The organism is Saccharopolyspora erythraea NRRL 2338 (assembly GCF_000062885.1).
In the GTDB taxonomy this organism is placed as follows: Bacteria; Actinomycetota; Actinomycetes; order Mycobacteriales; family Pseudonocardiaceae; genus Saccharopolyspora_D; species Saccharopolyspora_D erythraea.
Genome location: NC_009142.1, coordinates 629,317 through 686,007, shown reverse-complemented (window position 1 = coordinate 686,007; position 56,691 = coordinate 629,317). Strand labels below are relative to the sequence as shown.

The following is a 56,691-nucleotide window of genomic DNA, read 5'->3' as shown; positions in this document are numbered from 1 at the left end:
GCAGTCCCAGGTGCGGCACGCGGCCCTGCGCCACCACCTCGCTGACGGTCAGCGCCGCCCGGTGCTCGGCCTCCTGCGTGGTCGCCGCCAGCGTCCGCGCCAGCCGCCTGCGCCCGGTGTTCGCGACCGGCAGGCCTGCCACCTCAACCGCCCCGGCGTCCGGGCGCACGGCGCGGTAGAGCGTGCGCAGGAAGGTCGTCTTGCCGCTGCCGTTCGGGCCGACGAGGCCGAACACCTCGCCCTCCCGCACCGACACGTCCACATCGGACAGCACGGCCCCGCCGTCCAGGACCACGCGGACACCACGCGCACCGATCACGCCGTCCTCCTCCGCCGCCGCAACATCACCAGGAACAGCGGTCCGCCGACGATCGCGGTGAGCACCCCGACCGGCAGCTCCGACGGCGCGACCACCAGCCGCGCGGCGAGGTCGGCCAACACCAGGAACAGCGCGCCGAGCACCGCCGATACCGACAGCATCCGCCGCGCCTCCGCGCCGACCAGGAACGCCGCGGCGTGCGGCACCAGCAGGCCGACGAACACGATCCCGCCCGCGACCGCCACCGCCGTGCCCGCCAGCAGCGACACCGCAACCAGCGACAGCAGCCGGAACCGGCGAGCGTGCAGGCCCATCGCCGCGGCCGCGTCGTCTCCGGCGTGCAGCAGGTTCATCCACCGTCCGGCTGCGACCGCGGCGACGATGCCGGCGCCCAGCACCGCCGCGGGCACGGGCAGCAGCTCCCAGCGCGCCGCGCCGAGGCCGCCGGTGATCCAGAACAGCACCTGCTTGGCCTGGTCGCCGGTGGCGAAGGCGTGCAGCACCAACGACGTCAGCGCGTAGGCGACCTCCCCGACGGCGAGCCCGCCGAGGACGAGCGTGGTCACCGACCCCGAGCGTCCCGCCACGGCCAGCACGAACAGCAGCGCGAGCAGGCCGCCGGCGAACGCCGCGACCGGCAGCGTCGCCATGCCGACCGCCCCCGCCCCGAAGCCGAGCACGGTCACCAGCGAGACGGCCAGCCCCGCGCCCTGCGAGACGCCGAGCAGGTAGGGGTCGGCCATCGGGTTCGAGGTGACGATCTGGGCGATCCCGCCCGCAAGCGCGAGCGCGGCGCCCACGACGACCGCGGTGACCACCCGGGGCAGCCGCGAGTCCCAGACGATCGAGGCCCGCACCTGCGTCCAGTCCTGCTCCACCGGCAGCAGCGGGGCGGCGAGGATCCGCCAGACCTGCCCGGGCGGCAGGTGCACCGAGCCCAGCGACACCGCGACCAGCCCGGCGAGGACCAGCGCGGCCAGCAGGACGACGTGTACGGCGGCGCCCCTCATGCGCCGTGCAGGTCCCGCGCCAGCCGCTCGACGGCGTCCGGGAAGCGGATGCCCTCGGTCAGCTCGACCAGCGGGACCGTGCTGTAGCGGTCGGCCCGCACCGCCGGAGTGCCCGAGGCCAGCGGATGGCCCTCGAGGTAGGCGCGCTTGTCGTGCACGGGCTTGGCCAGGTAGTCCACCAGCACGATCGCCCGCGGAGCGCGGGAGGCGACCTGCTCCCAGCTCACGTCCGCGAAGCCCTCCGGGACGTCGGCGAAGACGTTGCGGGCCCCGGCTCGCGTGAGGGCGTCGTTGCCGACGCCGTGGCCGCCGAGGGTGAAGGCCGCCTGCTCGCCGGAGTCGTAGACGAAGACGTCGACCGGTGGCACGCCCGCCAGGCGCTGTTCGACCGCGCGGACGCGGCCCTCGATGTCGGCGGCCAGCACCGACGCCCGCTCCCGCAGGCCCAGCACGCTGCCGAACATGTCGATGTCGGCCAGCAGCGCGGGCATCCCGGTCGGTCCGGTGGCGCACGACTCCGACAGCAGCAGCGTCGCGATGCCCTTGCTCTCCAGCGCCTCCCGGCCGCGGCCCTCGCCCTCGTCGAACGCGCTGGAGTACCCGCCGACCACCAGGTCGGGCTCGGCTTCGAGGATGCGCTCGGCCGACGGGTACTCCACGGCCAGCAGCGGCACCCGCGCGTAGTCGGCGGCCACCGACGCCGGGGGCGTGCGGTCGTCCGGGTAGGCGGTGCCGACGAGGCGGTCCCCGAGGCCGAGCGCCAGCAGGATCTCGGTCGCGTGCTGGTTCAGGCTGACCACGCGCCGCGGCGGCTCGGCGATGACCTGCGTCCGCCCGCAGTTCTCGACGCGCATCCCCTCCCAGGCGGGTCCCGTCGAGGCCGCGGTGCCGCAGCCGGCCAGCAGGAGGGTGGTGGCCAGCACCACGAGCAGGCGTCGCATCGGGCCTTCCGGGGTCAGGGCCCGCGGAAAGGCCCGGACGCGCGCTCCGGCGCCGTCCTGAGCCCCCACCGCAGACCTCGGCGGTCGTCGGAGCATCCGCCGCGAGCGGGTGATCGGGCTCGCCGCGCGCGTCGCGCGGCCTACCGTTGCGGGTCAGCGCCGGACTTCGACCGGACTTCCCCCGCTCACGCGGTGTCGTCGTGGATGTTGCCGGAATCGCCCGAAGTGGTCAACCAGAGCGAATCACCGCGACGGCACGTCACCGCGTGGCCCCGCAGGCGAGGGAGCCGTCCATCCACTGAGATCAACACCTCCCCGAACTGCGGACCCGGGACTGTTGCCAGTATCTTGCAGTTGCTAGAGACTGCCCTTAGCCACAGACGCAGTAGGGAGAACGCTCAATGGCTCAGTACGTGCTGCCCGAGTTGGATTACGACTACGCGGCGCTGGAGCCCGCGATCTCGGGGGAGATCAACGAGCTGCACCACAGCAAGCACCACGCGACCTACGTCAAGGGCGCCAACGACACGCTCGACAAGATCGCCGAGGCCCGGGACAAGGGCGACTTCGGCTCGATCGTCGGGCTGGAGACCACGCTGGCGTTCAACCTGGCCGGCCACTCGCTGCACCTGGTGTGGTGGAAGATCCTCAGCCCCGACGGCGGGGACAAGCCCACCGGGGAGCTGGCGGCGGCCATCGACCAGGACTTCGGGTCGTTCGACAAGTTCCGCGCCCAGATGGAGGCGGTGTCGACCACGATCCAGGGCAACGGCTGGGGCGTGCTGGCCTGGGACCCGGTCGGTCGGCGGCTGATCACCCAGCAGCTGCGCGACCACCACTCCAACCTGTCGATCGCCACCACGCCGCTGCTGGTGTTCGACATCTGGGAGCACGCCTACTACCTGCAGTACCGCAACGTCAAGGCCGACTACGTCAAGCAGCTGTGGAACGTGGTCAACTGGGACGAGGTGGCCAAGCGGTTCGAGGACGCCCGCGCCGGCTACAACGGGCTGCGCCTGCCCGCGGCGTGAGACCGCCCGCGCGTCCTCCCGCCGACGACTCGAGGACTCGCGGACGAGACTCGGCGGTGAATGCTCCGACAAGCTGAGCTGCCGAAGCCTTCGGGGCCCTCCACTTCCCGCCGGAGGGCCCCGAAGTGCTGTTCAGGGGCTATTCCCGGTCAGCGGGTTCCCGCTCGGCGTCCTGGTCGGCCTTGCGCTCGACGTGGCGGATGCGCCAGAGGACGGCCACGAGCGCGACCACCGCCACCACGAGCAGGACCTGGGCGTCGGTGACCCCGGCGACGGCGCGGCGAAGCCACACCTGCACCGCGAACTGACCGTCCACATCGGCCAGGCCACCGAGATTGGCGGTCCCGTCGGTCACCACGAACAGCACGCCGATGGCGACGAACACCAGGCCGGACACCAGGTTCGCGGTGTGCACCCGCAAGCGGCCGACGCCGATCTCCCGCCCGCGCAGCCACTTCCGGTTGCGGATGTCGAAGCGGTCCCACAGCACGGCGAGCACGAACAGCGGAAAAGCCATGCCCAGCGCGAAGACCGCGAGCAGCACGGCGCCGTAGAGCGGGTCTCCACCGGTCGCCGACACCGTGAGCACGCTGCCGAGCAGCGGCCCGGCGCAGAACCCCGCCAAACCGTATACGGCGCCGAGCGCGAAGACCGACAGGTTCGACGAAACCCTGATCCGGCCGGTGAGCTGCTGCGCCGCGCTGATGCCGAAGCCCCGCCCCGAGATCTGGAGCAGTCCGAGTCCGACGAGGACGAGACCGCCGGCCAGCGTGACGGTGTCGCGGTAGGAGGTAAGCAGCGCGCCGAAGAGCCCTGCCGCCGCGCCCAGCGGCACCAGCGTCACGCAAAGACCGGCGTAGAAGACCGAGGTGCGGGCGACCAGCCTGCCGATGCCGTTGAAGGCGTAGGCGAAGAAGGAGGGCAGCAGCAGCGCCGAGCATGGGCTGAGCAGCGACAGCAGGCCACCGAGGAACGCGCCGACGAGGCCGATCTCGGTCATCGCGCCCGTGCCTGCTCGATGACCTCGGTGAAGACCTCCAGCGGCTGGGCGCCGAACACCGGCTGCCCGTTGATCACGAAGGTGGGCGTGCTCGACACCCCGAGCTGCGCGCCCTCCATGGCGTCGGCCTGGATGCCCGCGTAGACCCCGGGATCGCCCATGTCGGCCTCGAACCGCTGGATGTCGGGCACGCCGGCCTGCCGGGCCAGCTCCACCAGCCGCTCCCGCGGCATCGGCGGGTGGCCGGTCGGCGGCGCCTGGGCGAAGACGGCGTCGTGGAACTCCCAGAACCTGCCCTGCCGGGCCGCCGCGCGCCCGGCCTCGGCCGCCGACAGCGACTCCTCGCCGAAGATCGGGAAGTCGCGCCACTCGATGCGCAGGACGCCGGTGTCGACGTAGCGGCGCTGGAGCTCCGGTTCGATGTCGCGGCCGAACTTGGCGCAGAACGGGCAGCGGAAGTCGGTGTAGTTGACCAGCACCACCGGGGCGTCCGGACGTCCCTTGGCCAGCGGGTCGCCGGGGTCGCGCCGGGCCAGCGACTCCAACGGGTTCTGCTGCGCCTGCGGTGCGGGCTCAGGCGCGGGCGGCGCGTCGCCGCGGTTCTGCGTCGCCAGCACGTACCCGAGCAGGAACACCACCGCCGCGGCCAGCACACCCGCCAGCACGTTGAGCCGACGGACCTTCGCCTTGCCCACCAGAGCCTCCGTTCGTCAACTACTACGGAGGATAGTAGACACTCAGAGCCGACCGTCGGACAGGCAGTAGAGCAGCACCAGACCGGCGACGACACCGACCGCGGCCATCGCGGGCGCGGCCGCGGCGAACACCGCCGCGAGGTAGCCGGTGCGCCCGCGCCGGGAACCCCGCGCGGCGCCCAGCCAGCGCAGCCGCAGCTCCACCGCCTCCCGCGACATCGCCAGCGAACCGGCGGGCACCCCCGCCCCGCTCACGGCGCGCAGGGCGGACCGCACCGGGCCCGGCCCGCAGCGCGTCGCGGCAGCGGCGTCGGCGGCGAGCTCCACCAGCACCCGCACCATCGGGGGCGCGGCCCGGAACAGCGGGACGAACGGCAGCGCCCGCGCGAGGACGTCGGCCATCAGCACGAGGCGGTGGTGGTTGCCGGACAGGTGCGCGCGCTCGTGCGCGAGGATCGCGTCGCGCTCGGCGGCGCCGAGCCGGGAGACGCCGGTGGTCGCCACGATCGCGCCGCGCCGGCCGCCGAGGCTGTAGGCGACCGGGGTGGCCTGCTCCAGCCACAGCACCGCCGAATCAGGTTCGGCGGTGGACAGGGCCCGCAGCAGCCGCAGGTGATGCCGACGCCTTCCGGCGTCACGCCTGGTCAGGCGGTACGCGACGAACAGCGTCCGAACCGTGGCGGCGAAAACCGGCAGCGCCGCGCCCAGGCGCAGGACGTGCTCCCACACCGGTTCGCCACCGGCGTGGACGGCGTTGACGCAGGTCCAGGCCATGCCGATCAGGTGGTCGGCCGCGCCGCGGTGCGGCAGCACCAGCAGGACCGCACCGGTCACCGCTCCGGTGACGACGACCGCGGCGGAGGCGACCCAGACCGTCAGCGCGACGCCCGGACGCACCCGCGGGCTCACCACGGCGCGCAGGTAGAGCGGCCCGGACAGGGCGATGAAGACCGCGCCCGCGAGCAGCCCGATGGCCAGTGTCACGACTCGCGCCCCCTGTCGAGGGCGCGGCGCAGCACCTCGGACTCGCGGTCGGACACCGAGCGCGCGAAGTGCAGCAGCACGGACTCGGCGTCGCCGGAGGAGTCGAGCACCTCGCGCAGCAGGTTCGCGCCCGCCTCCTCGCGAGTGCGGGCCGGGCGGTAGCTGTAGGCGCGTCCGGTCATGCTCCGGTGGACCCACCCCTTGCCGTGCAGGTGGTCGAGCACGGTCATCACAGTGGTGTAGGCGAGCCTGCGTTCGCCGGCGAGACGCTCGAGCACGTCGCGGACCCGCATCGGCTCACCGGACGACCACAGGACGTCCATCACCTTCAGCTCCAGCTCACCCAGACCGAGCATGGCACCTCCCGGGCCGAGTCTATGCAGGCGCGCTCCGGCGCAGCAGGTGCGCGGCGAGCGCGCCGACCCACACCCAGCCCACGACGAGCGTGAGCCGTTGCAGCAGGCCCGCGACCGGCAGCAGCGCGGCGTTCTGGGCGAAGCCCACGCCGGCGAGCACGAACCCGGCCAGGAACACCACCGCGGTCGCGACCGAGTACCAGGCCCAGCCGGTGCGGCCGGACTTGAAGCAGCGGCGGGCCAGGACCCCGCACGCCAGCGGCAGCGCGGCGAAGACGAGCGCGGAGAAGGTGTCGTGCAGCGACCCGGTGAGCGTGCTCTGCCCCAGCGCCGGCGTGCCGGCCGGGTACCCGCTGATCGGGTCGGTCCGGAAGAACCCCGCCCCGGCCAGGCCGATCGCGTAGACGCCGAGCAGCCGCGACAGCCAGAGCCCGCCCGCGGTGCGCCGCACCCCCACCGCGAACGCGAACATCAGCACGCCGGTCGCGACGAAGCTCGTACTCTGCACCCGGCCGGACTCCCCGAGCGCGAGCGAGCTCACCGGGTGGCGCAGCGCGCTGTAGCCGGGCCGCAGCGCACCGGCGACGAGGAACACGACGACGAACAGCACGGCGCCGGCCAACCCGCACGCGAAGGACGCGCGCGGCGCGCGCGAGGCGTTTCCCATGCGCCGCACACTACTTCGGCAGCCGGGGCCCGACGGCCGGTTCGCCGGCACCTGTGCGACGCGGGGCAGCGATCAGCGGGAGACGACGCGGCCCGCTGCCCGGCGGCTCCAAGGGGAAGCAGGCCCCGGACCCGGTACCCACGCGAACGGGCCCCGGCTTCCGGAGAAGCCGGGGCCCGATCTGTTCCCGAACTGACTGCCGCTCCCACCACGAAGCGGACGGGTATTAGGTTAGCCTAACCTGCGAGCAGGGGCAACCCCTCGATCAAGACGAGATCCGCGCGCCGGGAAATCGCCGGTCAGACGCCCGGGGCCGACCTCAGAACCGCGCCCGGCGTCCGGCGCGATGCCAAGGCTGTCACTGGCGTCGGAGGTCACGACGGTGACAAGCTGGGCCGCCGACTCCGAGGACGGAGAACGCCATGCCGCACACGCAGCTCCCTCGGGAGACCGGCTCATCCGGGTTCCTCCTGCGGGCCGCCACGCCGGCCGATCTGCCCGCCGTCGCCCCGCTGTGGGAGACGGCCTGGCTCGACGGGCACCGCGACCGGGTGCCCGACGAGCTGATGGCGTTGCGCGACTCCGACCATTTCGCGCACTACGCCGCCAGGTGGGTGTCGGTGACCACGGTCGCGACGGAGAACGCCGGGAACCTCATCGGCCTGGTCATCGTCGGCCCCGACGACGGTGAAGTCGTGCAGCTCGCGGTCGAACGCGACGCCCGGGGACGCGGCGTCGGGACCGCTCTGCTGCAGGCCGCGGAAACCCGGCTCTCCTCCGCACACCGCGAGGCATGGCTGGCCGTGGTCCCCGGCAACACCAAGGCCCGCCGCTTCTACGAACTGCACGGGTGGCACGACACCGGGCGGATCGTCCACCATGCGCCGACCCGCACCGGAACGGTCGCCGTCCCCGTCCACCGGTACGTCAAACCGCTCAGCATCTCGTACAGCTAGGACGTGTTTCAGAATGTGGCTTCTAGGAATCGCCTTCCCGGCGGCTCCCGACGCGGCCACCGTGCGCTCTGCGGCGGGCTAGCACACCCGCCGCGACGAGCGCGGCCGCCAGCGACAGCAGGCCACCGATCATCAGCGGCGACCGCGGGCCGAGCTCCGCCGCCAGCCAGCCCGACGCGAGCCCGCCCAGCGGCTTGCCGCCCAGGAAGACCAGCATGTAGAGCCCCATGACCCGGCCGCGCACGGTCGGATCGACCGAGAGCTGCACCGTCGCGTTCGCGCTGGTGGTGAAGGTCATCACCGCGATGCCGACCGGGATCAGCGCCACCGCGAACGTCCAGTACCCCGGCATCACCGACGCCACGACCTCCAGCGCACCGAACGCCGCGGCACCGATCAGCACCAGCCGCAGGCGCGGCCCTCCGCGGGCGCTGCGGCGGGCGGCCAGCGACGCGCCGGAGAGCGTCCCGACGGCGAGCATCGTGATCAGCAGGCCGTAGCCGTCGGCCTCCCGCTCGAAGGTGTTGCGCGCCAGCACCGCCAGCGTGTTCTCGAAGTTCATCCCGAAGGTGCCGATGCAGAGCACCAGTGCCATGAGCGTGATCAGGTCGGGGCGCCCGCGCACGTAGCGCAGGCCCGCCACGAGCTGCCCGCGCTTCTCCCGCAGCGGCGCGGACCGGTGCAGCCTGGCCGGGTCCATGAGCACCAGCCCGGTGACCACGGCGACCGAGCTGAGGCCGTTGGCCAGGAACACCCAGCCGGTGCCGACCGCGGTGATCATCAGGCCGGCCACCGCGGGCCCGACGATGCGGGCCAGGTTGAACGTCATCGAGTTCAGCGCCACGGCGTTGGTGACCTGCGCGGGCCCGACCATCTCGGTCACGAACGACTGGCGCACCGGTGCGTCGACCGCGGCGAAGCAGCCCAGCACCAGGCACAGCGCGTAGACGTGCCACAGCACCACCACGCCGGTGACGTCGAGCAGCCCGAGCACGAACCCGCACGCGCCGAGCGCGCTCTGCACACCGATGAGCAGCCTGCGCTTGTCGAAGCGGTCGGCGGCCACCCCGGCCCACAGCGTCAGCAGCAGGGTGGGCATGAACTGCAACGCGACCGCCACGCCCAGCGCCGCCGCGTTGCCGCCGGAGAGCTCCAGGACGAGCCAGTCCTGCGCCGCCCGCTGCATCCAGGTGCCGGTCAGCGACACGACCTGCCCGGACGCGTAGTAGCGGTAGTTGCGCTCGCGCAGCGAGCGGAACATGCCACCGCCACCGGTGGCGTCCGATGTGGACGACCGCGTGAGGTTGTCCGGGACCTCGCCGGGGGCCTGGGCTCCCGGCCGGAACGAGGTCTCCTCGGACACTGCTACGCGGTCAGCTCCTCCCGGGTCAGCGGCTCGCCAGCCGGTCGATGATCTCCGCGGCGCGGCACAGGGTCGTGCGCTCCTCCTCGGTGAGGTCGGCGAGCTGGAGGTCCAGCCAGCGCTCGCGCGCCGACACCTCCTCGTCGATGCGGGCCTTGCCCGCGTCGGTCAGCTCGACGATGGCCTGCCTGCCGTCGGTGGGATGGGCACGCCGGACCACCAGCCCGGAGTCCTCCAGGGCAGCGATCACCCTGGTCATCGACGGCGGCTGCACGCCCTCCTTGGCCGCGAGCTCGCCCGGCGTCATCGGGCCGACCTTGTTGAGGCAGAACAGCGCCGACAGCTGGGAGAGCGTGATCGCAGAACCGGTGCTCTGCGCCCGGAGCCTGCGGTTCAGGCGGACGACCGCGACCCGCAGCCTGCTGGCCAGGGTGCGCTCGCGCTCGGCAATCTCGGACACGTCGTTAGTCTACCAAACTATCTAGGCGATTCGGACAGAAACCGTGCAGAACGGTCACGATTTCGCAAGAGCCTAGCGCCAGCGGGCTCCCAGGTCAGGCACCGAACGCATCACTGACGGGACCGGCGACGAAATACAGCACGAACGCCGCGGACACGACCCACATCAGCGGGTGCACCTTGCGCCCCCGCCCGGTGGAGACCTGCATCACCACGTAGCTGACGAAGCCCGCGCCGATGCCGTTGGCGATCGAGTAGGTGAACGGCATGACCACGATCGTCAGGAAGGCGGGCAACGCGACCGTGAAGTCCGACAGGTCGATCTGGCGGATCTGGCTCATCATCATCGCGCCGACCACCACCAGCGCCGGGGCGGCGGCCTCGACCGGGATCACCTGGTACAGCGGGGTGAAGAACATCGCGGCCAGGAACAGCAGCCCGGTGACCACGTTGGCCAGGCCGGTCCGCGCCCCCTCGGCGATGCCCGAAGCCGACTCCACGAACACCGTGTTCGAGCTGGCCGAGCCCAGGCCGCCGGCGACCGCGCCCGCGCCCTCGACCGCCAGCGCCTTGCCGATGCCGGGCAGGTTGCCCTGCGAGTCGGCGAGGTTGCCCTCCTTGCCCAGGCCGGTCATGGTGCCCATCGCGTCGAAGAAGTTCGCCAGCACCAGCGTGAACACCAGCATCGCCACGGCGAGCGCGGGCAGCCGGGTCAGGGCGCCGAAGGAGACGTCGCCGACCAGCGACAGGTCGGGCAGGTCGATCACCTTCTCCGGCAGCGCCGGGTAGCCGAGGTTCCAGCCGTAGAGGTTGACGCCCTTGGACGGGCCGACCCGCACGATCGTCTCGACCACGATGGACAGCACGGTGCTGACCGCGACGCTGATCATGATCGCGCCGCGCACCTTGCGCGCCACCAGCACCGCGGTGAGCACGAGCCCGAACACGAACACCGCCGTCGGCCACGACGCGATGGAGCCGTTGATGCCGAGACCGACGGGCACCGTGGTGTTGGCCTCGTCCGGCAGCCGCCGCACGAACCCGGCGTCGACCAGGCCGACGAAGCTGATGAACACGCCGATGCCGACCGCGATGGCCGCCTTCAGCTCCGGCGGCACCGCGTTGAACACCGCCGTGCGGAACCCGGTGGCGACCAGGACCAGGATGATGATTCCGTCGATCACCACCAGGCCCATCGCCTCCGGCCAGGTGACCTGCGGGGCGATGGTGACCGCCAGCAGGGTGTTGATGCCCAGCCCGGCGGCGATGGCGAACGGGTAGTTCGCGATGAGGCCGAACAGGACGGTCATCACACCCGCGACCAGCGCGGTCACCGCGGCGACCTGCGGCACCGGCAGGATGTTGCCGAGCACGTCGCGCTTGGCGGTGGCGTCTTCGGCCGAGTAGCTGCCGAGGATCAGCGGGTTCAGCACGATGATGTAGGCGACCGTCACGAAGGTGACCACTCCGCCGCGCACCTCGCGGGCGATACTGGAACCACGCTCGGTGATCTTGAAGTAACGGTCCAGTACCGGCTGTCTGGTGGTGTTGCTCATCTACCCGCTTCCCCGGCGTTCTTGCTGGTTACCCAGGTAGCCTGCCTGACGTGGTAGACGACAGCGAATCCGCCCCCGCCGCGTTCGGGCACCGGCACGTGCCCGCCCTGCCGCGCAGGCTCGCCGAGCCGACGCCGGTGGTGCTGGCAGGCACCGTGCTGTGGTGCGCCGGGGCGGTCGTGTTCGCCGTCACCGACCCCGGGAGCATCCAGTTCTGGACCAGCGCCGTCGGCTGCGGGCTGGGCGTCATCGGCTACGGGGTCTTCCGCTGGCAGCGGTCGGCGTCCCGCCGCGGGTCGCGCGGGGCGTGGAAGGGGCTGTCGGGGCTCGATGGCTGAACATCTTCCGTCCCGGCCGCGCCTCAGAGCTTCGAAGCGGCGCAGCCGCTCGGCCCGCCCTCGCCACCGGCACCGCCACGCGAGGTGAGTCCGAAAACGGGCGCTCAGAGCTGGCTGTACCGGTAGGCGTGCCGGTTCAGGTGCATCACCATGCACGAGAGCTGCGCCCCGCTCCTGCGGTACTCGCTCAGGTTGATCAGCGCGATCTCGAACCCCAGCCGGGTTGCGACGTCCTCCAGCTCGCGGTTCTTCGCGAGCTCCCGCCAGTACTCCTCGCTGCCCGCCGCGAGCTCGTGGATGTGCGAGGCGTTGAGGATCAGGTTGTCGAGCCGGAGGGATCCGCACAGCCCTGCTCCGGCACCCGCCACCGAGACGTCGACCACCTCGGTGTGCTTCTCCAGCAGGCGCAGCTCGTCCTGATCCAGCACGCCGGTGCAGACCAGCGTCTGCTCGCGAGTGATCGGGAAGAGCGCGCGGTCCAGTCGGCGCAGGAGCGGACCGTGCTGCGCCACCGGCACCACGGTCATGTCGAGGGTGCGCTCCATCCACTCGTAGCTCTCGCGCTGCGAACAGGACCCGTACCCGCCGACGTAGACGTTGCCGTGGAGGTGCTTGAGCGCGGCCTCGCCCTCGAACGCTCTCTCGGGAACCACCACGCGATATCCCATGGACTCGAAGAAGCTCGCCGCCACCGCCCTCGCACCCGCACGAGGCCGGCCGGAGTTGGCGAGGACCACGGTGTCGCGTTCGGGAAGGTGCTCCAGCACGATGCCGAGGTTCGCGGTGAAAACCAGGTCCCGAAGACCGTCCGCCCGCGGCGTGGGCAGCAGGTAGACCAGGCTCTCGGCGGCCAGGAACCGGTACAGCGACAGGAACTGCGCCATCGCCCGCCGCGAGTCGGGGCGGCGGCGCCCGTCGTCGGTGTCGCCGTAAACCTCGGCGGAGAAGGAGAAGGGCGCGTTCAGCAGGAACGCGGGTCCTTCGAACTCCGACGGGTTGCGCGGGGACTGCACTTCGCTCGTGGTCGTCACCGCTGCTCCTCTCCGGGCCGTCTCCGGTCGATGCGCACGAGCGCGTCGACTCCTGCCTCGACGTGCTGACCCGGCAGGCAGAGCGGGACGAGGTCGTGCTCGCCGGACAGCGGGATGACCAGATCGACCTGCGAGCCGAACCGGATCTGCGAGAACCGCGTGCCCTGCAGCACCGCTCGCTGCTGGCCGAGCACGAACGGCGTGATGCGGTTGACGTCGTAGTCGGCGATTTGCAGGACGTAATACGACAGGTGCAGCGCTCCGACGTCGATGCGGTTCACCACGCGCTGGTTGTGCCGCAGGTACTCCGAACCGCCGACCGGGATCCGCAGTTCCTCGAGCAGTTCGTGCTCCACGTCGAGCATCGGACGGTTGAAGGTGTCGATGGGGGCCAGCTCGCGGTAGGACAGGCGACCGGAGTAGGGCACCCGGTTGACGTGCACGTCGTAGAACGACATGAAGATGCCGATCACCAGGCTGCGCTCGGCGTAGGAGTCGTCGCGCAGGGCCTCGCGGACCGTGTGGGGGCTGCCCTTGATGTCGACGACCGGCTCGTCCGGGTCGAGGAAATCCTGGTAGAGGATCACCCCGTCGGCAGGTGAGAGGAACACGTCCGGGTCGGCGTGGACCGGGCGCAGCGGGTCGCGGAAGAAGTGCTGCTCCGACAACCACCTGACCGGCTCGTCGCGGAACGGTTTGACGTCCTCTTCGATCCAGCGGCGCAGCGACTTCACCATGTCGGTCGTCCGATCGGTTCGGCACGGCGATGGCCAGCCGGTTGGTTGGGACGCCTGGCGAGGACGACGGTGCTGTTGTTGCTCCCGAATCCGAAGCTGGTCACGGCCGCGGTGGCCGGTTCGTCCACCGGGATGCGGCCGGGCGCGAGCCGCAGCCGCTTGGTGGGTTCGGGGTCGGCCAGCCCTGCGGTGGGTGGCGTCTCGCCGGTGCGCAACGCCTTGACGGCCGCGACGACGGCAGGCAGGCACGAGACGTGCAGCAGATGGCCGATCGCGCCCTTGTGGGAGCTGACCGGCAGGTCGTCGTGGCCGAGCGCGGCGGCGACGGCTTCGAGCGCGGCCAGCTCGGCCTGGTCGCCCTGCGGCGTCCCGGTCGCGTGCGCGTGCACGTGGTCGAGCCGGTCCACCCGCGCGTCGGCGAGGGCCTCGCGAACGCACTCCTCGATCAGGCCGGCGTCCGAGGCCGCCGACTTGCCCGCACCGACCCGCCGGCAGGCTCCGGCGACCAGCACGTCCGTCGCGGCTCCCCGCGCGGCCGCGCGGCTCGCGTCCTCGAGCACGACGGCTCCGCCGCCCTCGCCGATGCTGATGCCCGACCGCGCGCGGTCGAACGGACGCGCGGCCGACCGGCTGATCGCGCGGACCGCCTGCAGGCTGGCGTACTCGTAGCGGTTGAGCGCGGAGCCGCCCGCGACGACGGCGGTTCCGGTCAGTCCCGCCCGGATGGCGTCCCGGGCGAAGCCGATGCCGAAGGCGGCCGACGCGCACGCGTGCGTCAGGTACGTCGTGCGCGCCGCGCGCGGCTGCACCGGACCCACGAACTCGTGCCAGTCCGGGTCGTCGCCCGGCTCCCAAGGGGCCTGGCCGACCAGCACCAGCAGCGCGTCGTCGGGCAGCCCCGACGAACCCGCCGACTCCAGCGCCTCCGACAACGCGGCGGCGAGGTACGCCCGCTTGCGCGGCACGCCGACGACCGCGTCCGGTGGTACTTCGCCGACCGGTTCGCCGTGCTCGGACGGCAGGTCGAAGCGTGCGGGCGCCGCGAGCGCGCAGCGGCCGGTGCGCAGGGCTTCCCAGAACACGCCCGCGCCCGGGCCGAACGGCGTGACCAGGCCGAGCCCGGTGATCACCACGTCCGTCATCCCCGACCACCCGCCGATCCGGCGGCGGCCAGGAGTGCGCCGGGTGGCGCCTGCGGGATGTCGAGCACCGAGTCCGCACCGGTCAGCACCACAGCGGTGACCGTGCAGCCCGGGTCGTCGAGGGCGTCGGTGTCCAGCGGCGCCACTTCGCACAGCACCACGGGACCGGTCGCGGCGAAAGCACGGCCCGTTTCCAGGAACTCCGCCGCGTCCGAACCCGCCAGCAGGTAGCAGGGACCGCGCCAGCCGCTGGCGATGGCGAACTTCCTGAGCAGCTCCGAGGTTTCCAGGCCCGTCGAGTCCGACGGGCGCAACCGCCGCGCGGGGTCGGCGCAGCGGCGGGCGAAGCGCCGGGCCGCCCACCGGCTGTAGGCGTCGGCCAGCACGAGCACCGGAACGGACGTGCCGGCCTCGTCCGGCAGCGTGGCGATCGCGGCCCCCAACGTCGCGGTGACCGCCGCCGCGGTCGACTCGCAGCCGCCGACCACACGCGCGTCCGCGCTTCGCACCGGTGCGGTCGTGCCGACCACGACCGCGTCAGATCTCGTTGGCATGGCTGGGGAAATCTCCGTCGAGTCCGGTGATGCCGGGCGGGGTGTCGGTGAGCTGGACGTCGATGTGGACGATCGCCGGCCCGCCGCCTTGCTCGCAGGTGGCCAGCGCGTCCCGCAGCGCGTCTTCGAGCTGGGACTTCTGCCTGACGACCGCGCCTTCCGGCTGCTCCTCCTCGTCGGCGGCGAACGGGTGCAGCCGGTGGTCCAGGCCCCGGCTGGTGACCTGCGCGTGGAGCCAGCCGTAACCGCCGTTGCGCAGCACGACGTAGACCACGCCGACGCCCTCGCGGCGCAGGGCGGGCAGCTCGGAGCGGACGGTGGCGAACGCGCCGTCGCCGACGAAGGCGATGACCGGGCGGTCCGGCGCGGCGAGCCTGGCGCCCGCGGAGGCGGCAGCGCCGAAGCCGAGCGTGGTCTGCTCCGAGGGGACCAGGCTTCCGCCGCGCGTGCGGCACACGTGGTACGGGTAGAAGTACGACCACATGTCCTGCAGTCCGTTCTCCTGCACCAGGATCCGCGACGGCGGCGCCACCGCGTCGATCGCCGCGAGCACCTCGGCCACGTGCAGGCCGTCGTCAGCCGCCATCCGCGCCAGCCGGTCCTCGGTGTGCGCCCACACGTCGGCGCGGCAGCGCGCGATCGCCGCCAGCCACGACTCGTCCGGGGGCTTCGATGCCAGCGCACGGGTCCACGCGCCCAGCACGTCGGCACCGTCGCCCACCACGCGGAGGCCGCCGTACTCGGTCGACAGACCGCCCGCGTCGCAATTCACCTGCACGACAGGGGTTTCGGCGCCGATGGCCCCGTCCCAGCCGTAGGTGGCGGTCTCCTCCAGCGCGGTGCCCACCGCGACCACCAGGTCCGTGGTGCGCCACAGCTCGGCGGCGGCCTCCGGGCAGTAGAGCCCGGACAGCCCGCAGAACAGCGGGTGCTCCTCCGACGCGGTGCCGCGGCCCGACGCGGTGCTGAACACGGCCGCACCGGCGGTGTCGGCGAAGGACTCCACGGCCCCGTCCCCGTTGCGGTGCCGCATTCCCCCGCCCACCAGCAGGACCGGACGCCGGCTCGCCTCCAGCGCGGCGACGGCCGGCCCGGTGCCGGGCACCGCGGTCGCGCCGACCAGGGCAGGCGGCGTCCACTCCCGGAACCGGTTGACCGGCACGTGCGCCAGGTGGTCCGGGATCTCCAGGTACACCGGGCCCGCGGCACCCGCCCCGGCGAGCAGGAACGCCTTCTCCACCGCGGGCACGACCCGGTCGGGGTGGTCGATCCGGTGCGCCCACTTCACGACCGGCGTCACCAGCGGGACCTGGTCGAGCTCCTGGAACGCGCCGCTGCCCCGGCGGTCGGTGCCCGTGCCTCCGGCCAGCACCACCACCGGCGCGCCGGCGCTGCGCGCCTCGAGCAGCCCGCCGACCGCGTTCGCCACCGCCGGGCCCTTGCCCACCACGCACACTCCGGGCCGCCCGGACTGGATCGCGTAACCGGCTGCCATGCACACCGCGTTGCGCTGGTCCCGGCACAGCACCATCCGCATGCCTGCCTTCTCCAGCGCGCAAAGCGCTTCGAGGTCGTCGCCGGGCAGTCCGAACAGGACGGAGACGCCGGCTTCGCGCAGGTGGTCCACGACGGCGTGCCAGGCGTTGGGGAAGCTTTCCACGGTCACCGGCCACCGATCACGTCGGAGGCCGCGGACAGGTGGTCGGCGACGGCCTTGGAGACCAGCAGCGGTTCGGCGACCCGCCTGCCGCGGTGGGCCGCGTAGTTCGCCACGATCCCGTGCCCGCCGAACGGGCGGTTGCCGTTCTCGGCGTCGAGGATGCTGCGGTTGTGGCAGACCTGGTGGCGCCTGGCCAGCAGCTCCACCGTCTCCGGGTCGTCGCCGTAGACCATCGCCGCCATCGCCCGGTCGGTGACGAACGGCGTGCGCAGCACCGCCCGCAGCTGCTCGCGGTCGTGGTGCACGACGACGTTGAAGATCGGCGAGAACAGCTCCTCGACCACCAGATCGTCGCTGGACGAACGCACCAGCACGGTCGGGTGCAGATGCCGGTCGCGCAGGTCGACCCGGCCGCCGAACACGATCCGCTCGTGGTTGCGCCGCAGGTACTCGGTGGCCTTCTGCAGCGCGCTGTCGTAGAACAGCGGCCCGTAGTCGGCGTCGGCGTCGCGGTAGTCGCCGTAGCGCAGCTCGCCCAGCCGCTTCACCAGCAGCTCGACGAAGCGGTCCGCCTCCGCCGCGTCGACCAGGAACACGTCCGGCCCGAAGCAGTCCTGCCCGGAGTTGAGCATCCGGATGCGGACCGCGTCGGCCACCGCGAGGTCGAGGTCGGCGCCGGACGCGACGACGAACGGGTTGACGCCCTGGCCGAAGAACAGCATGAGCTGTTCGGGGCGCAGGCGGGACCGGATCTGCTCGGCGTTGTCGTAGGCGCCGGTGAACACCACGACGTCGGCCTCCGACACCGGCTCGTCGACGAAGCGCCGCTGGCTCACCTGGTGCGGGTGGACCGGCAGGCCGTGCACCGGGGCGAGCAGCTCGTGCAGCCGCCGCGCGGGGGCCCCGACCTGCGCGGAGGCCCGGAAGGCGATCCGCTCCGCGTAGAGCGCGGGCACCAGCAGGTAGAGCACGTAGGAGTAGCAGAGCACGTTGGACGGCATGAAGACCGCGAGCCGGGACAGCCGCCGCGGGCCGTGGCGCTCGACCTCGGCGCGGGCACCGGCCAGCGTGGCCAGCGAGCTGGCGAGCTCGCTCTCGGCGGTCTTGAGCGGGGAGATCTCGGTGAGGACGTCGAGCACCGCGCCGCGCTCGTTCCGCAGGAAGTCCTCCACCGCCCGCAGCGCGTCCAGGCGCTCGGCGAACGGGATGCGAGCGTTGCGCGGGGTGGGGCCGCGACGGGTCTGGGCGGGGACCGCCGGGCTGGAGGCCCCGCCGGACGCGGTGCCGCGCAGGAGCCGGTCGAGCTGTCCGGTGTCGGGCTTCCCATTGCTGTTCAACGGCATTTCCTCCACGACGACAACGCGGTTGGGATGCTCGTAGGAAGGCAGCACGTCCTGGATCCGCCTGCGCCAGTACCCGCCGGCGCGCAGGCGCGGGTCGGCGACGACGAAAACGAGCTGGCACCCGGTTCGCTCGTCCTCGGTGGCCAGCACGTGGACCGGCGCCCCGCACGCGGCGGCCTTGTGCGCGAGAACATCCGGGTAGAGCGTGTGCCCCATCCGGTGCACCGCGCCGCGACGGCCGAGCACGAAGACGTGGCCGTCCTCGTCGACGAACCCGACGTCCCCGGTCCGGTGCGGCCCGGGCGGGAGCGGGCGGACGCCGCCGTCGGGTTCGAGGTACCCGCTGGTCAGGTCCGGCGATTGCACGGCGATCTCGCCGAGCCGCCCGGGCGCCGCCACGGCGCCCCCGGTGTCGAGCACCAGGACCTCGACCGCGTCGAGCGGGTGCCCGCACCCGGTCTCGTCGCCGGGCGCGGCCAGGGCGATGTTGCCGGTCTCGGTGCTGCCGTAGCCGTCCAGCAGCGGCCGTCCGGTCGCGGCGCGGAAGCGGTCGGCCAGCGCGGGGCTGAGCGGAGAACCGCCGACGCACCACATCCGCACGGTGCGCAGCGCGCTCAGCAGCCCCGGGCGACCGGCGCCGAGGTTGAGCACGCTGTGGTAGGTCATCGGCGTCGCGTCGAGCACCGTGGCCCCCCAGCGGCCGCCCAGCTCCAGCGCGTGGTCGAGCCGCCGGTAGGGCGCCACCAGCAGGGAGCACCGGACCTGCCACCACAGCAGCACCATCGACAGCCCGTACTGGTGGGAGAACGGCAGCAACGGCATCAGCACGTCGTCGGGGCGGTAGCCCATCCGCCGCCGCGACCGCTCGACGTTGTCCAGGAAGGACTTCCCGGAGCGGACGACGCCCTTGGCCGGACCGCGGGTGCCCGAGGACCACGTGATGAGTCCGTCCGGGAGGCAGTACCAGTCCCGCAGCGACAGCTCCGCGGTACCCGCGTCCGGCCGGTCCTCGACGAGCTCGGTGATCTCCAGCCGCCGCCCGGCGGAGGTCGCGACACCGGCGTCGGCGACGGTCCAGCGCACCTGGGCCACGTCCGCGGCACGGCGCGCCTCCTGCGGCGTCTGCCGGTGGTCGGTCAGCACGATCGAGGCCCCGAGCCGCATCAGCGCCAGCAGGACGAGCACGTACTCCGCCGAGTTGTCGCCGCAGAGCAGGACGCGGTCGGCCGTCCGGACCCCGCGCTCGCGCAGCCCCTCGGCGATTCCGCATGCGGCGCGCTCCAACTCGGCCCAGGGGCGGACCGAGTTCGCCGCCAGCAGCCCGCCGGTCACCGGGGCTCCAGCAGCGGCTCACTCGTCACCCGGGCGGCCCTGCCGGGCAGTTCGCCGAGCGACTTCCGCGCCGCGCTGTGGTCCGGGCACCACACGCGCAACTCGCCGGCGGTTCCCGCCACCGCACGGCGCTGCGCGGCCTGGGCGCGCCCCCAGCCGAGCAGCACGGTTCCCAGGCCGCGGCCCCGGTGCTCACCGTGCACGCATCGCTGGACCTCGTACCACCTGCCGTCGCGCCCCGACCGCAGAAGCGAGTAGCCCACGAGCGCCTCGCCGCGGAAGACGCCGAAGCCGTCGCTCGTCAGGTCGGTCTCGCCGAGGGCTTCGGCGAAATCGGCCGCCGTGCTCTCCAGGGTCGGCCGGTCCCGCACGGCCACGCCCCGGATCATCGACTCCCCGCGCCCCGCGTCGCCGGCTCGCGGCGATCGCCACGTGTAGTCCTCAGGCACCGGGCTCACCCCGCCCGTCCTCCCCGGACGCGGTCAGCTGCTCCGCCAGCTCCGGGGAACCGGCCGACGGCGACGCGATCAGCTGCCGGTAGTGCGGGTCCGACAGCAGGTCGTCGTGCGTACCGCGGGCGTGGACCGAGCCGTGGCGGAGCATGATGACCTGGTCGGCCTGGTAGGCCATCGGCATCCGGTGCGTGACCGCGATGACGACGCGGTCGCGGAAGTCGCGCGTGAGCGACCGCACGAGGTTCTGCTCGTTGAGCGGGTCGAGCTGCGAGGTCGCCTCGTCCAGCAGCAGGACCTCGCTGTCGCGGGCCAGCGCCCGCGCCACGGCCAGCCGCTGGCGCTGGCCGCCGGAGATCTGCACGCCGCGCTCGCCGACCTCGGTGTCCAGTCCGAGCGGCAGTCCCTCGATCCACGTCCGGAGGCCGACCGACTCCAGGATGCGCCGCAACCGCTCCTCGTCGACGTCGTCCACGCCGTAGGTGGCGGCCTCCCCGATGGTCGCGCCGAGCAGCGGGGCTTCCTGCTGCACGTAGGCGACGCGGCCGCGCAGCTCCGCCAGCGGGAGGTCGCGGACGTCGGCTCCGTCGAGCAGGACCGCGCCCCGCTCGGGTTCCACGAACCGCTCCGCCAGGCTGAGCAGCGTGGTCTTCCCCGCGCCGGACGACCCGACCAGGACCGTCAGCCCCGGCACCGCCTCGATGGACACGTCGCGCAGCACCGGCTGGTCGCCGTAGCCGAACCACACCTGGTCGAACCGCACCGACCGCCGCGACGCCGGGGGCTTGGAGCCGTTGGACACCGCCGGGACCTCGGTCCTGGCCGGGGCGGCCGCGGTGTCGGTCTCCTGCGGCGCGTCGAGGAGCTCGGTGATGCGCCGCAGGGCGGCCAGGCCCTCGGAGAGCTTGCCCGCCGAGTTCGTCAGCGCCTCCACCGGTTCCTGGATGTAGACGACGTAGAGCAGGATCGCCACCAGGTCGCCGACGCCGACGCTGCCGGTGCTCACCCGCACCACGCCGACCGCGAGCGTCACCAGGAAGGTGAAGTCGACGGCGGCGTAGGCCACCGTGTCGGCCAGCGCCCCCGTCCGGACGGCCTTCACGCTCGCCCGGTAGGCCGAGTCGGCGTTGCGGTCGAAGGACTCGGCCTCCCGCCGCTCGCTGCGCGACGCCTTGACCGTGCGGAACGCCAGCAGCACCCGCTGCACCACGCCGGTCAGCCCGGCCACGTGCTCCTGGGCGGTTTCGGTGTCGACGACAACCCGCCGGAACACCCCGGCCTCGGCCAGCCCGGCGACCGAGAGCAGGACGATCACCACCAGCGCGAGGAACACGTCGATGGTCAGCATCAGCACGATGCCCGCCACCACGGTGAGCGGCACGACGACCAGGTCCACCAGCGCCTTGACCGTCGTCTGCTGGATCAGGGTGCTGTCGGCGCCGACGCGCGAGACCAGGTCGGCGGTTGACCGGGACTCGACGTAGGACACGGGTGCGCCGACGATCCGTCCGGCCATCGCCTTGCGCAGCCCCAGCACGAAGCGCTCGCTCAGCTTGCCGCGCTGGTAGAAGCCCGCGTAGTTCAGGCAGAGGCCGATGATGGCGACCGCACCCAGCACCGCGATCGGCCACATCAGGTCGGCGCGCGCCGCGACGCCGTCCACGACGGCGCGTGCGGCCAGCGGCTGGATCAGCGCCGCGGCGCGGGTGCCGAGCTCGAGGAGGAGGACCACGGTCAGCGCGCCCCGGAAGGGCGCGAGCCTGCTGATGAGGGTCCTGAGGGACGACGTCGGTCGCGACGCCGCGTCCGGCTCCATTTGTTCTCCTGTGATCGGATGCGCGGAAAGCGATCGGGGTTCGACCGGGAGGTGCCTGCCGTGCCGAACGCGTGCCCAGGCTCCGGCGGATCGCCGGACGCGTTGCTGTGACGGCACCACCTTCCGGATGAGTCGGAGGGTTCGGGGAGCGCGCGGGAGGCTCACGAGCATGCGAACCCGCACTGCCATTGCCGAAATTACGGCAGTCGCGGGGCCCGCGCACTTCCCATTACTCAATCCGGTGATCCGTCCGCGAGTCCGCACCCGATTCACTTCCGGCCTTTTCCAGAAGGGCAATTCGCAATCGAAACGACCCCTCCCGGAAGCCGTGTGCGCTGGTCACCCGCTTGGACTAGCGCGGATTTCGGCGTGGCATCGGCCGATGAGTAGAGCCGCGATCACTCGAACGCCATTCGTCATCGCGGTGCGCGGCACCATTCGGCGAGGGGCGCGTCATTCGCTCCGGACGTTCCGTCGAGTGCCGGGCGGAAATGCCGAGGTGGCGACGGAAGGCGCACCCGAATCGACCTTTCGGCAATAGCGCGAACACTCCAGGGGGCGTTCGACGCGTCCCCCGACCGAGCATTCACGCATTTCCGGTGAACGCGTCACGGTGAATTTCCGACCCGCGTTCCGCCCTCCGTGGGGTGAACGCGGTTGCCCACACCGGAAAACGTGCCCGGCGCGAGAGGGAACCGGGCTGCCCTGGCGGTCAGACCTTGATGCCGAGCCAGGCCGTGAAGTGCGCGATGCTGTCGGACTTGCGGCGCTCGGCGAGGGCGATCAGCCGCGCCGTCTCGTGGACCTGCGGGTGGTAGCGCGTCTGCTGCGGCGCGATGGACCGGGCCTTGTTCAACGCCCGGAGCGCCTTGCCGTGCTCGCCCGAGAGCACCCAGGCGCGAGCGACGTCCTGCCAGTGGTGTCCCGCCCGCGTGGGCGCCACGTCGGCGGGGATGTCCAGCGCCGATCCGTCGCGCGCCGCCCGCCACGGGTCGCCGACCTCCAGCGAGACCGCGGTGTCGTGGATCTCCACGTTGCCGGGCCCGAAGCTGGTGTCGTAGGCGCTGGACTGGCGCCCGATCCGCGCGCCGTACCGGCGGGCGTGCGCGATGTGCTCCCGGGCCCGCGTCTCGTCGTGCTTGCGGGCGCAGATGATCGCGCCGCGAAGGTGCGCCGATCCGCGCAACGCCAGGACGCCCTCGCTCTCCTCCTCGCGCTCCAGCAGCGCGAGCGAGCGCTCGACCAGCCGCTCGCCGACGTCGTAGGACGCGTGCGACATCAGCAGCAGCGCCCGCTGCTGGGTGGCGTGGGCGAGCAGGTGCGGTCCGCCGGAGCGCTCGGCGGCCAGCTCCATCCGGTCCAGCGCCTGGGTCGCCAGCGCCAGCCAGCCGAACCGGTACAGCATCTGCGCCGTGTTGGCATAACCCTGCGCCAGCAACCGGTACGCGCGTTCGCGGTCCTCCTCGGCGGACGCTTCTCGCACCGCGCCGTAGATCTGGCGCAGCAGCACGTGCATCGTCTCGATCGCCTGCCGGGCGCGGTCGGTGTGGCGCATCTGCCGGATCCGCCGCATCTCGGCGTCGAGCTCGTCGAGCGGAGCCGGGACCAGCGGCTCGACGTAGCAGCCCTCGGCGAACAGGGTCCGGAGCTCGAACAGCCCGTCCACTCCCCCGTCGTCGCCGAGCAGCTCGCGGTAGGGCTGCCCGTACAGCTCCTCGGCCTCGATGCCCAGCGCGCGGGCCGCCGCCGCGACGAACGCGGGCGACGCGGGCTCCCTGCCCTGCTCCACCGCCCGCACCATGCTCACGCTGTACGCGGCACGGGTGGCGAGGGCGTGCTGGCTGAGTCCCGCGACCTTGCGGGCCATCGCCAATCGCTCACCGATGGTCAGCCCGGAACCGGTGGACGGCATGCTGGCCTCCTACGCGAAGGTCGACGAGGGCACTCGACAGGCTACGTGCATACCGCGCCCCGCGACACGATCCGTGACTTCCCAGACGAGGACTGTCACTTCGCTGTCACTCCATGTGATGGCGCACTTCTAGATTCGTAGTTGTACCAGCACAGCCTGTAACAGAAGAGGGGATGTGATTGGCCATGTGCCGGTGCCTGGGGAACGGACCACTCGCGGAGGCGCCGTCCGGAGCAGTCCGCCGGCCCGCATGCGACCGGCGGCGGCAGGTGGCCTCATGATCTTCGGTCCGACGCACACCACGTCCGACGGAATAGTGCACATCAGGCGGGAGAACGAGGACCAGACGGTGTGCGGGGTCCCGATAGCCGAACCGTCCTGCCGCCACCGGCGCAGCGGCTGCGACAAATGCGTCCGGCTGGACGCCTCCGCCTCCGTCTCGAGCAGGTGAGACCGCGGCGGCGCCCGCGGAAGGGCGCGCACCCCGGGCGCGGGGTGCGCGCCGGCGATCGTTCGAGCCCGCCGCAACCGGCGCCGGCGCAGCGCCATCCGAAACAGGCGCCGACGCAGCGCCGTCCGCCGACGACCAGCGCACCAACGCCGTCCGCCGACGACCAGCGCAACAGCGCCCGTCGGCCGAGGTGACTAGCGCAGCAGCGTCGTCGCTTCCGGGTCGGCGAGCAGCGCCCCGAGGGCGAACCGCTCGCCCCAGCTCCCCGCCGCCCACGCCAGGGCACGGCCGAGACCGTCCGGTGTGCGCTCGGCGTGCACGGTGCCCCCGGTGTCCACCCACCAGTGCACCCGGTGGCCGGTGGTCGCGGCCTGGACGACCAGCGTGTCGTGCAGCGTGACCTCGCCGGTCGGCACCGCGATGCCCAGCAGCTCGCACGACGTGGCGACGCGCGCGACGTCGCCCCACCGCTGGGCGCGCCCCGGCCCCTGGACCTGCATGGCGTTCTCCTCCGACGCCAGCGGCAGGTCGAACAGCTCCGCCAGCGCCTCTGCGTCGAACTGGTCCGGGCTGCCGCCGGAGACCAGCAGCGGCGCGTCGAGCACGCCCAGCATCCACGGCTCGTCGAGCACCGCCGCGCGCTCCGCGCTGACCACGGCGCCGGACAGCGACCGCACCGAGTGCGGCGGCTCGATCTCCGAGGCGTCGATGACCCCGCACGCGACCGCGTCGGCCAGCGCCCGGTGCGCGCGAAGCGCGGTACCCGCCCGCAACGCGCGGTCCACGTCGCCGAGGCGCTCGATCAGGTCCGCGGCGTCGGCCGCGTCGTCGACGCGCATCGCGTCGCGGACGCCGGCCAGGCGGAGCTGCTCGGTGTCCAGGCCGACGTCGGGAACCGGGTCGTAGAGACCGGCGATCTCCTCGGCTGCGGGCAGCCGCCAGTGGCGCGGCGGAAGCCCGGCCAGCGACGCGTGGCGGGCGATCCACCAGGCCGGGTAGCCGGCGGGGTCGCGCAGCGCGCGCAGGGTGTCGGGGTCCTCGGCCAGCAGCCGGAGCGCGGCGGGCCAGGCGTCCTCGGCGACCAGGTCGAGGTCCCGGATGCCGACGAAGCGGTCGGGCGGCCACTGGTCGTGCTGCTCGGCCTCGTTGTCGAGCCACCACCGCTCGGCGTCGGCGAAACCGGTGTCGGGCTCGGCAGGCTCCTCCTCGACGTGCACGACGAACGAGTCGATGACGCCGATGGAGCGCAGCAGACCGGCGGGCCAGCGGGCGGCGAACTCGGCGTCCACGACCCCGAGCGGGGCGTCCGGGGCCAGCACCTCGCGCAGGGCGGCCTCGGGCAGCAGCAGTTCGTCGGCGCGGCGGAAGCCGCCCTCGGAGTCGGGCAGCGCCAGCGCGCCGAGCCAGTCGCGGGGGCGGGACCGCTCGACCAGGCCGAGCACGGCGTCGGCCAGCGCCCTGGCGTCGACGCTGGTGTGGGCGTCGGTGACGCTGCCGCGCACCGCTTCGGCCAGCGACGGCGAGTCGAGCAGCTCGTCCGGGCCTGCCGGGCGCGCGCCCAGCTCCTCCAGCATCGGGTGCGCCGCCTCGGGGTGCACGATGCGCAGCCCCGATATGTCCAGTGTGGACAGCACGCCCGCCGGGTCGGCGTCGGAGCCGAGCAGCACGTCGCGCACGCCGGTGACGGTGCGGCCGTCGGCCAGCGGGACCGGCAGCGCGGCGAACTCCTCGCGCGCCTGGCTGTCCGCGCTCGCGATCGGCCGCAGCGCCTCGTACAGGCGGTTCCACCACGGAGCCGGGCGTTCCAGGCCGGTGACGGCCTGCACGATCTCGGCCGGGCCGAGCCGCCGGACCTCCAGCGCGCTCAGCGCCGCGCGGTGCCGCAGCTCGGCCATCTCGGCGGTCAGCAGCCCCGGCACGGCGTCGCGCAGCAGCTCGGCCAGTTCCGGCAGCGCCTGGTCCAGCACCCGCGCCTCCAGCGGCGCGACCAGCCCGCCGCCGGCGCGCGGCAGCCACTCGGCGACCCGCAGCCGGTCGGTCACCGCCTGCCGCAGCTTGTCGTCCACATCGGACATCGGGAAGCCCGGCAGCGGCACCAGCGCGGGCCGGTGCTCGGGGGCGATCCGGGCGACCAGCTCCGGGTAGCACTCGGCGGCGCGGACCAGCACCTGGTCGGTGGCAGGCGATGCCGCCGCGCGGCGCCGGTCGGCCTCCATCGGCACGCTCGCGAGCAGCCGCGCGGGCAGCGACAGCCGCTCGTCGGTCGGGGTCGGGGCGTGCAGCACGTCTCGCTCCAGCGGCGCCGGCACGCCGTCGGCGTCGAGCGGAGCGGCCCAGCAGACCCACCACCCGGTGTCCCGCCTGGCCTCCACCCCGAGCCCGGCCAGCGCGGCCTCACCGACCTGCCCGGCGCCGCGTTGGACCTGCCAGCGCTCGGCGCCCCGCGGGCCGTGCACGACGACGCGGTCCCGGCCCTCGTCGGTGCGGTACCAGGTCTGCTCGCCGATGTGGATCTCGGTGAGCGCGGGCAACGCGAGCAGCAGGCCGGAAGCCTGCTCGGCGAAGGACTCCAGCAACGCGTCCGCGTCGACACCCGAGCGCAGCGGCAGCCTGACCTCGGTCGCGAAACCCTCCGGCGGCACGTCTTCCAGCGGCCACACCAGCCGCAGGACCGGCACCTCGCCGGCGCGGGCGGCCAGCTCCTCGGCCGGGCCGGGCAGCCGCTCCGCCTCCTGCCTGGTGCGTTCCGCCGAGAACGTCACCGAACCGGACGACGACACCACGCGCGGTTCCTCCGAAACGGCGAGCACCGCGGCGAAACCCACGCCGTAGCGGCCGACCGTCGAACCCTCGCGCTTCGCCGACGCGCGCAGCGAAGCCAGGCCCGCCACGCCCTCGGCCGTCAGCGGCTCACCGGTGTTGGCCACGCGCAGCTCGCCGTCGGCCAGCCGCACGCGCAGCACGCCCTTGGACCCGGCCGCGTCGGCGGCGTTCTGGGCCAGCTCGACCAGCAGCCGGTCGCGGTAGCCGCCCAGCCGCAGGTCCTCCTCGGCGTTGGCGTCCTCGCGGAAGCGCGTGGGCGACGACCGCCACGACTGGAGCACCGCCTGCCGCAGCTCGGCAGTGCCGAAGACGTCGGTCCCGTTCACCCTCGCGGCTCGAAGTCCAGGGTGGCGTCGTCGTAGACGACCTCGGCCACCGGCACCGTCGAGGACGTGTCGACCTCGGCCTCCGAGTGCGCGCCGCAGCCGAACTCGGCGTGCACGACGCGGCCGTCGGCAGGGGCGATCTCGTTGGCGCACACCCCGAAGGCCGCGCCCATCGAACCCGCGAGCTGCATGAAGAACCCGCAGGTCCCGCACGCGCCGGGGGCCAGCCTGGCGATCTCGGAGTGCGGGCCGAACTCGCCGCCGTGCCAGCGCTCGGCGGCCTCCAGCCGGCCCTCCCGGCTCAGCACCCGCTCGCGGCCCAGCCCGACCTCCCTGGCCAGGGACTCCACCGCGGGATCGTCGTTTGCGAGATAGGCCGGTGCCAGCCGGTGGTCGTCGGGGCCGCTGGGCAGCAGGTCGCCCGCGCCCAGGTCGCCCGGCCGGACGCGCTGGGCCCACGGCACCCACTCCGGCGCGGTCAGCGCGCTCGGACCGGGCAGCAGCACGACCTCGCTGACGGTGACCGGCTCGCCCGGCACCGCCGCGACCGTCACCGCCCAGCGCCAGCCCACGTAGCCGGGGTAGTTCGACTCGAAGTAGTGGGTGAGCGCGTGTTCGCCCTCGGGCTCGAAACCGACGTGCTCGCCGACCGGGTCGCCGCCCTCGGCGTCCACCGTCAGCACCGGCGAGCCGATCGGGTCGTCACCCGGCGCGGCCTCGTCCTCCGCCGCCTCGCGGGCGATGCCGACGGCCTCGACGAGCACCGGATCCGGGCGCGCGGGCACGCCGGCGGGCTCGACAGGTTCGTCGAACGACGCGCCTGGGCTGGTCATCGGAGCAGGCAAAGGCGTCACGTGCTCGATTGTGCCGTACGGCATCCGCGACGCCTGCGCCCGTGTCAGGCTTTCGGGGTGCGCTTGTTCAACACGGGACGTGTGCTGGCCGGCGGGATGCTCGTCTGCTGCCTGGGGCTGCTGGCGTGCGCGCCGCCAGAACCAGCGGAGCGCGACGGCGAGCAGCACCGCGAGCAGTCCGATGAGGGCGTTGGGCACGCGGGAAGCCTGCCACACCTTCGTGTCGAGGTGATCAACGTGCTCCCGCACGACCGCTCCTCATTCACCCAGGGCTTGGAACTGGCCGACGGCACCCTCTACGAAGGCACCGGAACCTACGGCGGCTCCCGGATGCGGGCCACCGACCCGGCCACCGGAGCCGTGCACCGCGAGGACCGGCTGCCACCGGAGCTCTTCGGCGAGGGCATCACCGTCGAGGGTGACCGTATATGGCAGTTGACGTGGCAGGAAGGGGTCGCGATCGAGCGCGACCGGGCGAGCCTGCGCGAGCTGCGCCGAGTGGGCTACACCGGCGAGGGCTGGGGGCTGTGCCACGACGGCGCCCGGCTGGTCATGAGCGACGGCAGCTCCCGGCTGACCTTCCGCGACCCCGCCACCTTCGCCCCGACCGGCGAGGTGACCGTCCGGGCCGGTGGCGAGGAGGTCGGCGACCTCAACGAGCTGGAGTGCGCGGGCGGCCACGTCTGGGCCAACGTCTGGCACACCGACCAGATCCTGCGCATCGACCCGGCGACCGGGCAGGCCACCGCGGTCGTGGACGCGTCGGGCCTGCTGAGCCCGCAGGAGCGCGCGGGCGCCGACGTCCTCAACGGCATCGCGGCGGTGCCCGGTACCGACGAGTTCCTGATCACCGGCAAGTACTGGCCGCACCTCTACCGCGTCCGCTTCGCCCCCGCGTGAGCGGGCGGGACGGACGCTGGGACGTGGTGGAAACGCGGCCACCCGGCGTGTCGGGGCCTCGGCGTGTCGGTCGACGTCGGATACCGGTCCCGGGTGGGGCAGGATGGCGGTATGGGCGGACGGCGTGATCAGCGGCCGCGCGGCCGTGCGGGCTGGGGCGCCGGCCAGCGCGGCAAGCGGGGCGACTACGACGGGCTGAGTGCGCGTGAGCGCGATGAGGTCTCCGACTTCTCCGCGCGCTACGCGCGCGCACGCGCGGAGGAACCGCCCGACGGGCGCACTCGCGAACCCGACCTGGGCGAGCCCATTCGCGAAAGCGACTCCCGCGGCAAGTGCGAAAACGACTCGCGCGGGAAGTCCACCCGCGGAGACGACCGGCGCGGCAAGTGGACCCGCGAAAGCGACTCGCGCGGCAAGCCCACCCGCGAAGGCGGTCAGCGCCGCAAGTGGACCCGCCGGCGCGAACAGCACGCCGAGGCCGACCAGGCGCAGCGCAGCGAGCACCGCTTCGAGGCGCCGCAGCGCCGCTACCCGTGGGACGACGACGAGCACCGCCCCCGGTACCGCACCTCCCGGCTTCCCCCGCTGCCCCGCGACCACCACTCGTACCGCGACGAGCCCGACGAGCGCGCGGACCCCGACGACTTCGACGGGCCGGAGCGACCGCGCGGGACCGCGCCGCCGCGCAAGCTGACCGTCACGCGCGTCGCAGCCTGGCGCAGCCGCGACCTCACCCAGCGCGCGATGCGCCTGTTCTTCTCCGCCGCGCACGCCGACGGCGCCGACCGGTCGGGCCTGGCGCGCTTCACCTACGCCGTCATGGGCAACTACGCCGTCGACGCGGCGATGGCCGTCGCCCTGGCCAACACCCTGTTCTTCTCCGCCGCGACCGGCGAGAGCAAGGACAAGGTCGCCCTGTACCTGCTGATCACTGTCGCGCCGTTCGCGGTGATCGCGCCGGTCATCGGCCCCGCGCTCGACAGGTTGCAGCGGGGCAGGCGGCTGGCGCTCGCGGCGTCGTTCGGCATCCGGGTGCTGCTGGCGGCCGTCATGGCGCTGAACTTCAACAGCTGGCTGCTCTACCCGGCGGCGCTGGGCTGCATGGTGCTGTCGAAGTCCTTCGGCGTGCTCAAGGCTGCGATGACGCCCCGGGTGCTGCCGCGGGCGATCACGCTGACCACCGCGAACTCCAGGCTCACCACGTTCGGCATGGCAGCGGGCGGCGTGTTCGGCGCGGTGGCGTCGGGCTTCGCGTGGCTTCTGGGGTCGGAGGGCGCGCTGTGGTTCATGGCCGCGATGGCGGCCTGCGGGGTGTGGCTCTGCCTGCGCATCCCCTCCTGGGTGGAGAGCACCGAGGGCGAGGTGCCCGCCTCGATCAGCTCGCACCCGCGCCGCGCGGAACGCACCCCGCTGACCGGTCACGTCGTCGTCGCGCTGTGGGGCAACGGCGGCATCCGGCTGCTCACCGGGTTCCTGACGCTGTTCGCCGCGTTCGTGATCAAGCAGGGCACCCAGACCGATCCGTTCATGCAGCTGTTGCTGCTGGGCATGGTCGGCGGCGCGGCGGGGCTGGGCAGCTTCCTCGGCAACGGTGCCGGCGCCCGGATGTCGTTCGGCAAGCCCGACCGGCTGATCGTGGCCTGCCTCGGCAGCGCGCTGGCCGTCACGGTGTGCGCGGCGCTGCTGGCCGGGCTGCCGATGGCGGTGGTCGTCGGCCTGGTCGGCGCGACCTGCAGCGCGCTGGCGAAGGTCTGCCTGGACGCGGTGATCCAGCGGGACATGCCCGAGGCGTCGCGCGCCTCGGCCTTCGGCCGCTCGGAGACGGTGTTGCAGCTGAGCTGGGTCTTCGGCGGAGCGCTCGGGGTGCTGCTGCCCCCGGTGTACTGGATCGGCTTCACGGTCGTCGCGGTGCTGCTCGCGCTCGCGCTGGCCCAGACCGTGGTCGCCGGGCGCGGCGGCTCGCTGCCGGCGAGGACGTTCTGGCGGCGGGGCTCTCCGGAGGCCGCCCGCACCGCGACCTGATCGCGGTGACGTCTGCCGACGGGATCCGGGGCCGCGGTGTGACGCAGGTCGCCCGTCGTGATCCGCGACGACCGCTCGCGAAGACGCGTCGTAGGCTCGGCTCGTGTTCCGAGGACTGAAACCGCTACTGCTGGCAGGCACCGCCGTGGCGCTCGCGGGCTGCTCCGCGCCCAGCGACCCGCAGGTCACCTTCTACTCGCACGGGCAGGCGGTGGAGGTCGCACCCGCGCAGTACTGCGACGCGCTGGGCGAGAAGTGCACGCCCCCGCCCGCCGACCCGATCGGCGAGCTGCGGGTCCCCGGGCGCGCGCCGCTGCAGATCTCGGTGCCCAGCGACGTGGCCGAGGCCCCGTGGCAGATCGCCTTCATCTACCGGACGACCTCCGGCGAGGAGGTCGGCGGCAAGACCGAGGTGTTCACCGGCGGCGACCGCCACGCCTACACGCTCCAGCTCCCCGGCGACGGCGTGCAGTTCGAGCACGTCGAGGTCCAGCGGTTCTCCGCGCTGCTCAGCCCGGGCACCGAGGGCGGCGTGGACTTCGTCATCGGCGGTAGCTGGATCATCGACGTCAACCCGTGATCCCGGCGGCTGCCGCCGAAGGGCGCAACGACCGCGGCGGGCGACGACGCGAGTCGGCCGGTAAGGCGAAAGCCACGGTGGACGGCGGGAACCGGGTCGGCATCGGAAAGCCGCACCCCGAGACCGCGGAAACCGGGTCGGCGCTGGAAAGCCGCAGCCCGCGGCGACGGCCACCGGAACGGCATCGAAAGCCGCAGCCCGCGGCGACGGCCACCGGAACGGCATGGGGAACGCTTCGGCGCGGGGCCGCGCCGAAGCGCGGCCCTCGGGCTCAGGCGCCCGGATCGAGCTCCCTGGCGACGGCGCGCACGACCTCGCCGATGCGCTTGGAGACCTTGCGGTCGGGGTAGCGCCCGCGGCGCAGGTCGGGCAGCACCTTCAGCTCCAGCAGCTTGATCATGTCGTCGACCATGCCGTGCAGCTCGTCGGCCGGCCTGCGGCGCGCTTCCACCACCGACGGCGGCGGGTCGAGCAGCTGCACCTTGAGTGCCTGCGGACCGCGGCGGCCCTGGGCCATGTCGAAGTCGACCCGCTGTCCGGTCTTGAGCGACTCGACACCGGACGGCAGCGCGGAGGCCCGCACGTACACGTCCTCCCCACCGTCCTGGGTCACGAAGCCGAAGCCCTTCTCCGCGTCGAACCACTTGACCCTGCCGGTCGGCACTGTCCTCACCGTTCCCTGTCGTTTGCGATCATGTCGGCCCCTCCGGACCGAACCACCGGCGGCCCCGGCCGCCGGCGCTGGTGTTTCGCCGATGCTCGTCTTCGCCGGCAAGGGACCTGGGCCCAGCACGACGAAAGCGCCCCGCATACGCCACGCAGTCGAGCGTGCCCGGGGCGCGTCACTCTAGGGTACCCGTAACCTCACCGTCATCGTCCAGCCTTCGCGACGCCGCCTTCCGGGTGGGAGCGGGCGCCGGAATACGCTGGCGGACATGGCCAGTTCGAGTTCCAGGTCCGCCGTGCTGCCCGTGTCGATGGGCATGTTCGGGCTCGGCCTGATCGCCGTCGTCGCCGTGTTCGCCCTCTACGCGACCGGCAGCACCGACCTGCCGCTGTGGCTGAACCTGGCGACGCTGCTCGCACCGGCCGGGCTGGTCATCGGCGTTGTCGCGATCGTCGTTCGTAGCCGGCGAGCCACTCGGGGAACTCGGTGAGGTCGCCCAGCACGACGTCGGCGCCCGCCGCCGCGAGCGCGTCGGCGTCGTAGGGCCCGGTGGCCACCGCGACCGCGACCGCCCCGGCGGTCCGCGCGCCCGCGATGTCGGCCATGTGGTCGCCGACGTAGACCTGCGCGCCCTGCGCCAGCAGCACCTCGCCCTTGGCCTCGGCGAACACGTCGCCGCTGAGGTGGTCGACCTCCCACTCGAAGGCCGCGACGTGCAGGGCCGCGTTGGGTTCGAACTTGCCGGTGACGACCAGGCTGCGGCCACCGCCCGCGCGGGGCGCGGCCAGCGCGTCGGCCGCCCCCGGCATCGCCGCCGTCGCCGGGATGACGACGCTCGGGTACAGCTCCCGGAACCGGGCGACGAGGCTTTCGACCAGCGGCTCGTCGAAGCCGTAGCCGCGCAGGACCGACGGCAGCGGCGGCCCGAGGTTGGCCGCGAAGTGCTCGCCGTCGAGGTCGAGGCCGAACTCCGCCCCGAGCGCGGTGAACACCTCGACCATCCCGGCGCGGGGGTCGATGAGGGTCAGATCCAGGTCGAAGCCGACTGTGGTCACCCGCCAAGCCTAGGAAGCCGCTCACCCGTACCGGTGAACCCCCGACCCTTGACGCGGAACTATCGCGTATCGAAAATCATGCCGTAACCTTCCTCACACTCGGCGAGGTGGAGCCTGCCATGACGAGCACCGCGACCTTCCGCGAAGACTTCCACTCCCTGCGGGCGGGCGGGCTGAACTGGGACTCGCTCCCGCTCCGCCTGTTCGGCAAGGGCAACGCGAAGTTCTGGGACCCCGCCGACATCGACTTCACCCGGGACGCCGAGGACTGGCAGGGCCTCACCGAGGAGGAGCGGCGCAGCGTGGCGATGCTCTGCTCGCAGTTCATCGCCGGCGAGGAGGCCGTCACCCAGGACCTGCAGCCGTTCATGGCGGCGATGGCGGCCGAGGGCCGCTTCGGCGACGAGATGTACCTGACGCAGTTCTGCTTCGAGGAGGCCAAGCACACCCAGGTGTTCCGGCTGTGGATGGACGCCGTCGGGCTCACCGGGGACCTGCACTCCCACGTCGCCGAGAACCCCGGCTACCGCGCGATCTTCTACGAGGAGCTGCCGAGGTCGCTCAACGCGCTGCACGACGACCCGAGCCCGGCGAACCAGGTGCGCGCGTCGGTCACCTACAACCACGTCGTGGAGGGCACGCTCGCGCTGACCGGCTACTTCGCGTGGCAGAAGATCTGCCGCAGCCGGGGCATCCTGCCGGGCATGCAGGAGGTCGTGCGCCGCATCGGCGACGACGAGCGGCGCCACATGGCGTGGGGCACCTTCACCTGCCGGCGCCACGTCGCGGCCGACGAGTCCAACTGGGACGTCGTGCAGGAGCAGATGCAGCACCTGCTCCCGCTGGCGGTGACGCAGATCCAGTGGCGGCCGGAGGACGCGCCGGAGGAGACGCCGTTCCGGCTGGACATCGACGAGCTCGCCGCCTACGCCTCGGACCGGGCCGGACGCCGCCTCGGCGCGATCTCGGCCGCGCGCGGGGTGCCGGTGGAGCAGATCGACGTGGACGCCTCACCGGAACAGCTCGAGGACCAGTTCGGCGTCGAGGACGCCGCCGCGCTGGAAAAGGCCTAGCGACGACAGCGCACCCGGTCTCTCCGAAAAGGACCCGCGGCCCGCGATCCGCCCCACGGCGAATCGCGGGCCGCGTCATGTACCGGCTTTGCAGCGAGCCGCCCCGCGTTCGTCCCTGGGCACCTTCCCGACCCGGGGTGGTCCGCGTGCGCCGCTAATCAAAACCCACGTACGGCCTCCGCAGGTCCGTGATCAGCGCAATTCCGGGGTGTCGCCACCCATTTCGAACCCGATGTTGTCCGGAGCGTTGTCCGGGCCCACTTCCGCATTGATCGTGCGTCACCGGTTTGAGTAGCCTGCTGCCGGTTGTTCCCGCACCAGGGGGAATTCGATCTTGAACTGGACCGGATTTCAGCGGGAACCGCACTGGGGTGTGCCGCGTCCGATCTGATCGAGGGGCATTCCCGGCAGTACGACCATCGGGTTGGAGGGTGTGGCGTGAAGTTCGACATGGGGTCGTCGACGCTGTCGACGTTGACCAAGCAGACCCAGGGTTCCAGCGACGACCTGGGCGCGCTTATCCGGCAGTTGATCGCCGCGGCGGAGCCGCTGCAGGGCAAGTTCAACGGTGCCGGCCGAGCGGCCTTCGACGGGTTCAAGACCCGCGCCGACGAGATCACCGCCGAGCTCAACAGCTCGCTTGCGGCGATCCTGGGCGGCCAGTCCGGGATGGACTCCTCGTTCGGCCAGGGCGACACCGAGATGGCCGACAACGCCACCTCGGCGCAGGGTTCGGCCAACTTCGACGCGGCCCGCTTCGGTGCCCGCTGACCTGGGGAGGTAAGCAGTCATGACGATGGACCGGCGCAGCTTCGACACCGGCGTCTCGCAGTCGGTGCAGGGCGACCTTCAGGGCATCATCGGGCGGCTGGAGTCGGTGATCGGCCAGCGCGACCAGGCGGTCGCCGCCGCGATGGCCGACTTCCAGGCCGACGGGGTCTCCGACGACTACCACCACGTCGAGCAGCGATGGAAGTCCGCGGCCACCGAGGTGCGGCAGATCATCAACCTGGTCAAGCAGACCATGACCCAGAACGACGACTCCGCGAACACGGCGCTGTCGCGTGCGCGTTCGGCGGTGCAGGGCATCGGCTGACGTCGGCGGGGAGGAATCGTCGTGGGCCGCTGGGACATCCAGCCCGCAGGTGTGCAGGGCGTTTTGCAGCAGGTCGAAGGCGTGGCCGATGACTTCGAGGGCCACCTGCGTTCGATCAACAGCGCGATGGAGGGGGCCGGGACGCAGGCGTCGTCCGGGATCATCGGGCAGGCGCTGACGGGGTTCGCGAACTCCCAGCGGTCCAGCATCGAGTTCGTGTTCACCCGCACCGGCGCGGCGATGAACGGCGCTGTCAACGCCACCCAGGCGTACGTGCGCGGTGACCTGGAGATGGCCGCGAACGCGCAGGCCAACGCCACCGCCGCCCCCGACCCGCGCGGCACCATGCCGAACGGGGGCGCCCGGTGATCAACCCGGCCGAGATCCCGCAGATCCCCGGCGACATGGACGCGCTGGCCGGGCACGCGTCGACGCTGAAGACCGCCGGTGCGGCCTTCGCCTCCACCGGCGCCGACGTGCACGCGAAGTGGCAGGGCCTGGCGGCGGTCTACGACGCGCCGGAGGCCGGTCAGCTGCTCAACGCCACGCAACCGGTGTCGGCGGTCAGCGACACCGTCGGCGGCAACGTCGAGACCGTCGCGGGGGCGCTCTCGACCTACGCGACGACGGTCAAGCCGATCAAGGCCAGGCTGGAGTCGCTGCGGGCGCAGGCGCAGACCTTCGTGTCCTCGGTGGAGGGCGACGACGACTGGCGCGAGGACGAGGGCAAGGTCAACCAGCACAACCAGTTGCTCTCGCAGGTCAACGAGGCCGTCGCCGAGTGGATGGAGGCCCAGCGGACCTGCGCCAACGCGATCAACGCGGTCTACGGCGGGACGCAGTACGCCGCCGACAACGGCGACGGCAGGCGCGACCCCAACGAGTTCGGCTACACCAAGGACCAGCTGAACTCCGCCCTCGGCGAGGGCCTGCCGTGGGGCAAGGCGGAGGAGCACGACGGCGGTTTCTGGGGCGACGTCGGCGACTTCTTCGTCGGCATCAAGGACGGCGCCGTGCAGATGGTCACCGACCTCGGTGCGCTGATCGGCTACGCGAACGGCGAGTGGAGCTGGTCCACAGCGGGCGCGGCCTGGAAGGGGCTCGGCACCTTCGCGCTGGCGCTCGGCACCTACGCCAACCCCCTCGCGATCGTGGCGGACCAGACGATCGGCCTGCCAGGTTTCAAGCGCGGCGAGATGGGCGGCACGCTGCTCAACGCGGGCAAGTCGATCATCGCCTACGACCAGTGGGGCAAGGGCCACAACGGACGCGCGGCCGGGCAGGCGACGTTCAACATCGTCTCCGCCGTGGTCGGCACCAAGGGTGCCGGCGCGGGCCTGAAGGGTGCCGGCGCGGCGATCCAGGGCGGCAAGGTCGCCGGGATGGCCGCCAAGGTCGGCGGCGGCATGGTGCGGGCCGGCGACTTCGTGGCGAAGATGCCCACGGTCGGCGAGCTCGGCATCAAGCTGGCCAACAAGCTCAACATCCACATCCCCCACCTCGGCCCGACCCCGGCCCTGGCCGGCGACGGCCCGTCGTTCGGGCACCGCGTCGACACCGACATCGCGGACACCCGCGGCCCCGACGTCGCACGCATGGACAACGGCGGACCCCGCGGCGGCGGCCCCAGCGTCGGCGACGGCCTGCATCACACCCCGGACGGCCACCACGGCGGTGGGACGCCCCCGGGCGGGAACACCGCAACGGACGGCCCTCGTGACAGCGGTGTCCCGGACGGCCGGCAACCGTCCGACAGCCACGTCGGCGGATCGCACCACGGCAACGGACACGTATCCGGCGACGGCACGACCCTGCACAACGGTGACCGCCCGATTGATAGCCGCACTCCGTTCGACGGGCACACCCAGGTCGAAGGCCACGCTCCGGTCGACGGCCACACTCCGGACGGCGATCGCCCTGATGGCGACCACACCAGTTCGCCGGACGGCGGCGACCCGTCGAGCACCAGCCCGGCTCCCGGCGCGGACACTCCTGCGCTGCCCGAACGACTCGGCAACCAGCCCGACGGGTCGTGGGTCAACGTCGAGCACGGAACGCGGTACGACCTGTCGCCGGAGATGAACGCGGCGGTGGACCGCTACCTCGGTGGCGCCAGCGTCACCGAAGGGCACGTCACCCCGCACGTCCGGTCGATCGCGGACGGCATCGACGGCGCCAGGCTCCAGGGTTATCCGGACTTCGTGCTCAAGGGCGAGGACTCGTTCAAGCGCAAGTTCGCGCAGGACCTGGCGAGGTACCCCGATCTCAGCCCGGACGAGATCCTCGCCAACGTCAAGGACTCGGTCCGCTACACGATCGAGATGCCGTCGCGCAACTACACCGACGGCGTCCTGAGCGCGGTCGACGACCTTCGCGCCCGGGGCTATGAGAACGTCACCTTCAAGCCCACCTGGGAGAACCCCGACACCTACAAGGGCGTCAACTCCACCTGGCGCGATCCCGCGACGGGACGCGTCTTCGAGCTCCAGTTCCACACGCCCGACAGCTTCAAGGCCAAGATGGACACCCACGGCCTCTACGAAGCCGAAAGGGTGGCCACGGACGAAGCCGACCGGTTGCGGGCGGCCGAGGCCCAGGCGGAGATCTTCCGCCAGGTCGACGTTCCCGATCACGCGATCGACCGTCTGCACGAGCTCAAGCAGACGCTGGAGGCCGAACGCGCGGCGGTGGACCCCGCCGACCACGCCCCGCCCCAGCACCCGGACGCCGACGGGCATGGCCATCATGACGGGAATCCTGCTCCCGGCCCGGCGGATCCGGGCGATCCCGCGGGGCATGGCGACGGTGCCGGGGACGCTGCTCCCGACTGGTCCGCGGTGTCCGGGACGACCGATGTCAACAGCAAGCCCGCGCTGCATTCCGGAACCGCGACTCCCGAGCAGGCGCAGCGCTACGTCGCCGAGCACCACCCGTACGTGGTCGACGTCAACGTGGACCGCTTCCAGCGAGGCGTTCCCGGTAGCGATCAGAACTGCAGCCGTTGCGTTCGCGCCGTCGACCTCGGTTTCACCGGAACGCCCGCATCGGCCCTGCCGTGGCCCGAAGGGCCCGGATGGGGGCTGAGCAGCAACACTTTCGCCGACTACGCCCGGTCCCTCGGAGCCGACCCGGCGGCTTTCCGCCAGGTGTCGTCCTACGATGACATCATCGGCGACATGACGGCGCGGGGCGAAGGCGCTCGCGGCATGGTCTACATCGGTCGCCCCGGTTCCGCTCACGTCTTCAACGTGGTCCACGATCAGAACGGCGTTGTCTTCCTGGACGGGCAGACCGGTGGTCTGGCGCTCCTGGAGAAGAACGTCAACATCATGTACTTGCCGATCGGGAGATGATTGACGATGTCGCAGGCGCCGCACAGCGGTAGCCCGGAGGCCCGGCACAGGTTGCACGAGTTCCTCGTGCGCCACTTCGGGGAGGAGATCAGCCACCCGAAGCTGGGGCCGATCGCGGTCCGGGACGAGGTCACGCGGGACTTCGACATCGCCGAGACCTTCGCCGTGGACACGGTGCGGGCCATCGACAGCGGGAATCCCGCTGACGGGTTGATGAGCGGCGGGATCGTCGTTCCCAAGGACGGCTCGCCGGTCCACTGGGCGCCGACCATGCCCGCCGTCGAGGACTACGTGAAGGCGGTCGCCGACGGTGAGCGCTGGTGGTCCTCCGGCGGCGCGGAACCGGTCACCGAGGTCACCTATTACGGATTGCTCACTCCCGGTCGCACCCGCAGCAATCCCAGCGGAGTCCTGCGCCGTCGCACCGCGGCGGGCAACACCACCGACGAGGTCTTCACCCGGAACCTGCGGTGGGAGCCGACTGACTACTTCCGCAAGTACGAACTCGGGCACAACGACGACGAGCAAGTGGAGATCACTCCAGGTGAGGCGGCCGAGTTCGTCAGGAGGATCCGTTCGAAGCTCGCCCAGTCGTAGACGTGAGGTAAGCAGTGGGGCTGATGGACCTCGCCGAAGTCGAAGCGGTCGCCCGGCGGGCGCACGCGGAGCAGGTCGACAAGGCCGGGCGACCCTATGCCGAGCATCTGGCGGCGGTCGCGGACGGGGTGCGGGCGCGCGGCGGGTCGGAGGAGCAGATCGCGGCGGCGTGGCTGCACGACGCCGTGGAGGACTACGCGCTCAGCGAGCAGTGGCTGTGCGAGGCACCGCTCGCACCGCAGACGGTCGACATCGTTCTGGCCCTGACCAAACGCACCGGCGAATCCCCGGAGGACTACGCCGCCCGCATCCTGGCGACGCCCGGCGCCCGGCTGGTCAAGGAAGCCGACCTCGCGCACAACGCCGACCCGGCCCGCCTGGCGGCTCTCGACGAGCAGACGCGCGAACGGCTGACCGGCAAGTACGCGCACATGCGAGCACTTCTCGGGATCTAGTCCGGCAGGCCGAAGTGGCGCAGGACGTCGGTGAGCAGTTCGTACGGTGCCTTCTGCCCGCCGTCGAGGCGGCACCAGCAGGCGCGCCCGCGGTCGAGGCCGAGGATGCGGACGCGCGCGGCCGGGGCGGACTGGGCGTGCTCGACACCGCGCTGCTGCACCACCTGGTGGCCGACCAGGATGCCGTAGGGCAGCGCGGGCATGGTCGGGGTGTGCCAGCGGAGTCCGTCGAGGCGACCGGGGTGGGAGGCCACCAGCATGGACCGCGCCTTGCCCGCCACCGCCGCCGCCAGGTCCTCGATGGCGTCCTGGCCGACGGCGGTGCTCGCCGGTCCCGCCAGCCGCAGGCGTTCCCGCACGCCGGTGTCGACCCGCGTCACCTCCAGCGACCCGACCGCCGCCGGCTCGCCTTCACCGCCCACCACGACCACGTTGGTGGGTTCGGGCGAGCGGTCGTGGCAGTGCCGGGTCAGCTCGCGCGGCGACCAGGGCTCCGACGCCGGCTCGACGACTCCCCAGCCCGCGGGTGCGGCACCCACGAGTGCGCGCATCGCGGCCTCGGTGCTGAGTCCGAGCTGGAGGGCGTTGTCGGCCGCGTGCAGGGTGGTGATCTGCACCTCCAGGCTCCCCGACCGGGTCGGTACCGGCGGGGCGGCGGGGCCTTCGGCGGCGGTGAAGCGCGCGCCGTTCCAGCGCAGCGGTTCGCCGGTGATCCCGTCGCGGAAGCGCTCGACGCCGTCGCGCACCACCCACTGCGCGTGGCCGTCGGTGATCAGCAGTTCGAGCGGGTAGGTGATGCGGCTGCGGGCCGGGGTGAGCACCTGCAGGACCCGTCCGCCCGCCGCCGCCGTCACCGCCGCGTCGGCGAGCCAGCTCGACAGCGGCACGACCCGGCGGTCCTGCTCGACGACGATCGCCTCGGCGGTTTCCCGGTCGGCGGCGGGATGCCCGGTCAGCGCGTCGACCACGACACACCTCCCGACGTGGTGACAAGGGCCTGGGTGAAGCGCCGGGCCGCCGCCTCGGCTTCCGGGTCGCCGCCGGGTGCGCGGGTTTCCACCCACCACACCGGGTGCGGCACGTCCTCGTCGAACCCGAGCAGCCGCCGCACCTCGCCGCGCACCTGCACCAGCCGCGCTCCCTCGGTGGTCATCATCAGCCGCCCGTCCTCGTGGTAGAGCTGGATGAGCTGCGCCTCGTCGATGGTGTTGACGCGCAGTTCCGCACCGGCGGCTCGCATCGCCGCGAGCATCGCTCCCGGGCCGGGCTGTTCGCGGCACAGGGCCACGATGTCGAAGGTCACGACGCCACCGACCAGCTCGGCAACGCCTCCGCGACAGTTCGGATCACGACTCCTCCAGGTAATCCAGGAATGCGGTCTGCACGGTGCGGGTCTGGTCGCCGGGCCGGACGTGCAGGGCCCGTCCCGGCGGCAGCGTCGTCGGGCGCACGCCCGGGAAGAGCTGCCCCTCCGAGCGGTCGCCGGACATGAGCAGGCTCAGGCAGCCCGATTCCCTGACACCCATGGTGAACGGCTCGAACAGCCCGCGCGCGGCCCCCATGACGCGCCGGGTCATGACGACGTGCAGCCCGAGGTCCCGGCCCGACGCCAGGAAGGGCACGAACGGCGCGAGAGGCTGGCTGCCGGAGGCGGCCAGGACGTCGTAGTCGTCGATGACGAGCACGATCCTGGGCCCCGCCGGGTGGTCCGGTGACCCGCGCTTGACCAGTTCCTGCGACACCGCCTGCGCGAGCTGGTTGGCCAGCGCGTGGTTGCTCGCGTAACCGCCGAGGTGGTCCTCGGGCACCAGACCTTCCAGGCCGTGCCGCGGGTCGAACACCGCGAAGACGATCTCCTCCGCCGGGTACTGCCGCACCAGCGTCGAGGTGACCAGCTTCAGCAGGTTCGTCTTGCCCGTTCCGGTGTCGCCGAGGACGAGCAGGTGCTGGTCGCGCCCGAACAGGTCGAGGTTCGCCGCGCCGAAGTCGTTCTCGAAGCGTCCCAGCGCGACGGTGCCGCGGTCGGTGGCGGGCAGCTCCCTCGGGTCGAGCACCGCGGGCAGCACCCGGATCGGCGGCGGCACCGGTCCGGTCCAGGTGCTGCGCACCAGTGCGGCGGCCTCCGGCAGCCCGGAGCCCGCCGGGTCCGGGACGGAGTCCAGCCGGGGCAGTGCGACCTGGGCGAACAGCTTGTCGGTGGTCAGCGCCCTGCCGAGCTGCTTGGCGCCGACGGCGCGGGCGAGCTTGCCGTCGATGCTCGACTCCGCCGGGTCGGTCAGCCGCAGCTCGATGCGGTTGCCGAAGCCGACCTGCTGGGCGCCGCGCACCTCGTTCCACCGGCGCGCGGTGGCCACGACGTGGATGCCGTAGCGGCCGCCGCGGGCGAGCAGGTCGTGCACGCGGCTCTCGATCGCCTCGAACTCGCCCGCGAGCTGGCCGTAGCCGTCGATCAGCAGCACGACCTCGGTGCAGGGCAGCTCGGCCGGTTTCCCGCGCAGTTGCGCGATGTCGTCGACCTGCCTGCGCTGGAACAGCCGCTCGCGCTCGGACAGCATGCCGTGCAGCTCGTCGACGGTGCGCCGGATGCGCTCCCGGTCGTCGCGGCCCGCGACACCACCGACGTGCGGCAGGTCGGCCAGCGCGCGCATGCCGCTGCCGAGCAGGTCGATGCCGTAGATGCCGATGTCGGTGGGGCGGTGCGCGCAGGCCAGTCCCAGCGCCAGCGTCCGCAGCGCGGTGGTCTTGCCCGCACCCGGACCGCCGAGGACCAGCAGGTTGCCGCCCGCCGACGACAGGTCCAGCGTCCAGGTGCCCTGCCACTGCCGGGCCGGGTCGTCCAGCCGTCCCATCGGCACCGGCAGGCCCGCCGCGCCGGTGTCCCGCAGGCGCAGGCCGTCCACCGTGACGTCGAAGCCGCCCGCGGCCTGGTCGAGGGTGACCGCCGAGGGCAGCGGCTCCAGCCAGACCGGTGCGACGGGTTCGGCAGCGCCCTCCAACTGCTCGACGATGGTCGACAGCAAGGTCGGGCCGATCGTGCGCCGGGTCGCCTTCGGGTGGTCGGTCTGCTCCTGTTCGTCCGGCGAGCCGTAGCGGGGCATGGCCAGCACTCGCGGTGCCCCGGTCTCGACGGGACGGGCTTCCTCCGGCTCGGCGACCGGACCCGACACGTAGGCGGACTTGAACTGGTCGTACACGCTGGTGTCGACCTTGAGGTAGCCGGCGCCGGGCAGCGGCGGCAGGTGGAAGGCGTCCGGGGTGTCCAGCACCGTCCGGCTCTCCATCTCCGACAGCGTCCGCAGCCCCAGCCGGTAGGACAGGTAGGTTTCCAGCCCGCGGAGCTTGCCGCCCTCGATCCGCTGGCTCGACAGCAGCAGGTGCACACCGATCGACCGGCCGATGCGGCCGATCCGCAGGAACAGCTCGATGAACTCCGGCTTCGCCGTCATCAGCTCGCCGAACTCGTCGATCACCACGAACAGGTGCTGCAACGGCGGCAGTTCTTCCGGCTCGCCCAGGGCGGCCCGGCGCATCGCGTACTGGGTGATGTCCACGCTCTTGTCCGCGTCGGCCAGCAGTTGCTGCCTGCGCTGGACCTCCCCGTCGAGGCTGGCGTACATCCGCTCGACCAGCGAGGAGTCGGACTCCAGGTTGGTGATCAGGCCCGCGGTGTGCGGCAGCTTCTCGAACGGCGCGAACGTCGCGCCGCCCTTGTAGTCGACCAGCACGAGGCTGAGCTGCCGCGGTGAGTGGGCGGCCACCAGAGCGAGCACCAGCGTGCGCAGCAGCTCGCTCTTGCCCGACCCGGTCGCGCCGACGCACAACCCGTGCGGACCCATCCCGAGCTGCGCGGACTCCTTCAGGTCGAGCAGGGTCGCGTTGCCCAGCGCGGTGACGCCGATCGGCACCCGCAGGAAGTCGCGCTCGCCGCGCTGCGCCCACATCCGATCGACGTCGAGCTTCGCCGGATCCTCCATGCCCAGGAGCTGGAGGAAGTCCGCGGGCGGGGTGCCCGAACCGTCGTCGTAGGAGTCGGCCGACAGGCGCAGCGGCGCGAGCTCGCGGGCCAGTCCGGCGGCGAACGCGTGCGAGGCCGGTTCGAGGGTGCCGGCGCGCATCGCGCGCGGTTCGGTCTGCTCGACGGTGACCTGCTCCCCGACGGTCACCCGGCTGGAGATCTCGCTCGGCTCGTGCAGCCGGTTGGACAGCAGGTGCAGCACGGTGACGCCGAGCCGGTCCAGCCCGACCCCCTTGTCCGGCGTCGGCAGCTTCCGCGCCACGTCGCCGAAGGCGTCGTCGATCACCAGCAGTCGCGAGCGCGTCACCGCCTCGGCCGCACCCGAGCCGTGGCGGAACGCCTGCGCCGCGCGCGTCGCGCGGTCGGTGAGGTCGTCGGCCAGCAGCGCGGCCAGCGCCGCGGCGTCGGGGGCGAACAGCGGCTGCGGGCCGCCGGGGCCGATGTGCGCGCGGCCCAGCGCGTGCGGCAGCCACCGCACCCACGCCCAGTCCGCCTCCCGCTCCGGCGGGGTGATCACGGCGATCATCACGTCGTCGGGTGCGTGCATGGCCGCGACCTGCGCGATCAGCGTGCGGGCGGCGCCGAGGACCGCGTCGCGGCCCTCCCCGATCAGCGAGACGTCGCCCGCGCGGTCCAGGTTCACCCGCAGCGGCAGGTGCGGGACGGTGCCGAACCGGCGGCGCAGGGCGTTGGCCTCGGCCAGCATGAACGAGTCCGGCGGGTTGACCGGCGTGCCCTCGACGCGCATCCGCAGCTCCCGCACCGGCTGGTGCCCGGTGCCGACGCGCACCAGCAGGAAGTCGGTGTCGCCGCGGCGCCGCTCCCACAACCGGGCCGGATCGTGCACCAGGTCGAGCAGTCTGCCGACCGGTGGGTCCGGCACCGAGGCGCGGCGCTGGAAGTCCTGTTCCCAGTCCCGCAGGTCGTCGCGGAGCTGTTCCAGGTGGTCGAGGTAGCGCTCGCGCTGCTGGCGGCGCTTGCGGGTGGCCTGACCGCGCTGGGTGAAGTAGAACAGCGCGGCCGCGCAGACCGACACCAGCATGACGACCGCGCCGAGCGCTGCGAAGCCGCTGCCCCGGAAGAACATCATCATCGTCATCGACGCCGCGGCACCGGCCATCGGCAGGAGCCCCTGCACACCCGCTGCCGTCTTTCCCTCCGGCAGCAGCGGCGGCGGGTCTATGTCCAGCGGGTCCTCACCGCCGAGCGGACGCACAGTGCGCGCAGGCCGGTGGACCAGGCGGGTCGTCACTGCGCCTCCTTCGGACGTGCGGGTCGTGCGGTGGTAACGGTGGCCACGGCGGTCACTACAGCGGCCTGGCCCGGCGCAGCGACCACGCGGCGAGCCTGGAAACCTCGGTGACGGTCGGTTCGGCCAGCCTGCCGGGGTCGATCGGGCCGCCCGCACCGGCGTGGCGGTCGTGGGGCAGCACCACTGCGGGCAGCCCGAGCTGGGAGAACAGCGACAGCGCCTGCTTGGTCCGCAGCGCGGCCGCGCCGGTGCGGTCGACCGCGTTGAGCGCGACGACGACGTGCTGCAGCGCGGCCGGGCCGATGCGCGTCAGCGCCTCGGCGGTGGTGCGCACACCGTCCGGGCTCGCGGGCGCGACCACGACCACGGCGTGCGCGTCGGACAGCACCGCGCCGGCCGCCGGGTTGTTCATACCGGTCGTGCAGTCCAGCACGGCGACCGCGAACAGGCGCGACAGCGCACGCGTGACATCGCGTGCGAGCTGCGGCTGCGCGGCTCCTCCACCGGGCACCACCCACAGACCGCGCGAGGTGCGCGGCAACAACCGGTCGACGCTGGACAGGTCCTGACCACTGGCGGTCTGGAGGGCGGGTGCCAGCCCCGGCAGCGTCATCGCCGACTCGACGCCGAGCCGCCAGGACAGCGAACCGGCGTCCGGGTCGGCATCCACCGCGAGCACCGGCTCAGCCCGCCTGCCGGCGAACACCGAACCGAGCATCGCGGCCACCGCGGTCTTGCCCGCGCCGCCGCGCACCGAGGTCACCGCGATCCGGCGGCCGGTGGTGATCGGCGCCTGGACCGCGGTGAGGATCTCCTCCAACTCGCGCGGCTGCTTCGTGCTGGAGAAGGCGCGCACCACCGCACGACCGAAGCGGCGAGTTGCGGAGTCGCCGTGCGGCACGCGACCGACCAGGTCATGCGACTTGGCCGAAGACGATGGCGGTCGGGGCGGCGGATGCTCGTGCTGCGGCGACGCGAAGGCCCCTGGCCGGACGGGGTGCTTCACCGTGGGTTGCTGCGACGGCGCGTGCCGGACGGTCGGCTGCTGGGACGGCGGCGCAACGGCACCGCGGTGCGCTGACGCGGCCGGGGCGGGCGGACCGGCGGGGCCTGGAGCCGAGGGGCCCTGGCGTCCCGACGGTGCGTTCGGAGGAGTCACCGGCTGCTGGCCCGACGGCGACTGCTGCTGCGCCGCCGCAGGGTTCTGTTGTCCTGTCGCGGAGCCTTGCGGCGGCCCCGGCGATGGCTGCTGCCCCTTCGCCGAGCCCTGCCCCGCCGCAGGGTTCTGCTGCCCCACCGCCGGGCTCTGCTGGTGCGCTCCGGTGTTCTGCTGCCCCGCGGGCGTGTCCTGGACGGGCGGGATGCGCTGCGTGGTGTCGGCGTCCTTCTCCCACGGCGGGCGTTCGGTCGCGCCACCGCTCCACGGCCGTCCGGCCGGGGGCCCCGGCTGCCCGCCGGGCGTGTGGTCCGAAGTGGACACTGGAGAGCCCTTCCGTGGTCAGAACGTTTGCAGCAGGCGTTCGTAGATCCCGAAGACGCCGACGGCGACCGGGACCATCGCCACCACCGCGACGCCCTCGACGCGGTCGGCGAGCTGCCGGGCGCGGGCCCGCACGTGCGCCGGCGGCCGGTAGGCCAGCGCTGCGAAGCCGATGCTCAGCACCGCGACCGCCACCAGCACGCCGCCCCACCACTGCGCCGGCGCGACGAACAGCCAGTTGCTCACCAGTCCGACGACTACCACCAGCGTCGCGGCGGTCAGGCTCACCACCTCGGCGGTGAGCGGGCAGGCACGGGCGCGCAGGCACGTGGTGACGCCCAGCAGGCAGGCCAGCGCGACGGCCCAGCCGTTGGAGGCGTGCGCGAGGTTCCAGCCCGCGAGCGCGGCCGAGGCGGCGGCGAACACCACGGCCAGCGCGAGGCCTCGGTGCGCGGAGTCCACCGCGGCGCGGACCGAGCTGCGGGTCGTCGGCCGCTCGCCGAGCTGCTGGTCGTCGAGCCGGGTCAACCCGGAGGTCACCAGGGCGAGCCTGGGCAGCAGACCGAGCACGACCGTCGAGACGATCGCGAGCAGCGTCGCGGTCCGCTCGATGGGAAGGTGCAGTGCGCTGGGCACCGCCCAGAGCCCGAGGAGACCGAGAAGCGTGCCCGCGCCGGTCGCACCCGCACGCAACCGGCCGTTGGCGGCACCGGCCGCCAGCACCGTCAACCCGACCAGCACCGCCCAGGCCAGCGAGCGCAGCGGCCACTCGGCCAGCCAGTGCGGAACCGCGGTCGCGGTGGCCGCGGCGCCCGCGAGCAGCACCGCCGTTCCGATCACGCGGGCGCCGGGCAGCGCCAGCGCGGTGCCGCCGACGAGGGCGATCAGCCCGGCCGCCACGAGCACGGGCGGGGGTGTTGTCGGCGCCGCGAGCAGCGTGGCCCAGACCGCGGCGGCGGAGATGACCGCGGTCGCCAGCCAGCGGCGGGCGTCGTCCCCCCAGCGACCGGGCCGGCGGTCCAGGTCGTCGGCGACCTCGTCGGTCACGTCGTGGACCACCGCGGGCATCGGCGCCTCGCTGATCCGGTCGACGCGCAGCAGCGCACCGTCGGGCACCGCGGCCGAGCGCAGGCTCTGGTCGAGCTCGACGACCCGGCCGTCGAACAGCGAGATGCGGTATGCCTCGGGCGACTCGGCCGTCTGGTAACCGAGCAGCCGCACGATCTCCGGCAGCAACTCGCCCAGCGGCGTCTCAGAGGGGAGGACGAGGTCGACCCGGCGCCACGGGGCCGCGAGGGTCAGGCGAGTGAGCGTTCCGGTCGCCTGCGGCGGGGTCATCGCACCACCTGGCTGCTCGTGGTCTGCTGGCGCTTCTGCTGCGCCAGCGCGTTCTCCAGGAACGACCAGCCGACGCAGCCCGCGCAGCACACGGCCGCGACCACGACGCTGATCGCGAGGCGCTTGAGGTTGTCGACGGTCGCCATCTGGCGGCGGGCTCGGCCCCACAGCAACGATTCGCGCAACCGCCCGCGCCGGACGGCCACCGACTCGAGGAGCTGCGCGTCGTACTCTCGTGCCACCCGCGGAATGGTACTAGCGGCCTTCCGCTGGAAGGGACGATCCGCGGGATCCCCCGACGAGGATCACCGACCGCATCGCGCGGTGGTCGTCTGAGGTCAGAGCAGGTCTCCCGCCGTGGCGGGAGACTCCCCCGACCTGCGTCGGCGGCCGCTTTGTCAGCGAGCCACCCCGCGGTCGTCCCTGGGCACCCCGCTTTCAAACCCCGCCATCGCCGTGGCCCGCACCGCACCTCAGGTGTCGAGGCCGAGCAGGCGCTTGGCCTCCTCCCGCATCTCGACCTTGCGGACCTTGCCCGTGACGGTCATCGGGAACTCCTCGACCACGTGCACGTAGCGCGGGATCTTGTAGTGCGCGAGCTTGCCGGTGCAGAACTCGCGCAACGCCTCAACGGTGAGCTCGGCCGCGCCCTCCCGCAGCCGCACCCAGGCCATCAGCTCCTCGCCGTACCGCGCGTCCGGGACACCTACGACCTGCGCGTCGAGGATGTCCGGGTGGGTGTAGAGGAACTCCTCGATCTCCCGCGGGTAGATGTTCTCCCCGCCCCGGATCACCATGTCCTTGATCCGGCCGGTGATGCCGACGTAGTCGTCGGCGTCCATGACCGCCAGGTCGCCGGTGTGCATCCAGCGCGCGGCGTCGATGACCTCGGCGGTCTTGTCGGCCTGCTCCCAGTAGCCCAGCATCACCGAGTACCCGCGGGTGCACAGCTCGCCGGGCTCGCCGCGCGGCACGGTCAGCCCGGTCGCCGGGTCGACGATCTTGACCTCCAGGTGCGGACCGACGCGGCCCACCGTGGACACCCGCCGCTCCAGCGAGTCGTCGGCGCGGGTCTGCGTTGAGACCGGCGATGTCTCGGTCATGCCGTAGCAGATCGCCACCTCCGCCATGCCCATCCGGTCGATGACCTGCTTCATCACCTCGACCGGGCAGGGCGAGCCTGCCATGATCCCGGTGCGCAGCGACGACAGGTCGAAGTCGGCGAACTCCGGGTGGTCGAGCTCGGCGATGAACATCGTCGGCACGCCGTAGAGCGAGGTGCAGCGCTCCTCGGCGACCGCGGCCAGCGCGGTGCGCGGGTCGAAGCCCTCCGACGGGATGACCATCGCCGCGCCGCGGCTGGTGCAGGCCAGGTTGCCCATCACCATGCCGAAGCAGTGGTAGAAGGGCACCGGGATGCACACCCGGTCGGCCTCGGTGTAGCGGCACAGCTCGCCGACGAAGAAGCCGTTGTTGAGGATGTTGTGGTGCGACAGCGTCGCGCCCTTGGGGAAACCGGTCGTGCCCGAGGTGTACTGGATGTTGATCGGGTCGTCGGCCGACAGCTCGATCGCGGCCAGCCGCGCCGGGTCGCCGTCGCGGTCGAACAGCGCGTCCCACTCGTCGCCGTCGAGGAAGACGACCCGCTCCAGCGCCGCGCACTTCGCCCGCACCTGCTCGACCATCGAGACGTAGTCGGAGGTCTTGAACGCCCGCGCCGAGACCAGCATCCGGATCCCGGCCTGGTCGAGCACGTACTCCAGCTCGTGCACCCGGTAGGACGGGTTGATGTTGACCAGGATCGCGCCGATCCTCGCCGTCGCGTACTGCACGAGCGTCCACTCGGCCCGGTTCGGCGACCAGATGCCCACCCGGTCGCCCTTGGTGATGCCCGCGCCGAGGAGGCCGAGCGCGAGGGCGTCCACATCGGCCACGAACTCGCGGTAGCTCCAGCGGCGCCCGGTCGTGTGCTCGATCAGCGCGTCTCGCTCCGGGAACCGCGCGGCCGTCCGGTCGAGGTTCCCGCCGATGGTGTCGCCGAGCAGCGGCACGTCGGAGGTTCCCGAGGCATAGCTGAGTTCGGCAGGCATACCGCCTCCTCGTTGTCGTGACGTGGACCACGGCATCTTCACCCGGGCATCCGCGCCGAGTCGAGCCGTCGTTTCCCATAGAGTGCCCCCGTGCGCGCCTACGTCGTCGACTCCTTCACGGACCGAGCCTTCAGCGGCAACCCGGCCGGGGTGGTGCTGCTCGACGCGCCCGCCGACGCGGCGTGGATGCAGTCCGTCGCGGCGGAGCTGAAGCACTCCGAGACCGCGTTCGTCGTGGTGGGCGGGGACGCGCCGGCCAAGCCGCTGCGCTGGTTCACCCCGGACACCGAGGTGCCCCTGTGCGGGCACGCGACGCTGGCCACCGCGCACGTCCTCGGCGGTGACCAGCTGTTCGACACCGCCAGCGGGGAGCTGCGCTGCACCGCGGGCGAGGACGGCTGGATCGAGATGGACTTCCCCGTCGACGTGCCCGAACCGGTAGAGCCGCCGGAGGAGCTGACCGCGGGACTGCCCGGCATCACCATCGAGCAGGTCGCCGAGGGCGCCACGAAGCTGCTGGTGCGGGCGGCGTCGGCGGCGGAGGTCCGGGCGTTGCACCCCGACTTCGACGCGCTGGTGCAGGTGCCCAAGCCGGGCGTGGTCGTGACCGCCCCCGGCGACCACGACGGCGTCGACTTCGTCAGCCGGGTCTTCGCGCCCCGCGTCGGCATCCCGGAGGACCCGGTCACCGGCTCCGCGCACTGCACGCTGGCCGCGTGGTGGTCGACCCGCCTCGACCGCACCGGCCACGGCGCCGAGTTCGTCGGCGAGCAGGCGTCGGCCCGCGGCGGCACGGTGCGGATGACCCTGCGCGGCGACCGCGTCGGCCTGCGCGGCCGAGCCGTCACGGTCCTCGAAGGCGAACTGCTGGCGTGATCACCCTCTCGGGGTCCGCCTTTGACGCTTCTTCGACGCGGCGCAGCCGCTTGGCCCACCCGCGCAACCGGCGCCGCCGGAACCGCTACGCAAAGTGAGTTCGAAGAAACCCTGAGGGTCCGGGGCGGAATCTCGGGGTCGCACCCGAGTGCGTCGGGCCCGACGGGTGTCAGGCTGGTGGTATGAGGTTGTTGCTCAACATCGTCTGGCTCATCTTCGGCGGCCTGCTGATGGCGCTGGGCTACGTGGTGGCCGGTGCCGTGCTGGCCATCACGGTGGTGGGAATCCCGTTCGCGATCGCCTCGTTCCGGATGGCCAACTTCGCGCTGTGGCCGTTCGGCAGGCGGCTGGCCGACGAGCCCGACGCGGGCGCGTTCTCGATGGTCGGCAACGTCCTGTGGGTGGTGCTGGCGGGCTGGTGGCTGGCGCTCGGGCACATCGTCACCGGCCTGGCGCAGTGCGTGACGGTCATCGGCATCCCGCTCGGCGTCGCGAACTTCAAGCTGGTGCCGGTGTCGCTGTTCCCGCTGGGCAAGCGCATCGTCGACACCGACGCGCATCGGCTCTACCACGTGCGCTGACCCATGAAGTGAGTTGCGTCACAGTTCCGTGTGTAGCGGGTCGCGCGCCCCTCCCATCTGGTGTCCGGCTTTCACCAGACCAGGGGGGCACATGATCACCGACCTCGAACTGGAGCGGGTGGCGGCGGTCATCGAACGGGTGTTGCGGCGCCGCGACGGCACTGCGACCTGGGAACAGGTCGAACGGCTGCGGTTGCAGTCGGACCTGCTCGACCGGCTCGCCGCCGCGCAGCGGCACTGGGGCGGCTCGATCGGCGGTCGCGCCGAAATGGTGCGCGACGCCGCCGAGCGGCTCGCCGACGAGCTCAACCGGGCACCGGGCGCGACGACAGAGCACGAGTGCCCCTGCTGCGCCGAACGCGCCGCGGCCGCCGGCCGGCGGCCGGGCGGTGACGACGTCCGCGCCGCGAAGACGTCACCCCCGGCCTGACGCGCCGCCTCAGGCCCAGAACGGGTCCTTGACGTGCTCGATCAGGTCGGCGATGGAACGCACGACCTTGGTCGGCCGGTACGGGAACAGCTCCGCGGTGTGCTCGTCGGAGATGCCCGAGAGCACCAGGATCGTCTGGAGCCCGGACTCCAGCCCCGACCGGACGTCGGTGTCCATCCGGTCGCCGATCATCAGCGTGTTCTCCGAGTGCACCCCGAGCTGCCGCAGCGCCGACCGCATCATCAGCGGGTTCGGCTTGCCGACGTAGTACGGCGCCCGCCCGGTGACGCGCTCGATCAGCGCGGCGACCGCGCCGGTGGCGGGCAGCGTGCCCTCCCGGCTCGGGCCCTTCTCGTCGGGGTTGGTGGCGATGAACCGGGCGCCCCCCTCGACCAGCCTGATCGCCTTGGTGATCGCCTCGAAGCTGTAGGTCCTGGTCTCGCCGAGGATGACGTAGTCGGGCTCGCGGTCGGTGAGGACGTAGCCGATGTTGTGCAGCGCGGTGGTCAGCCCGGACTCGCCGACGACGAACGCCGAGCCGCCGGGCCGCTGCTTCTCCAGGAACTGGGCGGTGGCCAGCGCGGAGGTCCAGATCGCCTCCTCCGGCACGTCGAGGCCGGTGCGGTGCAGCCTGGCCCGCAGGTCGCGCGGGGTGTAGATCGAGTTGTTGGTGAACACCATGAACGGGATGTCGTGCTCGCGCAGTGCGTTGAGGAAGGTGTCCGCGCCGGGCACCATGTGCTCCTCGTGCACCAGCACGCCGTCCATGTCCATCAGGTAGGTCCAGGGGGCTGGTTCAGTCACGCCCCAGATGATCCTCCGGAGACGGGGTGGATTGCCACCTCTGCGGCCTTGACCACGAACCAGACCTCGTCACCCGGGACCAGCGACAGGTCGGCGACGGCGGCGGGCGTGACGTCGGCGGCCAGCGGGCAGTCCCGCACCGCGCCTCGCACCCGCACCACGTCACCGCGCGGTTCGAGACCGGTGAGGCGGACCGGGATCGTGTTGCGCGGGCTGCCGTGCGGGCGATCCCGATGCACCGCGACCGCCGACGGCGCGAACACCGCCGCGGCGGGTTCGCCGGCTTCCAGCGGCTCGGCGACCCGGCCGTGGAGCGCGACGGCGGCGCCGTCCTGGCCTTCGGCCCCGCCGGCCGCTCCGCTGCCTGGCTCCATTGCCACGCTCGCCGTCGTGCCGCCCACCAGCTCGAGCCCGCCGTCCGCGGCGACGCCGGGCAGCAGGTTGAGCCCGGCGATGCGCGCGGTGAACGCCTCCCTCGGCCGGGAGAGCACCTGCCTGGTCGGCCCCGCCTCGACGATCCGCCCGTCGAGCAGCACGACCAGTTCGTCTGCCAGCACCACGGCGTCGAGGACGTCGTGGGTGACCAGCACGGTCGGGCGCTGCTGCCGGCGCAGCACGCGGTGCAGCAGTCCTCGCATCGCGGGCGCGGCGTCGATGTCGAGCGCGGCCAGCGGCTCGTCGAGCAGCAGCAGCTTCGGGTCCGCCGCCAAGGCCCGCGCCAGCGCGACCCGCTGCGCCTGACCTCCCGAGAGCTGCCCGGGCTTGCGGTCGGCCAGCTCCGCGGCGTCCACTTCGGACAGCCAGTGCGCGGCCGTCCGCCGGGCCTCGGCCTTGCCGAGCCCGGACGCACGGGGTCCGAACGCGACGTTCTCCAGGGCCGTCAGGTAGGGGAAGAGCAGTGCGTTCTGCGCGAGGAGCCCGACACCCCTGCGGTGTGTCGGCACCCGGACCCGCCGCTCGGTGTCGAGCCACACGTGCCCGCCCAGCTCGATGCGTCCCCGGTCGGGCGTGAGCAGGCCGGACAACGCCGACAGCAGCGTCGACTTGCCCGCCCCGTTCGGCCCGAGCACCGCCAGGACCCGGCCCGGCGCGACGGTCAGCTCCGCGCCCAGCGCGAACTCGTCGCGCCGCACCTCGATGTCGGCCCGCAGGCTCATGACCACACCTCCGGCCGGACCGCACCCGGCAACGCTCCCGTCACGACTGCCCCTCCACGGCCTTCGGCCGCGCGACCACGATGACCAGCAGCGCGACCACCACCAGCAGCAACGACATCGCCACCGCGGCATCCACATCGGACTGCGCCGTGGTGTAGATGGCCAGCGGCAGCGTGCGGGTGGTGCCCTGCAGGCTCCCCGCGAACGTGATCGTCGCGCCGAACTCGCCGAGCGCCCTGGCGAAGGTGAGCACGAGGCTGGACCCGAGCGCGGGCAGCAGCAGCGGCACCGTCACCCGCCGGAACGCCAGCCACGGCCCCGCGCCCAGGGTCGCCGCGATCTGCTCGTAGCGGGCGCCGGCCGTGCGCAGCGCACCCTCCAGCCCCACGACCAGGAACGGCATCGCGACGAACGTCTGGGCCAGCACCACCGCGGCGGTCGTGTAGGGCAGCCGGACGCCGACGACCTCCAGCGCCTGCCCCGCCAGGCCCGTCCGGCCAAGCAGGTAGAGCAGCGCCAGGCCACCGACCACCGGCGGCAGCACGAGCGGCAGCAGCACGAGCCCGCGCACGACCCGCATTCCGCGGATCCCCGACCTGGCCAGCACCACGGCCAGCGGACCGCCGAGCACCAGCGCCAGCGCGGTCGAGATCAGTCCGGTGCGCACCGACAGCTCCAGCGCGCTCAGCGCGGCGTCGCTGCTCAGCAGCGCAGGCAACCGCACCGGGTCGACCCGCAGGAACAGGCCCGCCACCGGCAGCACGATCAGCGCCAGACCGAGCATCGCGGGCACCCACAGCACACCGGGCACCGCGACCTGGTGCCCGCGGGAGCGCCGCGACCGCTTCCGGCCCTCTTCGACCCCGGCTGCGGGCGTCACGGCGTCGCGAACCCGTGCGCGGTGAGCACCTCGCGGCCGACGGGTCCGCGCACGTAGGCGAGGAACTGCTTGGCCAGCTCGGCCTGCGGGGCGTTCTTCAGCGCCGCGATCGGATAGGTGTTGACCGCCTTGCCCGACTCGGGGAACTCCACGGAGTCGACCTCGCCCGCCGCGGACCGGGCGTCGCTGACGTAGACGAGCCCGGCGTCGGCCTCGCCCGCGGAGACCTTCTGCAGCACCGCCTTCACGTCGTCCTCCTCGCTGGAGGGCCGCAACCGCACGCCCGCGGCACGCTCGATTTTTTCCGTCGCCGAACCGCACGGCACCTGCGGCGCGCACACCACGACGACCCGGCCGGCCGCCGCCAAGTCGGCCAGCGAGGCGACCCGGGCGGGGTTGCCCTTCGGCACGGCGATGGCCAGCCGGTTGGTCGCGAACGTCTCCGCCGGGGCCGCGAGGTTCGCGGCGGCCTTGTCCATGTTCCTGGTGTCGGCGGAGGCGAACACGTCGGCGCTGCGCCCCTGGTTGATCTGCTCGGCCAGCGTCGACGAGCCCTGGTAGTCGAACTGGACACGCACGCCCGGGTGCTCGGCAGCGAAGCGCCTGCCGATCTCGTCGAACGACTCGGTCAGCGATGCCGCGGCCAGCACGGTCAAGGTCCGCTCCTGTTGCTGTTGCTGCGGGGACGCCTGCCCGCAGCCGCCGAGCAGCAGGACCGCCACCAGCCCCGCCACCGCCGGCCTGATCCGCGACATCATCACTCTCCCGGTGTCTCCACTACGACGGTCGTCGACTTGACCACCGCCACCGCCAGCACTCCCGGCTCCAGCCCCAGCTCCCGCACCGCCTCGGTGCTCATCAGCGACACCACGCGGTGCGGGCCGCACTGCATCTCCACCTGGGACATGACGCGGTCCGAGACCACCTCGGTCACCAGCCCGACGAGCCGGTTGCGCGCCGAGCGCCCCACCCCGGACGGGTCCGGGGTGGACTTGGCCTGGTCCCGCGCGAAGCGGGCGAGCGCGGCGCCGTCCACGACGATGCGCCCGCCGGCGTCCCGACCGGTGGGAAGGGCGCCGCCGTCGACCCAGCGGCGCACCGTGTCGTCGCTGACGCCCAGCAGTCCGGCGACCTCAGAAATCCGATAGTGCGGCACGGCAGAGACGATACGTCCGCAAAGGCGGAGGCAACCAGGGTTGTGGCCCGCAAACGCGTCACCGTGATCGGTTTCGTAGCATCCTCCGATGCCACTACCTGGGCAGATGCCGGTTTCGGAGAACCAGTACAAATGCCTGCGCGCCGATCGAAATCAGCGCCCGAGCGCGTTAGGGTCGGAAGGTGACCGCGGTGGACCTGGGAATCCCGGTCGTGCGTCCCACGACCGACATGTCGACTCGCCCCGACACCCCGCACCTGGTGGACCGCTTCGGCCGCATAGCCAGGGACCTGCGGGTGTCGCTGATCGACAAGTGCAACCTTCGCTGCACCTACTGCATGCCCGCCGAGGGGCTGCCGTGGCTCAAGCGCTCGGAACTGCTCGACACCGGCGAGATGATCCGGCTGATCCGGATCGCGGTGGAGGAGCTCGGCGTGACCAACGTCCGCTTCACCGGCGGAGAACCGCTGCTGCGCCAGGACCTCGTCGACATCATCAGCGCCACCTCCGAGCTGCCCTCGAAGCCGAAGACGTCGCTGACCACCAACGGCATCAACCTCGGCCGCTACGCCGACGCGCTCAAGCGCGGCGGCCTGAACCGGGTCAACGTCTCGCTCGACACGCTCGACCGCGACACGTTCCGCGAGCTGACCCGCCGGGACCGGTTCTCCGACGTCCTCGAAGGACTGGAGGCGGCCAAGGCCGCCGGGCTGGAACCGGTGAAGG

Annotated in this window: 54 protein-coding genes (2 of these 54 cut by a window edge); 18 read left to right on the top strand and 36 right to left on the bottom strand. The window is 72.6% G+C overall.

Annotated elements, in window-relative coordinates:
• The 3 genes in view from SACE_RS03060 to SACE_RS03050 are tightly spaced (each overlapping or abutting the next) and all read right to left on the bottom strand, a layout consistent with a single transcriptional unit that may run on beyond the window.
• Positions 1 to 319 carry the 5' portion of an ABC transporter ATP-binding protein gene (locus tag SACE_RS03060; RefSeq protein WP_009945130.1) on the bottom strand. It extends 470 nt beyond the left edge of the window, so 319 of the gene's 789 nt are visible here — the first part of the coding sequence; its start codon is at positions 317 to 319; its stop codon lies off the left edge, out of view.
• A complete protein-coding gene (locus SACE_RS03055; protein WP_009945131.1) occupies positions 316 to 1,329 on the bottom strand; it encodes a FecCD family ABC transporter permease in 1,014 nt (337 codons plus the stop codon). The genes SACE_RS03060 and SACE_RS03055 overlap by 4 nt, the downstream gene beginning before the upstream one ends.
• Entirely contained in the window at positions 1,326 to 2,270 is a 945-nt protein-coding gene (locus tag SACE_RS03050) for an ABC transporter substrate-binding protein (RefSeq protein ID WP_011873106.1), read from the bottom strand. The genes SACE_RS03055 and SACE_RS03050 overlap by 4 nt, the downstream gene beginning before the upstream one ends.
• A gap of 401 nt (positions 2,271 to 2,671) precedes the next feature.
• Here SACE_RS03050 and SACE_RS03045 point away from each other — a divergent pair, with 401 nt between their 5' ends.
• Positions 2,672 to 3,301 (top strand): superoxide dismutase, encoded by a 630-nt coding sequence (locus SACE_RS03045; protein WP_011873105.1) that lies wholly within the window; start codon positions 2,672 to 2,674, stop codon positions 3,299 to 3,301.
• Positions 3,302 to 3,440: 139 nt separating this feature from the next.
• On the opposite strand, the gene SACE_RS03040 is transcribed toward SACE_RS03045, so the two are convergent.
• Genes SACE_RS03040 through SACE_RS03020 form a run of 5 tightly spaced genes read right to left on the bottom strand, consistent with a single transcriptional unit; the run spans position 3,441 to position 7,003 of the window.
• Positions 3,441 to 4,301: a cytochrome c biogenesis CcdA family protein gene (locus SACE_RS03040; protein ID WP_011873104.1), complete on the bottom strand. Its 861-nt coding sequence runs from the start codon at positions 4,299 to 4,301 to the stop codon at positions 3,441 to 3,443.
• Entirely contained in the window at positions 4,298 to 4,996 is a 699-nt protein-coding gene (locus SACE_RS03035) for a DsbA family protein (protein WP_009945140.1), read from the bottom strand. Before SACE_RS03035 ends, SACE_RS03040 begins: the two co-directional genes overlap by 4 nt.
• A gap of 42 nt (positions 4,997 to 5,038) precedes the next feature.
• On the bottom strand, positions 5,039 to 5,980 hold the full coding sequence (locus SACE_RS03030) for a M56 family metallopeptidase (protein ID WP_009945142.1): 942 nt from the start codon (positions 5,978 to 5,980) through the stop codon (positions 5,039 to 5,041).
• Positions 5,977 to 6,336: a BlaI/MecI/CopY family transcriptional regulator gene (locus SACE_RS03025; RefSeq protein WP_009945143.1), complete on the bottom strand. Its 360-nt coding sequence runs from the start codon at positions 6,334 to 6,336 to the stop codon at positions 5,977 to 5,979. The genes SACE_RS03030 and SACE_RS03025 overlap by 4 nt, the downstream gene beginning before the upstream one ends.
• Before the next feature lie 19 nt (positions 6,337 to 6,355).
• A complete protein-coding gene (locus tag SACE_RS03020) occupies positions 6,356 to 7,003 on the bottom strand; it encodes a DUF998 domain-containing protein (protein ID WP_009945145.1) in 648 nt (215 codons plus the stop codon).
• Between the two features lie 422 nt (positions 7,004 to 7,425).
• On the opposite strand from SACE_RS03020, the gene SACE_RS03015 reads away from it, so the two are divergent.
• On the top strand, positions 7,426 to 7,959 hold the full coding sequence (locus SACE_RS03015; protein ID WP_009945146.1) for a GNAT family N-acetyltransferase: 534 nt from the start codon (positions 7,426 to 7,428) through the stop codon (positions 7,957 to 7,959).
• A 22-nt stretch (positions 7,960 to 7,981) separates the two neighbouring features.
• Here the strand turns inward: SACE_RS03015 and SACE_RS03010 are convergent, their stop codons facing one another.
• The 3 genes from SACE_RS03010 to SACE_RS03000 form a co-directional block, all read right to left on the bottom strand.
• Complete coding sequence (locus SACE_RS03010) at positions 7,982 to 9,322, bottom strand: MFS transporter (RefSeq protein ID WP_011873103.1); 1,341 nt, start codon at positions 9,320 to 9,322, stop codon at positions 7,982 to 7,984.
• 25 nt (positions 9,323 to 9,347) lie between these two features.
• On the bottom strand, positions 9,348 to 9,782 hold the full coding sequence (locus SACE_RS03005; RefSeq protein WP_009945148.1) for a MarR family winged helix-turn-helix transcriptional regulator: 435 nt from the start codon (positions 9,780 to 9,782) through the stop codon (positions 9,348 to 9,350).
• A gap of 94 nt (positions 9,783 to 9,876) precedes the next feature.
• A complete protein-coding gene (locus SACE_RS03000) occupies positions 9,877 to 11,337 on the bottom strand; it encodes an NCS2 family permease (protein ID WP_009945149.1) in 1,461 nt (486 codons plus the stop codon).
• Between the two features lie 50 nt (positions 11,338 to 11,387).
• On the opposite strand from SACE_RS03000, the gene SACE_RS02995 reads away from it, so the two are divergent.
• The gene (locus tag SACE_RS02995; RefSeq protein ID WP_009945151.1) at positions 11,388 to 11,675 is read left to right on the top strand and encodes a DUF2530 domain-containing protein; all 288 of its coding nucleotides are present in this window, start codon (positions 11,388 to 11,390) and stop codon (positions 11,673 to 11,675) included.
• 104 nt (positions 11,676 to 11,779) lie between these two features.
• On the opposite strand, the gene SACE_RS02990 is transcribed toward SACE_RS02995, so the two are convergent.
• The 11 genes from SACE_RS02990 to SACE_RS35835 all read right to left on the bottom strand — a co-directional run bounded on the left by SACE_RS02990 (position 11,780) and on the right by SACE_RS35835 (position 28,087).
• Entirely contained in the window at positions 11,780 to 12,706 is a 927-nt protein-coding gene (locus SACE_RS02990; protein ID WP_009945153.1) for a dimethylarginine dimethylaminohydrolase family protein, read from the bottom strand.
• A complete protein-coding gene (locus SACE_RS02985; RefSeq protein WP_009945154.1) occupies positions 12,703 to 13,443 on the bottom strand; it encodes a phosphatidylserine decarboxylase in 741 nt (246 codons plus the stop codon). The genes SACE_RS02990 and SACE_RS02985 overlap by 4 nt, the downstream gene beginning before the upstream one ends.
• A complete protein-coding gene (locus SACE_RS02980; protein WP_009945155.1) occupies positions 13,437 to 14,585 on the bottom strand; it encodes a beta-ketoacyl synthase N-terminal-like domain-containing protein in 1,149 nt (382 codons plus the stop codon). The genes SACE_RS02985 and SACE_RS02980 overlap by 7 nt, the downstream gene beginning before the upstream one ends.
• On the bottom strand, positions 14,582 to 15,139 hold the full coding sequence (locus SACE_RS02975) for a hypothetical protein (RefSeq protein ID WP_011873102.1): 558 nt from the start codon (positions 15,137 to 15,139) through the stop codon (positions 14,582 to 14,584). Before SACE_RS02975 ends, SACE_RS02980 begins: the two co-directional genes overlap by 4 nt.
• Positions 15,123 to 16,805: a thiamine pyrophosphate-binding protein gene (locus SACE_RS02970; RefSeq protein WP_009945157.1), complete on the bottom strand. Its 1,683-nt coding sequence runs from the start codon at positions 16,803 to 16,805 to the stop codon at positions 15,123 to 15,125. Before SACE_RS02970 ends, SACE_RS02975 begins: the two co-directional genes overlap by 17 nt.
• Positions 16,802 to 19,474, bottom strand: coding sequence for an aldehyde dehydrogenase family protein (locus tag SACE_RS02965; protein ID WP_009945159.1), 2,673 nt, complete (start codon positions 19,472 to 19,474; stop codon positions 16,802 to 16,804). The genes SACE_RS02970 and SACE_RS02965 overlap by 4 nt, the downstream gene beginning before the upstream one ends.
• On the bottom strand, positions 19,471 to 19,923 hold the full coding sequence (locus tag SACE_RS02960; RefSeq protein WP_231849913.1) for a GNAT family N-acetyltransferase: 453 nt from the start codon (positions 19,921 to 19,923) through the stop codon (positions 19,471 to 19,473). Before SACE_RS02960 ends, SACE_RS02965 begins: the two co-directional genes overlap by 4 nt.
• Positions 19,916 to 21,742 carry an ABC transporter ATP-binding protein gene (locus tag SACE_RS02955; protein ID WP_009945162.1) on the bottom strand — a complete coding sequence of 609 codons (1,827 nt, stop codon included), beginning with the start codon at positions 21,740 to 21,742 and terminating at the stop codon, positions 19,916 to 19,918. Before SACE_RS02955 ends, SACE_RS02960 begins: the two co-directional genes overlap by 8 nt.
• 712 nt (positions 21,743 to 22,454) lie before the next feature.
• Positions 22,455 to 23,654 carry a helix-turn-helix domain-containing protein gene (locus SACE_RS02950; RefSeq protein ID WP_009945163.1) on the bottom strand — a complete coding sequence of 400 codons (1,200 nt, stop codon included), beginning with the start codon at positions 23,652 to 23,654 and terminating at the stop codon, positions 22,455 to 22,457.
• 645 nt (positions 23,655 to 24,299) lie between these two features.
• A complete protein-coding gene (locus SACE_RS02945) occupies positions 24,300 to 27,254 on the bottom strand; it encodes a sacsin N-terminal ATP-binding-like domain-containing protein (RefSeq protein ID WP_009945165.1) in 2,955 nt (984 codons plus the stop codon).
• Positions 27,251 to 28,087: a DUF3027 domain-containing protein gene (locus SACE_RS35835; protein WP_037304115.1), complete on the bottom strand. Its 837-nt coding sequence runs from the start codon at positions 28,085 to 28,087 to the stop codon at positions 27,251 to 27,253. Before SACE_RS35835 ends, SACE_RS02945 begins: the two co-directional genes overlap by 4 nt.
• Positions 28,088 to 28,204: 117 nt before the next feature.
• Between SACE_RS35835 and SACE_RS02935 the strand changes: the two genes are divergently transcribed.
• From SACE_RS02935 to SACE_RS02925, 3 genes are all read left to right on the top strand, one after another.
• Entirely contained in the window at positions 28,205 to 29,008 is an 804-nt protein-coding gene (locus tag SACE_RS02935; RefSeq protein ID WP_081468282.1) for a glutaminyl-peptide cyclotransferase, read from the top strand.
• A gap of 111 nt (positions 29,009 to 29,119) precedes the next feature.
• Positions 29,120 to 31,030, top strand: coding sequence for an MFS transporter (locus SACE_RS02930; protein WP_009945168.1), 1,911 nt, complete (start codon positions 29,120 to 29,122; stop codon positions 31,028 to 31,030).
• A gap of 103 nt (positions 31,031 to 31,133) precedes the next feature.
• Positions 31,134 to 31,610 (top strand): DUF2771 family protein, encoded by a 477-nt coding sequence (locus SACE_RS02925; protein ID WP_009945170.1) that lies wholly within the window; start codon positions 31,134 to 31,136, stop codon positions 31,608 to 31,610.
• 271 nt (positions 31,611 to 31,881) lie between these two features.
• Here the strand turns inward: SACE_RS02925 and SACE_RS39660 are convergent, their stop codons facing one another.
• Positions 31,882 to 32,274 carry a cold-shock protein gene (locus SACE_RS39660; protein ID WP_009945171.1) on the bottom strand — a complete coding sequence of 131 codons (393 nt, stop codon included), beginning with the start codon at positions 32,272 to 32,274 and terminating at the stop codon, positions 31,882 to 31,884.
• A 271-nt stretch (positions 32,275 to 32,545) separates the two neighbouring features.
• Between SACE_RS39660 and SACE_RS02915 the strand changes: the two genes are divergently transcribed.
• The gene (locus tag SACE_RS02915) at positions 32,546 to 32,767 is read left to right on the top strand and encodes a hypothetical protein (protein ID WP_011873099.1); all 222 of its coding nucleotides are present in this window, start codon (positions 32,546 to 32,548) and stop codon (positions 32,765 to 32,767) included.
• Here the strand turns inward: SACE_RS02915 and SACE_RS02910 are convergent.
• Positions 32,709 to 33,332 carry an HAD family hydrolase gene (locus tag SACE_RS02910; protein WP_009945173.1) on the bottom strand — a complete coding sequence of 208 codons (624 nt, stop codon included), beginning with the start codon at positions 33,330 to 33,332 and terminating at the stop codon, positions 32,709 to 32,711. The genes SACE_RS02915 and SACE_RS02910 overlap by 59 nt on opposite strands.
• 119 nt (positions 33,333 to 33,451) lie before the next feature.
• On the opposite strand from SACE_RS02910, the gene SACE_RS02905 reads away from it, so the two are divergent.
• From SACE_RS02905 to SACE_RS02875, 7 genes are all read left to right on the top strand, one after another.
• Positions 33,452 to 34,405, top strand: coding sequence for a R2-like ligand-binding oxidase (locus SACE_RS02905; protein WP_009945174.1), 954 nt, complete (start codon positions 33,452 to 33,454; stop codon positions 34,403 to 34,405).
• A gap of 306 nt (positions 34,406 to 34,711) precedes the next feature.
• A complete protein-coding gene (locus SACE_RS02900; RefSeq protein ID WP_231849912.1) occupies positions 34,712 to 35,176 on the top strand; it encodes a hypothetical protein in 465 nt (154 codons plus the stop codon).
• A gap of 19 nt (positions 35,177 to 35,195) precedes the next feature.
• Entirely contained in the window at positions 35,196 to 35,501 is a 306-nt protein-coding gene (locus SACE_RS02895; protein WP_009945176.1) for a pore-forming ESAT-6 family protein, read from the top strand.
• 21 nt (positions 35,502 to 35,522) lie between these two features.
• On the top strand, positions 35,523 to 35,870 hold the full coding sequence (locus SACE_RS02890) for a DUF6507 family protein (protein ID WP_009945177.1): 348 nt from the start codon (positions 35,523 to 35,525) through the stop codon (positions 35,868 to 35,870).
• Entirely contained in the window at positions 35,867 to 38,854 is a 2,988-nt protein-coding gene (locus tag SACE_RS02885) for a toxin glutamine deamidase domain-containing protein (protein WP_009945179.1), read from the top strand. Before SACE_RS02890 ends, SACE_RS02885 begins: the two co-directional genes overlap by 4 nt.
• Positions 38,855 to 38,860: 6 nt before the next feature.
• On the top strand, positions 38,861 to 39,451 hold the full coding sequence (locus tag SACE_RS35720; RefSeq protein WP_009945180.1) for a hypothetical protein: 591 nt from the start codon (positions 38,861 to 38,863) through the stop codon (positions 39,449 to 39,451).
• 23 nt (positions 39,452 to 39,474) lie between these two features.
• Positions 39,475 to 39,906 carry an HD domain-containing protein gene (locus SACE_RS02875; protein ID WP_031334216.1) on the top strand — a complete coding sequence of 144 codons (432 nt, stop codon included), beginning with the start codon at positions 39,475 to 39,477 and terminating at the stop codon, positions 39,904 to 39,906.
• On the opposite strand, the gene SACE_RS02870 is transcribed toward SACE_RS02875, so the two are convergent.
• From SACE_RS02870 to SACE_RS02840, 7 genes are all read right to left on the bottom strand, one after another.
• Entirely contained in the window at positions 39,903 to 40,874 is a 972-nt protein-coding gene (locus SACE_RS02870; protein WP_009945182.1) for a DUF6177 family protein, read from the bottom strand. The two genes, SACE_RS02875 and SACE_RS02870, sit on opposite strands and share 4 nt — an antisense overlap.
• Positions 40,859 to 41,209 (bottom strand): hypothetical protein, encoded by a 351-nt coding sequence (locus SACE_RS02865; protein WP_009945184.1) that lies wholly within the window; start codon positions 41,207 to 41,209, stop codon positions 40,859 to 40,861. The genes SACE_RS02870 and SACE_RS02865 overlap by 16 nt, the downstream gene beginning before the upstream one ends.
• Before the next feature lie 43 nt (positions 41,210 to 41,252).
• Positions 41,253 to 45,173 carry a type VII secretion protein EccC gene (locus SACE_RS02860; RefSeq protein ID WP_009945186.1) on the bottom strand — a complete coding sequence of 1,307 codons (3,921 nt, stop codon included), beginning with the start codon at positions 45,171 to 45,173 and terminating at the stop codon, positions 41,253 to 41,255.
• A gap of 55 nt (positions 45,174 to 45,228) precedes the next feature.
• Positions 45,229 to 46,653 carry a MinD/ParA family ATP-binding protein gene (locus SACE_RS37350; RefSeq protein ID WP_143538059.1) on the bottom strand — a complete coding sequence of 475 codons (1,425 nt, stop codon included), beginning with the start codon at positions 46,651 to 46,653 and terminating at the stop codon, positions 45,229 to 45,231.
• An 18-nt stretch (positions 46,654 to 46,671) separates the two neighbouring features.
• Entirely contained in the window at positions 46,672 to 47,991 is a 1,320-nt protein-coding gene (locus tag SACE_RS02850; protein ID WP_009945189.1) for an EsaB/YukD family protein, read from the bottom strand.
• Entirely contained in the window at positions 47,988 to 48,233 is a 246-nt protein-coding gene (locus SACE_RS02845; protein WP_009945190.1) for a hypothetical protein, read from the bottom strand. Before SACE_RS02845 ends, SACE_RS02850 begins: the two co-directional genes overlap by 4 nt.
• Positions 48,234 to 48,464: 231 nt before the next feature.
• The gene (locus tag SACE_RS02840) at positions 48,465 to 50,081 is read right to left on the bottom strand and encodes an AMP-binding protein (protein WP_009945191.1); all 1,617 of its coding nucleotides are present in this window, start codon (positions 50,079 to 50,081) and stop codon (positions 48,465 to 48,467) included.
• A gap of 90 nt (positions 50,082 to 50,171) precedes the next feature.
• Here SACE_RS02840 and SACE_RS02835 point away from each other — a divergent pair, with 90 nt between their 5' ends.
• The 3 genes from SACE_RS02835 to SACE_RS02825 all read left to right on the top strand — a co-directional run bounded on the left by SACE_RS02835 (position 50,172) and on the right by SACE_RS02825 (position 51,968).
• Positions 50,172 to 50,957: a PhzF family phenazine biosynthesis protein gene (locus tag SACE_RS02835; protein ID WP_009945192.1), complete on the top strand. Its 786-nt coding sequence runs from the start codon at positions 50,172 to 50,174 to the stop codon at positions 50,955 to 50,957.
• Between the two features lie 182 nt (positions 50,958 to 51,139).
• Entirely contained in the window at positions 51,140 to 51,538 is a 399-nt protein-coding gene (locus tag SACE_RS02830; protein ID WP_021341410.1) for a YccF domain-containing protein, read from the top strand.
• Positions 51,539 to 51,629: 91 nt separating this feature from the next.
• Positions 51,630 to 51,968, top strand: coding sequence for a hypothetical protein (locus SACE_RS02825; protein WP_009945196.1), 339 nt, complete (start codon positions 51,630 to 51,632; stop codon positions 51,966 to 51,968).
• Positions 51,969 to 51,977: 9 nt separating this feature from the next.
• On the opposite strand, the gene SACE_RS02820 is transcribed toward SACE_RS02825, so the two are convergent.
• The 5 genes from SACE_RS02820 to SACE_RS02800 form a co-directional block, all read right to left on the bottom strand.
• Positions 51,978 to 52,742 carry an HAD-IIA family hydrolase gene (locus SACE_RS02820; protein WP_031334217.1) on the bottom strand — a complete coding sequence of 255 codons (765 nt, stop codon included), beginning with the start codon at positions 52,740 to 52,742 and terminating at the stop codon, positions 51,978 to 51,980.
• A 26-nt stretch (positions 52,743 to 52,768) separates the two neighbouring features.
• Positions 52,769 to 53,929, bottom strand: a complete 1,161-nt coding sequence (locus SACE_RS02815; RefSeq protein ID WP_009945198.1) for a sulfate/molybdate ABC transporter ATP-binding protein — start codon at positions 53,927 to 53,929, stop codon at positions 52,769 to 52,771.
• 40 nt (positions 53,930 to 53,969) lie between these two features.
• Positions 53,970 to 54,740 carry an ABC transporter permease gene (locus SACE_RS02810; RefSeq protein ID WP_029621502.1) on the bottom strand — a complete coding sequence of 257 codons (771 nt, stop codon included), beginning with the start codon at positions 54,738 to 54,740 and terminating at the stop codon, positions 53,970 to 53,972.
• 65 nt (positions 54,741 to 54,805) lie between these two features.
• Complete coding sequence (gene modA / locus SACE_RS02805; protein ID WP_029621503.1) at positions 54,806 to 55,564, bottom strand: molybdate ABC transporter substrate-binding protein; 759 nt, start codon at positions 55,562 to 55,564, stop codon at positions 54,806 to 54,808.
• 2 nt (positions 55,565 to 55,566) lie between these two features.
• Positions 55,567 to 55,965 carry a TOBE domain-containing protein gene (locus tag SACE_RS02800; protein WP_009945201.1) on the bottom strand — a complete coding sequence of 133 codons (399 nt, stop codon included), beginning with the start codon at positions 55,963 to 55,965 and terminating at the stop codon, positions 55,567 to 55,569.
• Between the two features lie 191 nt (positions 55,966 to 56,156).
• Here SACE_RS02800 and moaA point away from each other — a divergent pair, with 191 nt between their 5' ends.
• A protein-coding gene (gene moaA, locus SACE_RS02795) for a GTP 3',8-cyclase MoaA (RefSeq protein WP_009945202.1) crosses the window boundary here: on the top strand, positions 56,157 to 56,691 show its 5' portion. 515 nt of this gene lie beyond the right edge of the window; only the first 535 of its 1,050 coding nucleotides appear in the window; it begins with the start codon at positions 56,157 to 56,159; its stop codon lies off the right edge, out of view.

Bases quoted from the DNA above. Each gene is read 5' to 3' on its own strand.
- SACE_RS02825 (WP_009945196.1), top strand. From the start codon at position 51,630: ATGATCACCGACCTCGAACTGGAGCGGGTGGCGGCGGTCATCGAACGG.
- SACE_RS02850 (WP_009945189.1), bottom strand. From the start codon at position 47,991: ATGACCCCGCCGCAGGCGACCGGAACGCTCACTCGCCTGACCCTCGCG.
- SACE_RS03025 (WP_009945143.1), bottom strand. From the start codon at position 6,336: ATGCTCGGTCTGGGTGAGCTGGAGCTGAAGGTGATGGACGTCCTGTGG.
- SACE_RS02875 (WP_031334216.1), top strand. From the start codon at position 39,475: ATGGACCTCGCCGAAGTCGAAGCGGTCGCCCGGCGGGCGCACGCGGAG.
- SACE_RS02830 (WP_021341410.1), top strand. From the start codon at position 51,140: ATGAGGTTGTTGCTCAACATCGTCTGGCTCATCTTCGGCGGCCTGCTG.
- SACE_RS02975 (WP_011873102.1), bottom strand. From the start codon at position 15,139: ATGCCAACGAGATCTGACGCGGTCGTGGTCGGCACGACCGCACCGGTG.
- SACE_RS03000 (WP_009945149.1), bottom strand. From the start codon at position 11,337: ATGAGCAACACCACCAGACAGCCGGTACTGGACCGTTACTTCAAGATC.
- SACE_RS02930 (WP_009945168.1), top strand. From the start codon at position 29,120: ATGGGCGGACGGCGTGATCAGCGGCCGCGCGGCCGTGCGGGCTGGGGC.
- SACE_RS02820 (WP_031334217.1), bottom strand. From the start codon at position 52,742: ATGGACATGGACGGCGTGCTGGTGCACGAGGAGCACATGGTGCCCGGC.
- SACE_RS02950 (WP_009945163.1), bottom strand. From the start codon at position 23,654: ATGCCGTCCACCGGTTCCGGGCTGACCATCGGTGAGCGATTGGCGATG.
- SACE_RS02905 (WP_009945174.1), top strand. From the start codon at position 33,452: ATGACGAGCACCGCGACCTTCCGCGAAGACTTCCACTCCCTGCGGGCG.
- SACE_RS02915 (WP_011873099.1), top strand. From the start codon at position 32,546: ATGGCCAGTTCGAGTTCCAGGTCCGCCGTGCTGCCCGTGTCGATGGGC.
- SACE_RS02935 (WP_081468282.1), top strand. From the start codon at position 28,205: ATGCTCGTCTGCTGCCTGGGGCTGCTGGCGTGCGCGCCGCCAGAACCA.
- SACE_RS02955 (WP_009945162.1), bottom strand. From the start codon at position 21,742: ATGGAGCCGGACGCGGCGTCGCGACCGACGTCGTCCCTCAGGACCCTC.
- SACE_RS02980 (WP_009945155.1), bottom strand. From the start codon at position 14,585: ATGACGGACGTGGTGATCACCGGGCTCGGCCTGGTCACGCCGTTCGGC.
- SACE_RS03020 (WP_009945145.1), bottom strand. From the start codon at position 7,003: ATGGGAAACGCCTCGCGCGCGCCGCGCGCGTCCTTCGCGTGCGGGTTG.
- SACE_RS02815 (WP_009945198.1), bottom strand. From the start codon at position 53,929: ATGAGCCTGCGGGCCGACATCGAGGTGCGGCGCGACGAGTTCGCGCTG.
- SACE_RS03045 (WP_011873105.1), top strand. From the start codon at position 2,672: ATGGCTCAGTACGTGCTGCCCGAGTTGGATTACGACTACGCGGCGCTG.
- SACE_RS35720 (WP_009945180.1), top strand. From the start codon at position 38,861: ATGTCGCAGGCGCCGCACAGCGGTAGCCCGGAGGCCCGGCACAGGTTG.
- SACE_RS03015 (WP_009945146.1), top strand. From the start codon at position 7,426: ATGCCGCACACGCAGCTCCCTCGGGAGACCGGCTCATCCGGGTTCCTC.
- SACE_RS02840 (WP_009945191.1), bottom strand. From the start codon at position 50,081: ATGCCTGCCGAACTCAGCTATGCCTCGGGAACCTCCGACGTGCCGCTG.
- SACE_RS35835 (WP_037304115.1), bottom strand. From the start codon at position 28,087: ATGACCAGCCCAGGCGCGTCGTTCGACGAACCTGTCGAGCCCGCCGGC.
- SACE_RS03050 (WP_011873106.1), bottom strand. From the start codon at position 2,270: ATGCGACGCCTGCTCGTGGTGCTGGCCACCACCCTCCTGCTGGCCGGC.
- modA (WP_029621503.1), bottom strand. From the start codon at position 55,564: ATGTCGCGGATCAGGCCGGCGGTGGCGGGGCTGGTGGCGGTCCTGCTG.
- SACE_RS03055 (WP_009945131.1), bottom strand. From the start codon at position 1,329: ATGAGGGGCGCCGCCGTACACGTCGTCCTGCTGGCCGCGCTGGTCCTC.
- SACE_RS02895 (WP_009945176.1), top strand. From the start codon at position 35,196: ATGACGATGGACCGGCGCAGCTTCGACACCGGCGTCTCGCAGTCGGTG.
- SACE_RS02985 (WP_009945154.1), bottom strand. From the start codon at position 13,443: ATGGTGAAGTCGCTGCGCCGCTGGATCGAAGAGGACGTCAAACCGTTC.
- SACE_RS03040 (WP_011873104.1), bottom strand. From the start codon at position 4,301: ATGACCGAGATCGGCCTCGTCGGCGCGTTCCTCGGTGGCCTGCTGTCG.